Below are 57,221 nucleotides of genomic sequence, written 5' to 3'. Positions count from 1 at the left end.
CCGCCCAGAACGCGAAGCGCAACTTCACCGTCACGCCGAACGTTGACGCCAGCTCCGGCGCGGTCAACGCGTCGCCCACGGCTGTCGCTGCCTCTCTCGCCAAGCTGTACTCGTACTCGTCGGCCTACCGGCTGAGCGACGGACGTTACCTTCTGAGCTCCTTCGCGGCGGAAGACATGGCACCGTCCTGGTGGTCCAGCGTCATCTCGACGCTCAAGAACTCCTACGGCATCAATGTCGCCTTCGTGGCGGTGCTCCAGAACGCGAGCCAGCAGAACATGGCTGCCTTCGCACCGATCAGCTACGGCCTCAGCAACTGGGGCGCCCGCACCGCGGCCAGCATGAAGAACACCCCCAACCTCGCAGCCAGTGCTCACGCGCTCGGTGTGAAGTGGATGCAGCCGGTCGCCATGCAGGACTCGCGACCGAACGGTGGCAAGTACGCGGAGGCGAACAACACCGAGCTGCTCCGGGCGTCCTGGCAGAAGGCCATCGGCGACGGTGCGGATCTGGTGCAGATCGCGACCTGGAACGACTACAGCGAGAACACCGCCGTCGCTCCGTCCGCGAACCACGGCGTCACCTTCCTCGACGTCTCGGCGTACTACCTCGCGCAGTTCAAGACGGGGTCGGCACCGGCCATCCAGAAGGACTCGCTGTACGTGACGCACCGTGACCAGTTCACGACCTCGAAGCCGGCTATCGGCCGGATCGAGACGCCGAACCTGGACGGCACCGGCACTCCGCCTCGCGACACCGTGGAGGTGCTGACGATGCTCACCGCACCGGCCACCCTGACGGTGAAGGTCGGCGGCACCACCAAGACCGTGGATGTCCCCGCCGGCGTCACGTCGACCGTCGTCCCGCTCGCTGCGGGCACCGTGTCGGCGTCCGCCACCCGGGGCGGCCAGACGATCCTCTCGGGAACGTCGCCCTACACGGTGACGAACACTCCGCAGGTCAACGACTTCGAGTACTTCGGATTCGCGGTCGTAGCCAAGTAGTCACACCCAGCACCACCACCCGTCCCGCGCGGCGCAGGCGATCAGATGATCGAACCGATGCCGCGCGGGACGAGTGCGTCCGCCACCGTGTAGAGGGCCGGTCGCATCTGCTCCGCGGAGCGCCGGTAGGCGTCAGGGGCGAATCCCCAGGGGTCGGCGACGTCGTCACCGCTGCCGCCGGGGCCGACGGTCCCCCGCGCCGCGACGCACCGCTCGATGAGAGTCTTCAGCCGCGTCTTCGCCGACTGCTCCGCCCGGTGTCTGCCCGACGCCGTGGCGACGGGCAGCAGCCGGCTGAACTGCAGGAGGGTGAAGGTGCGCCCCAGGGCCCGCGGATCGAGCAGTACGACCTGCTTGCGATGTGCGCGTTCCGCAGTGAGCACGATGTCTGCGTCGGCGACCATGGCGGCCGTGAGCTGCCGCGTCGCGTAACCGTCGACATCCAGTCCGTCGGCCCTCAGCAGGGCCGCCATGTGCGGCGCGACACCCGAGTCGGGAACAGCGTGGGTGCCGGCTGACGCGACGACGATGTCATCGACGCCCGCCGCCGCGAGTGCCGCGGTCAGGGTGAACTGCATGTACGGCGAGCGGCAGATGTTCCCCGTGCAGACCACGAGGATGTTCGCCGGCTCAGAGCCGGGCGTCGGCATCGCTCCGCTCGCGGCTGTCCCGCTTGCGGCCCCGGTCCGTTGCCGTGGCCTTGACGTCGTCGGCTTCGGGCTCAGGAGCACTGGCGGCGTAGATCCGCTGGTACTTGGTCTCCGCTTCGGCGGAGGTCCGGTTGGCGATCACGCCGAGGAGGGGGACTCCGGCCGAATCGAGCATCTGCAGCGAGCGGCGGAACTCGCGCACCTGGACCTTGCCCGAGCCGGCGACCATGATCGCACCCTCGAAGTACCGGGCGATGATGGCCGCGTCGGTGACCGGGAGCAGCGGCGGGCAGTCGACGATGACAGTGTCGAACCGATTGCTGAGAACGACGAACAGCTCCTCGGCCGCGAGCGACCCGAGCATCTCGCTCGGGTTCGGCGGGAGCTGCCCGGACAGCATGACCTGCAGGCCGTCCGGTCCCCACGTCTGGAGCGCCTCATCCACGGTCGCGTCGCCGGCGAGCACGCTCGTCACTCCGACGCTGTCTTCGAGGTCGAGGTACGGGCCGAGCGACGGGCGTCTCAGGTCTGCTTCGACCAGGCAGACCGAGCTGCCGGACGCGGCGAGGACGGCGGCCAGGTTCGCCGCCACGATGCTCTTGCCCTCGCCCGGGATCGACGAGGTGATGACGAAGACCTTGCGGTCCTTGCCCGCCTGCAGGAAGCGCAGGTTCGTCCGGACCTGGCGGAACTCCTCGGCACGCTTGGAGTAGTTGGCGCCCTGGAGCAGGACGGGGCTGTCGGCGATCGTCTTGTCTTCGACGATCGATCCCAGGATGGTGACGTCGGCGATCTGACTGATCTGGTCGGAGCTGCGGATCTTCGCTCCGACGAGCTCGCGCACGACGATCCCGGCGACGGCGACGACGAGGCCCAGCAGTCCGCCGAGGATGATCGACACCAGGGCGTTGGGCGACGACTGCGCGCGGGGGACGTTGGCCTGCTGCACCGTTTCCAGCGTCACCGGCAGAGTGCCGTCGCTGCGGCGTGGTGTGAGGTTGGCGACGACGTTGCTCAGGCTCGCGCTCACGGCGTTCGCGATGGCGGCGGCGCGCGACGGCGACGTGTCGTCGACGGAGACGCTGATCAGCGACGTGTTGAGCGGAACCGACACGGAGATCTGCGACGTCAGCGCGCCCGGGGTGGTGCGCAGGCCGAGGGTCGAGATGACGGGGTCGAGGACCGAGTTGCGCGTCGCGATGAGCGCGAAGTTGCGGGCCTGCGCCTGTGAATAGCTGTTGCCCTGGGCGAGATCGGTCGTGCTGTCGCTGCCGAGCGCCGAGACCAGGATCTCTGACTCTGCCGTGTACTTCGGCGTCGCGAGCAGCGCGTACGCTGCCCCGCCGAGAAGTCCGACCTCGATGGCGGCCACGATGATCATCCAGCGTGTGAGAAGCAGCTTCGCGAAGCGTCGACCGTCCATCTAGTGCCCTTCTGAGAAGCGTCTCCGCATTATAGTGTGCGATTATTTGAGGATGCGCTCGCTCGCCCGCCTCTCCGTCGCCCGGATCCTGGGCCTCGTCGGCATCGGCTGCCTGACGGTGGCGACGATCGCGTTGTCCGCTTTCGCCGTCCAGTCCGCCCACAGCGCCCCGCGTGAGACGTCGAGCTGGCCGGTCCTGCAGGCGGTCAACAACCAGCCGGTGGCGGTCTTCCTCGGCGGCAGCGAGTCGGTGGCGACGCTCGGCCACGCATCCTGGCCGACCCTGGTCTCGCAGGCCAGAGGATGGCAGCAGGTCAACCTCTCGCACTCGGCGACCGGCTACACGGTCGCGGGCACGTGCGGCTCGCAACCCTGCCCCGACTTCCTCGAGTCCGTTCCACAGATCGTCGCCCTGAATCCGCAGATCGTCGTCGTCGCCGGCGGATGGGCGGAGACCGCTGACAAGACCGACGTCAGCGTCCAGGTCGCCCAGACGTTCCAGACCCTGCACCAGGGGCTGCCGCACGCGACCATCATCGCGGTCGGCCCCGCCTCGGCTGATGCCCAGCCCTCGGAGGAGCTCCAGAACACCGATGCGGCCGTGAAGACCGCCGCGACGTCGCTCGGGTTGACCTACGTCAGCCTGCTCGACCCCCCGACCCTCAACCAGAGCATGTTCACCGACGGCAAGCTGAGCGACTCCGGCCAGGCGGCCATCGCCGCCCGCATCGCCGCGGCCGTCAAGTGACGGCCGGGTTCCCCCTGCGCCGGGAGAACCGGCTGACGACCCACCACGACCACCACTCCGCGTCCACGAAGACTCTCGGCTTCGTCGTCCTCGCAGCGATCCTGGCCGGTGCGATCCCGGCCCTGCTGGCCGTCGATGTCCCGGATGTCGGTCGCAGCACCGGGTGGATGCTGACGATCGCCATTGCGGTCTGGTCCGGTATCCGGCTCTCCTACGCGATCGTCCGCGGCGACGCCCAGCTGTTCGATTTCTTCTTCTGGCTCTTCGCCTACATCTTCATGGGGCTCGCGCCGACCGTGCAGATGCGGAGCGGGCTGCTGTCGACGACCACCCCGGGGATGAATCCCGACCTCGACGTCCCGACGGCCACGATCGTCTGGGCCGGCCTGCTCAGTTATGAGTTCGGGCGGGTGCTCGCCGTCCTGCGTGAGCGCTCGCTCCGCATCCATCCCCACGCCGCGCCCACCGCGGAGCGCGCTGCGCGGCCGGTTACGGGCATCGACCGCAGCCGGACGCTGCTGCTCCTGGTGGTCGGCGTGCTGTTCGCCGCGTACTTCGTGCAGAAGATCGGCGTCAGCACGCTGCTGAGCAGCCGTGACACGGCGTTCGCCGCGCGGCAGGCGGCCTGGACAGATCCGGCCACGCGCTCGATCATGTACGCGCTGTCGATCTACCCCCTGCTCGTCGGGGTCGGTGCCATGGCGGTGCTGCGTCGCAGCACGACCCAGCACCGCCGCCTCTACCTCCTCATCATCTTCGCTGCGGCCGCGCTCCTGCTGATCGTCGTCAATCCGGTGAGCAGCGCCCGGTACAGCATGGGCACCGTGTGGTTCGCCCTCCTGGTCTACGCCGGGGCCATGCTCACCAAACGTCGGCGACGGATCACGATGGTCGGGGCGATCGCCGGGCTCATCTTCGTGTTCCCGCTCGCCGACGCGTTCCGGAGGACGACGGTCGACGTGACGTGGGACGGCTTCTTCGGCGAGTACAAGGGGAGTCCGGACTACGACGCGTTCTGGCAGATCGCGAACGCATACTCGTTCGTGCACGATGGGCTCGTCGTGCCCGGGCAGCAGGCACTGGGGATGCTGTTCTTCTGGGTGCCTCGCGCGATCTGGGCGAACAAGCCGATCGACACCGGCATCCTGCTGGCGAACTACCGCGGCTACCCCTTCACCAACCTCTCGGCCCCGCTGTGGGCGGAGAGCCTGGTGAATGGCGGAGTGATCGTGCTGCTGGCCGTCTTCGTCGTCGCCGGGTTCGCCCTCCGCCGCTTCGACACCCGGCTCATCCCCGCCTTCGCGGAGAACGGCCTCTGGGCGATCGTCGGCGCGATCTTCCCCGTCTACATGCTGATCCTGCTCCGTGGATCGCTCCTGCAGGCGTCGGGGACGGTCGCGATCGCGATCGCCTGCATCCTCTTCGTCGCCAAACGGAGCCGCGCGCCCGTCAGGGGGACGAAAGCGGATCGGCGTCTTGTGGCGCAGCTTCCGGCTGCCCGTCCACTGCTCGCCGATAGATCGCCTGAAGATCGTGCGCAATCGCCTGCATCGAGAACCGCTCCCGGGCGACCTCACGAGCTCGACGCCCCTGGTCGGCACGAAGCGCCGGATCCGCCAGAAGTCGTCTGATCGCCGCGGTGAGCGCTTCGATGGAGTCGTCGACGACGATGCCGCAGCCGGTCTCGGCGATGATCGGCGCGAGACCGCAGGTGTCCGTCACGACGACCGGGAGTCCGGCGGCCATCGCCTCCAGGACGCTCATCGGGTACGGTTCGTCGACCGCGGGCAGCACGTAGATCGCGGCGCGCGAGAGTCGCTCGCCGGTCCGGTCGGGGTCGAGAGCTCCCTCCCAGGCCACATCCGCGGCCGACTCCCGGATGCGACGTGAGACCTCTTCGGCGCGGCCTTCGTCGGGGCCGACGAGGCGGAAGGTCGCCTTCGGGAACTCGGCGCCCAGCGTGTCCGCCGCCGCCACGAACGTCTCCGGACGTTTGCGTGGCGCGAGGCGGGCGAGGTAGAGCACCTCGAGTCCCTGGGGCGGTGCGGCCTCGGCGGCCGACGGGACACCGTTTCGCAATTCGGACAGCGCGATCCCGTCGCCCGCCACGGCGCGCAGCCCCGCGCGCTCGACCGGGGTCAGGTACAGCACGGCGGCGGCATCGCGCAGTACGCGCCGGGTGGCGACGGCGTCGAGCGGCCGGGCGAGCGGGTTGCGGGAGGGATCGATCATGCCGTGCGTCTGGAGCACGTACGGGATCTTCGCCCGCCGGGCGGCCATTGCAGCGGGCACCGTCACGAGGTCGCGGGCGAGGTGCACGTGCACCACGTCCGCGGAGCGGGCGGCGCTGCGCACCCAGCGGCTCAGGCCGGGTGCGGCCAGGCCGGCGAATCCAACGCCGGGAAGCAGGGTGCGGGCCGGGACGAGATGGGCCGGGATGCCTTCCAGCGCTTTCGGCGCTTCCGGAAAGCCACGAAAACTCCCGGCGATGGTGACATCGTGGCCGAGTTCGGTCAGCGCCCGGGCCTGGTTGACGGCGACCCGGACCGGCCCGCCGTACTCTCCCGTCGGGCTGACCAGGGTGACGATCGAGAGGATGCGCACTCTCAGGCCTCGTCCATCGTCGTCGCAGCGCTGCGCGGGCGGCGGCCGTTGGCGGGCGCGCCGGCCGGTGCGGTCACGATGCCGTCATCGGGGACGTCGCTCACGACGAGGGCAGTGGCCCCCACCACAGCGTTGCGGCCGATGGTGCAACCGCGCAGCACGGTCGCGCGGGCGGCCACCCACGCGCCGTCGCGGACGACGATGGGTGCGTTGTCGAATTCGAAGGTCGGAGAGCGGCGGTCGTGACTGCCTGTGCACAGCAGCACGTCCTGAGAGATGCAGACGTCGTGCCCGAGGGTGACCGGCTCCAGGTTCAGGATCCACGCGCCTTCGCCGATCCAGCAGTCGTCGCCCACCGTGAGCTTCCACGGCCAGTGGATCTTCACCCCGTGCCGGATGAGAACGCCCGAGCCGATGGTGGCGCCGAACGAGCGGAGGATGGCGGTCCGCAGCGGCACCGGACACCACCAGCGGATGACGATCAGCCCGGATACGAGGAGCCACATCGCCTGGACCGCCGGGTTGCGACCTTTGTCGTATCCCGCTCCGGTGAAACCCGCGAGTCGGCGCGTCGGAAACTGAGACATTTTCTCAGTGTACGCAGACGTGGTTAGACTCCCACTCAACCCGGGAGGAAAACCGATGGCTCATCATGCTCAGGTGGCTGCAGCGGATGCTCGCGTGGCCTGGGTTTCGGGTGCGTACGGCTATAACGGCGATCTCATCTACTTCCGGGACATCTTCGCGGAGTTCGCGCGCCGGTTCCCGTCGGGCATCGTGCCCGTCGACCGCTCCTTCCCGGTGGGCCGCTACCCGGAACTCCCGCTCCGGCCGATCCTCGCGTTCATCCGCCTGAAGCGATCCCGGCGCCGGGTGGGTGATGTGGAGTACCTCGGCGTGTACCGGGTGCCGACTCTGGGCGCCATCGTCCGGTTGCTGCGGACCGGGGCGCACGCCCACATCCTGATCGAATTCAGCCCGACCTCGCTGGCCGGATTCGTCGCCGCGCGGATCGCCCGGCGACGGACGATCCTCCTGCTCGAGTCGGACCCCGCTTTCCGCGGGGCTCCCGGCGGCCGGCTCAGCCTCATGGTGAAACGCTTCGTAGCGCGCCGCGCCGACGCCATCGTGGTGAGCAACCGCTTGGGCGAGCGTTTTCTCCGGAAGACGCTGGGCGTGGAGCACGACCGCGTCGTGGTGGGGCCCTACCTCACGTCCGCCCCTGCGGCGCCGACCGGGGAGCCGGCTCCCACGCCGGGCCCGGCCCGCATCCTGTTCCTGAACTCGGTCACGAAGCGCAAGGGGATCGGGCTGCTCGTCGAGGCCCTCTCCGACCTGCCTGCGGAGCTCGCCGACGCCTGGACGCTCGACATCGTCGGGTCGGGCGATGAGCTGGAACCGCTGCGCGAACGGGTGAAGAGCCTCGGCCTGGACGCGCGGGTGCGATTCCACGGCCGGGTCGCCTACGCGGACACCGGCCGTTTCTACACCGACTCGGACCTCGTGGTCTGCCCGACCCTCGCGGACTACCGCTCTCTCAACGGGTTCGAGGCGGTCAACGCAGGGAAACCGGTCCTGATCTCCACCTACGACGGCGCACACGAGGAGATCGTCGCGGTCGCTCCCGCAGCCACGGTCATCGACCCGCGCGACCACGAGGCGTTGACGGCGGCACTCGCGGCTGCACTCGACCTCGCCGCGCTCGCGGTCGCTCAGCGTGCCGCCGCGCAGGTGCCGCCGGATTTCACGGTCGATCGCGTCGGTGAGAACCTCGCGCGGGCCGTGACGATCGCCCTCAGCCGTCGATGAAGCGGCTCTGGAGGCGCGTCGCCTCGATCGCGGGACGACCGCTCGTACTCTCGCAGGTCCTGACGAGCGCCTCCGGCGCGATCGCCACGATCTTCGCGGCCGCGTTCATGCACCCGGATGCGTTCACGCAGTTCGCCCTGCTGAACCTGGTAGCGATCACGCTGGTCGGGCTGGTGCGGTCCTTCCTGTTCCAGCCGGCGCTGATCCAGTTCCGTCACGACAAGGACGCGCACACCCGGTTCGCGCTGAGCGGCTCCGGTGCCGTCGTGTCCGGTGTCGTCCTCGGCGGGTCGGCCGTCGCTCTCGGGATCGACACGTGGTGGCTGGTGGCGCTGCTCATCCTCAGCGGCCTGTTCCCCATCCTGCAGGACTGGCTGCGCTACCGTGCCATGGCCGCCGACCGGAGGTGGGATGTCGCGCTCGCGGACGGGCTGCGCCTGCTCTTCGTTCTCGCCTCACCTGTCCTGCTGATCGCGACGCGGGACCCGGCGGTCTACCAGGCATATCTCGGTCTGTCGCTCGCCGTGCCCGTCCTCGTCATGCTGATCCGGTTGCCGAGGCCGGCGCGGTTCACGCCCCTCCGGGTGTACATCCGCCCCGCAGGCCTCCAGTTGGCGGACTTCGCCATCGGCCAGTTCAACTCCACCCTGCCGCTCCTCGTGCTGGGTGCTCTGGGGGCGTCGACTCTGATCGGCGGTGTCCGTTTCGCGCAGACGCTCCTCGGTCCGCTGAACCTGGTATTCGCGGCAAGCACCACGAACCTCATCGCGGACGGCGCCACGCGCGGCACCTACGCGAGCACCGAGGACCTGATCCGCAACGGGACGCGTCTGGCGCGGGTCATCGGGCTGGTCGCCGTGGTGGGCGTCGTCATCCTCACCGCCGCGGTCGCGCTCAGCGGGTTCCAGCTGCACGGCGTCGCCAACGACGAGCTGGTCACCGGCCTCGCCCTGGTCGGTGCCGCCACCCTGAGCTCCGGGTGGGCCGGCATCCACGCCATCGTCATGCGGCTGATGGGGTACCAGGCGGTCGTGACGGTCGGTCGCGCCGTCCTCGTCTTCGTCAGCCTCAGCGCCTTTACGATCGGCTACCTGCTGGGCGGCGTGGATGCGAGCCTCGCCGCGGGTTTCGTGGCGGCGGCGGTCGCTGCTCCGCTGGCCTTCATCGTCCCGGCGACGGTGCTGTACCGGCGCCATCGGAGGGGCGACCTCGTGGAGCTCGGGCCGCGGCGTGCGCAGGAAGTGCAGGAGGAGGTCGAGTTGTCCGAGGAGGACACCCCGGTCAGGGGTTTGCCGGACGACTCAGCTCCCGGAACCATTTGACGAGCAGCAGCAGCGCGATGATCACGTTCGCGGCGAACAGCAGCGTGTAGACGACGATGAAGAGCGGCGGCCAGACCCAGAGCACGAACGCGATCGCGAGGATGCCGTAGTCGGCCGGAAGCAGGGCGATCGCACGCAGCGTCGAGGGTGGCGCGGTCGAGGGTGACGCTGAAGGCGCCCCGGCCGCCCGCGACGCCCGCTTCAGGAGCTCGATCAGCAGCCCGCCGGCGAACGTGACGATCGCGACGACCTGGAAAGCCAGCGGGATCCACGCCCAGCCCGGACCCGCCAGCCCGTGGAGCAGTACGACCACCAGCACGGTGGCGTGCACGGCGACGATCTTGCCCGAGTCGACCACATGGTCGAGCCACTCGCCGGCCGGAGAGCTCGTGCGGGTGAGGCGGGCCACCTGGCCGTCGGCGGAGTCGAGGGCGAAGCCGAGCACGAGCAAGACCGCGGTGACGATTCCTGAGGCGATCCCGGGACCGAAGACGATGAGCACCGCCAGGCCGAGAGCGGTGACGAGTGCCGATACCGCGGTGACCTGGTTGGGCGTCATCCGGGCGCGATAGGCCGCCGCCGCCAGCAGCCGGCCGAGGGGACGGTTCACGAATCGGGAGTACAGCGAGACCCCGCGTTTGCTCTTCTGCGCGGTGCGCAGTTCGCCGACCGCCTGCCCGAACGTCATCATTTTTGTTCGCGTTCCTCGCTATTTCGGGCCGCGTGCCCCTATCGGGGGGTGCCATTCGCGGCGAAAAGATGAAAAAGTCTCATACAACCTAAAAGCTGAGGATTTCCCACAAATGTGAGAGTCCCCGGAACAGCAATTCCCGCGGTGGAACCCCCTTCCACCGCCGACCCGAGGGGACGCAGGGGCTATGCGCAAATCTATCGGCATCGCGGCAGCAGCCGCGATCACTCTAGGAATGGTGGTGGCCGCGCCCTTCGTGCAAGGGGCGGCCGCACTGTCGCCTGGAGTCTCATTCAGTGCCGTCGACCTACCGACGTGGCAGGTCAACAACGAGGTCTACGCCCTCGGTCAGTCGAACGGCAAAGTACTCGCAGGCGGTAACTTCACCCGGCTTTCCCCGCCCGCGGGGACGAGCGGAACGCCGCTCACCCTGACAGGGCTCGCCGTGCTCAACGCGGAGACCGGCGCGCCCGACAGCTGCCAGTTCCCGGTCACGTTGTCCGGAGGAACCCCGCAGATCCGGGCGATCACACCGTCCGCCGACGGCAACACGCTCTTCGTCGGCGGCAGCTTCTCCACCATCGGCGGCGTCAACGTCAACCGGCTCGCGCAGCTCGACCTCCGCACCTGCAAGGTCTCGACGTATCACGCGCTCGGTGGAGCGATCAACGGCGCGGTCTACGCGATCGCCGTGAGCCCGGCCACCAACACCCTGTACATCGGCGGCGCGATGACGGCGATCGGGTCCACCCCGCGCCAGCACTTCGCGGCCCTGAACGCGACGACCGGCGCGGTGCTGCCCTGGGTCGCGGACACCGACCTCACGGGACGCGCCATCACCGTCAACCCGGACGGCACGAAGGTCGCCATCGGCGGCGACTTCGACACCGTCAACGGCGCCGCCTCGCACTCCGTCGGAGTCGTGGACGGCTCGACGGGTGCGAACCTCGCCAACTACCCCGAGCCCTTCATCGCCCACACGTCCGTCACCAAGGCGCTGACGTCTGACGGGTCCGCCTTCTACGGTGGCAACGAGGGCACCGGCGGCGGCGTCTTCGACGGCGTCTTCTCCATCGACTGGAACACGCTGCAGCAGCGCTGGCGCGACACGTGCCTCGGAGCGACGCAGGCACTCCTGGTCTACAAGAGCACCCTCTACGAGGCGACGCACCACCACGACTGCAGCAGCATGAACGAGCAGCAGGACGGCACGCGGCACTACTTCAACGCCTCGTCGACCGACACCCCGACCCTCCTCGGCTGGGACCCGCGAGGCAACGACGGCATCAACGAGGGCATCGGCCCGCGCGCCAACGTCGTCGCTCGCGGCGCCACGAGCGGGAAGGACTTCCTCTGGTACGGCGGCGAGTTCACGCAGATGAACGGACACGCCCAGCAGGGCCTCGTCCGCTTCGGACCCGACGACACCTCGACGCCTCCGGTGCCGCAGGCCACGGCTCAGGCGCTGACCTCCAACGCCATCCAGGTCCGCATCAAGACCGTCGTCGACCCGGACGACAGCCTGATCACCTACAGCATCTACCGCAACGGTGCGAGCACTCCGGTGTGGAGCGGACAGGCCAGCTCCCTCTGGTGGACGCGTCCCCAGGTGACCTGGACGGACACGAACGTGACCGCCGGGACGACCTACAGCTATCGTGTGACGGCGAGCGACGGAACCAACACCAGCGCTCTGTCGACGGCGACCTCCGCTCGGGCGACCGCATCCGGTTCCGCCTACGCGGCTGCCGTGCTCGGTGACGGCCCGAACCTGTTCTGGCGGTACGACGAGACCTCCGGCACGTGGTTGCAGGACAAGTCCGGCAACACGACGGCGGGACTCAACGGCACCTACGAGAACGGCGCGATCGGCGGAGCCCCCGGAGCGATCCAGGGCGACCCGAGCACCGCGGCGAACTTCGACGGCGTCTCCCAGTACGCCTGGAGCGACGAGATGATCCAGGGCCCGAAGGTCTACAGCGTTGAGACGTGGTTCAAGACGACCACGACCCAGGGCGGCAAGATCGTCGGATTCGGCAACGGACGCCCGGCGACCAACAGTGGGAACCCGAGCCTGAGCGGCAGCTACGACCGTCAGATCTACATGACCAACGGCGGCAACCTGATCTTCGGTGCCTACAACGGCAGCACGGTGACGGTCCAGTCGAGCAAGGCCTACAACGACGGCCAGTGGCACCAGGCGGTCGGCACCCAGGGGCCGGGCGGAATGGCGTTCTACGTGGACGGTGTGAAGGTCGGGCAGAACTCCGTGCCGGGCAACCAGGATTACGTCGGTACCTGGCGCGTCGGCTACGACAACCTGAACGGCTGGCCGTCCCGTCCGAGCGCGAACTACTTCCAGGGCGCGATCGACGACACGGCTGTCTACCCGACGGTCCTCAGCCCCAACCAGGTGGTCAACCACTACTCGGCGGCCGGCTACACGGCCAACGTGACGCCGGCACCGGCCGACACGTACGGGGCGGCCGTCTACGGTGACGCACCGGACCTCTACTGGCGCCTCGCTGAGGCCTCCGGCAGCACCGCTGCGGACTCCTCGCTCTACGCCCAGCACCCCGGGACCTACGGAAGCGGCGTGCAGCTCGGGCAGCCGGGCGTGGTCTCGACGAACTCGGCCGTGACCCTCGACGGAACCCAGAACGGCGGCGTGGCCGAGGCCCAGCCGCAGGGGACCACCGGGAGCTTCTCCTCCGAACTGTGGTTCAAGACGAACACACAGCAGGGCGGAAAGCTCATCGGGTTCGAGGATGTGCCCACCGGCACCGGAAGCAACTACGACAAGCAGGTCTACATGACCAACAGCGGTCAGCTGCTCTTCGGAGTCTGGGCCGGGTACGTCGCATCCATCACCAGCCCCGCTTCCTACAACAACAATGTCTGGCACCACCTGGTCGCCACGCAGGGTTCGAGCGGGATGGCGCTGTACGTCGACGGAGCGCTCGTCGGAACCAACCCGGAGACCACGAACCAGTCCTTCACCGGCTACTGGCGACTGGGCGGCGGCAACATGGGCGGATGGCCGTCCCAGCCGTCGAGCAACTACTTCGCCGGCACGGTCGACGAGGCCGCGGTCTACGCCTCGGCACTCTCCGCCTCCCAGGTGAGCGCCCACTACGCTCTGGGAAGCTCCGACACCACGCCGCCGAGCACGCCGACCAATGTGGCGGCCACGCCGAACGGAGGCGCGCCCCAGGTCACCTGGACCGCGTCCACCGACAACGTGGCAGTCGCGAGCTACTCCGTCTACCGGGACACCAGCGCCGGGTTCACGCCCAGCGCGGCCAACCAGGTGGCGAGCGGCGTCACGACGACCAGCTTCACCGACGCCAACGGCCTGGTGGGCACGTACTACTACAAGGTGATCGCCGTGGACGGCGCAGGCAACGCCAGCGCACCGTCCGCCGCTGCATCCGTGACCATCGCGGACACGTCGGCACCGACGGCTCCCACCGGGGTCACGACCTCGCTCAACGGGCAGACCGCGAGCATCTCGTGGACGGCCTCGACCGACAACGTCGGGGTCACCGGCTACCAGCTGTACCGCGGTACCTCGTCCGGCTTCACTCCGGACGCGAGCAACCTGGTCGCTTCGCCGTCGGGCACGTCCACCACGGACACCGTCCCCGGCCTCGGCACCTACTACTACAAGGTGATCGCGGTGGACGCGGCCGGCAACGGCAGCGCCCCCTCGAGCCCGGCCTCCGTGACCGTCGGCGACACCACGCCGCCGACGGCCCCGACCGGCCTGACCGCCACAGTGAACGGTTCGACGGTCAACCTCAGCTGGACGGCATCCACCGACAACGTGGGTGTCACCGGATACACCATCTACCGGAGTACGACCTCGGGCTTCACTCCGAGCGCTGCGACGATGCTCGGCACCAGCACGAGCACCACGTTCGCGGACTCGGGCACGGCCAACGGCACGTACTACTACGTGGTCACGGCCACCGACGGCGCCGGCAACAACAGCGCGCCGTCGGCCCAGGCCACGGCAACGGTCACGGTGACCCCGGTCACGGTGACGACTCCGGTGATGGCCGCACAGGACGCCTTGGTTGCGGCGGCAGTGCCCACCACCAACTACGGGAGCTACAACCAGCTCTCCGCACGCGGTGGTACCGGCACCTCGCCTATCCAGTCGTTCTTGACCTTCGCACTGCCGACGGCCCCGGCCGGGTACGCCCTCACCGGGGCGACCCTCCAGGTCCGTACGTCGGGCGATCCCACGGCGGGCACCACCAACGCCGTCCTGTTCAACATCCTGAACGGCGCGTGGGACCAGAGCACGGTGACGTGGAACAACCGGCCGACGTCGTTCGGAGCAGCTCTCGGGACGCTGACGGGGGCGACGGCCACCAACACGACCTACTCCGCGGCCCTCAACGCCGGCCAGCTGTCGCCTCTCCTCGGCACGTCGACCTCGGTCGTCATGTCGATGGCGACCGCGGACACCGACAACATCCGGCTGTACTCCACGGACAACTCGGCGTCGCTTCGCCCGGTTCTCCAGCTCACCTTCACCAAGCAGTAGTTAAGATCAGAGGATGAACCCGAGGTGGGAGTCACCCCGATCGTCCTCCTCGAGATCGCTGAGCCGCCGAGACCTCCTGGTCTTCGGCGGCTCGGCGCTTCTCCTGGCGGGCTGTTCGACGGTGAGCACAGGCCCGGCGCGGCCGACGGCCGGCGCCACGTTCACCGCGACACCGTACGCCGGCACGCGGTACACGATCGAGAGCCTCGTCTCGACCACACCGTTCTTCATCGCCCACCGCGGCTCCGGTGACAACTGGCCGGAGCACACCATGCAGGCGTACTCCGAGGCGATCGGGATCGGCACGAAAGCGATCGAAGTGTCGGTCAACGCGACCAAGGACGGCGTCCTGGTGTGCCATCACGACACGGATATGGCGCGCACCAGCGGGGCCAACATCAAGATCGCGGAGGCCACCTGGGCGCAACTGAAGCAGCTCACGATCGACGCCGGCCGCTGGCTCGGGCCCGCGTCGCAGCCGCAGCCCATCCCGCTCGTGAAGGACGTCCTCGACGCGTACGCGGGTACGCACGTGATCTTCATCGAAGACAAGCAGGGGACCAACACCAAGGCCCTGCTCGACCTGATGGACAGCTACGCCGACTCCACCAAGCACTTCGTCTGGAAGCAGTGGGTCGGCGCCGGCCAGGTCAAGGCCGCCAGGGAGCGCGGCTACCGGACCTGGGGCTACTTCAGCCCCGAGCTGATCCCGCGCGCCGCAGAGCTGGCCCCCTCATTCGACTACCTCGGCGCGATGCACACGTTCACCGACGACGAGATCTCGGCCGTCGTCGCGGCCGGCAAGCCGGTCATCGTCTGGGAGGTCCACTACCGATCCGATGTCGACCGGTTCCGCGCCTTGGGCGTGGTCGGGATGATGGCATCCAACTACCCGTATGTGACGCGCTCGCTCAAGCCGGCGGCCACCGACGCCTTCGCGTCGGGACTGCGCGCCACGGGCGATCTGCCCTGGACGGTCGACGAGGGATGGCCGGCCCAGCCGGTCATCGACAAACGGAGCGCGTCGATCGCGCTCGCCGACTCGCGGTCGCAGAGCTATCTGATGGGTTCGATGGCCACGGCGCCGCGCACCGCCGCCTTCAGCACCCGGCTTCGCTGGCCGCGGGATATCGGCCCCGCCCAGTCGGGTGCGGGACTCGCCTTCGGGCTGTCCGACGACCACAGCTACCGCCTCGGGGTCGCGTCGGAGACGAGCGGATATCACGCGCTCCTCCACCCCGACGGCAAGCTCGAGCTCGTGAAGCGGCGCGCGGGGGAGGCTGACGGCGAGTCCCTGAACGCCGTCGCCACGACCCCGCCCACCGCCGGTGAATGGGTGACGATCACCGTGAAGGCCGACGCAGAGGGCCTGAGCGTCACCCGCTCCGGTCATGCCGGGTGGACGGTCACCTCGAAGGACACCGAATTCCGCGGAGGCTACTTCTGGCTCTGCAAGGGTGCGGGTGCGGGAACCGTCGAGTACGGCCGGGTGCGCGCCGCCTGAGCCGCGAGGGCCGCCCCGACGGCGGCGATGCCCGTCTGTGCGCTGAGCTCGCGATCCATGAAGGCACGGCCAGCCGCTCCCAGCCGCTGGGCCAGCGCAGGATCGGCTGCAAGGCGCTCCGCCGCATCCAGGAGGGCCGCGGGATCTTCGGCGTCGACGCGGAGGCCGGCACCGGTCGTTTCGATCTCCTCACCGGTGATGCTGGTGGCGTCCGTGGCGGCGATCACCGGCAGGCCGGTGCTGAAGTACGAGGTCAGCTTGCTGGGGACGGACATCTCCGTCAGCCCGGCGCGCTCATTCACAAGGAGGACGTCGGCGGCGGCCAGGGCCTGCTCGAATTCGCCGTTCGGGAGAGGAGCGAGGAACTCGAGGCGATCGTTCGCCCCCATCGCCTGCAAGCCGGCCCGCTGATTTCCGTCGCCCAGGAGCACGAAACGCACGCGGGAACCGCGGCCCTCGGCCAGCCGGGACGCCTCCACCACGGACTCGAGGGCCTGCTTGGCGCCCATGTTCCCTGCATGGAGAACGATGGTCTCGTCCGGCCGCCAGCCGAGACGCGCCCGGGTCTGCTCGCGCACGCCCGGGTCGACGGCTTCGACGTGCGTCCAGTTGCGGACCACGGTCACCCGGTCCGGGTCGACGCCGAGCTCAGCGACCACATAGCGCTTGAAGCGGTCGTGGATGACGATGACGCCGGACGCCGAGCGCAGCAGACGGCCCTCGATCGCTCGCGCGACGCGTCCGGCGAATCCGCCTCCCGTGCCGCTCTGTGCGACGCCCAGGCTGTAGATGTCCTGCACCCAGGCGACGGAGGGTGTGCGGCCGAGCCGGGCTCGCACGGAGGCGATGGCGGAGGAGAAGAGCGCCGGCGTGACGAGCACGACGACATCCGGCCGTCCCCAGCGGGCCGCTGCGGCCCTGAGCCCGAAGACCACCTCCATGACCGTCCTGTTCACCAGTGCGGGGCGCGCGGGAACGGGGTGACGTGTTCGGGTGACCCGGACACCGGCGATGCGCTCCCGACGGGTCAGGCCGGTGTAACCGGGGCTGATCCGCCACGCGGGGTAGTGCGGGTAGCCCACCACCGCGCGCACATCGTGACCGGCAGCGGCGAGGCCCTCCGCGGCTCCCGCGGTGTAGACGGCGATACCTGTCGTCTCGGGCGCATAGTTGAGCCCGATGAAGGTGACCTTCACGCCGCGTCCCTAGCGCCCCGGTACTCGTCCTGGTGCTCGAGGAACCAGCCGTAGGTGCGTCGCAGGCCTTCGTCGAGGGGGATGCTCGCCGACCACCCGAGCGACCGCAGGAGCGAGACGTCGAGCAGCTTGCGGGGCGTGCCATCGGGCTTGGAGGTGTCGAACCGGATCGCGCCGCGGAAGCCGGTCACGCGTGCCAGCGTTTCCGCCAGCTCGCGGATCGAGCAGTCGACCCCGGTCCCGACGTTGACATGCGAGAGCATGGGCGACGTGTGCGCCCGGTAGATCGACGCATCGAGTTCCATCAGGTGAACGCTCGCGGCCGCCATGTCGTCGACGTGGAGGAACTCGCGCTTCGGCGTTCCGGTGCCCCAGACCACCACCTCCTGAGCTCCGACACGGGCCGCTTCGTGGAAGCGGCGCATCAGACCCGGGATGACGTGGCTGCCGACCGGATCGAAATTGTCGCCCTCCCCGTACAGGTTGGTCGGCATCACGCTCCGGTAGTCCGTGCCGTACTGGCGGTTGTAGCTCTCGCACAGCTTGATTCCGGCGATCTTGGCGATGGCGTACGGCTCGTTCGTGGCCTCGAGGGTGCCTGTGAGGAGGGCGGACTCGGCCATCGGCTGCGCCGCGTCGCGCGGGTAGATGCAGGACGATCCGAGCAGCATGAGCTTCTCGATGCCGGCCCGGTAGGAGGCGTCCACGACGTTCGCCTGGATCATCAGGTTCTCGTGGATGAACTCCGCCGGCCGGGTGTTGTTCGCGACGATCCCGCCCACCTTCGCCGCGGCCAGGTACACCTCGTCGATCTTCAGCCGCTCGAAGAATCGGTTGACGGCGGCCGTGTCGGTGAGGTCGAGCTCGGAGCGGGTGGCGGTGACGATCCGGTCATAGCCCGCGGCCTTGAGGCGCCGGACGATGGCCGAACCGACCATGCCGCGGTGCCCCGCGACGAAGATGATGCGTCTGGTGTCGCGCATGGTCACTCCGCCGGAACGAGCACGGAGTAGCCATGGGAACGCAGCAGCGACGTCTGCCGGGCCGTCATGAGATCTTCCGCGACCATTTCGGCGCAGAGCTCCTCGATGCCGATCTCCGGCAGCCAGTCGAGGACCTGCTGCGCGTGGCTCGCGTCGCCGAGCAGGGTGTCCACCTCGGCAGGGCGGAAGTACCGGGGGTCGACGCGGGCGATCACATCGCCCGCCCGGACCGCCGGTGCCCGGTCCGTGTCCACGTCGATGACGCGGGCGATCTCGGAGAGGCCCTCGCCCTCGAAGGTGATGGTGAGGCCGGCTTCCCGGGCGGTCATGGCGATGAAGTCGCGGACCGAGTACTGCTTCCCGGTGGCGATGACGAAGTCGTTCGGCTGGTCCTGCTGGAGCATCAGCCACTGCGCCCGGACGTAGTCGCGGGCATGGCCCCAGTCGCGCATCGAGTTCAGGTTGCCGATGTAGAGGCAGGGCTCGATGCCGTGGGCGATGTTCGCGATCGCACGCGTGATCTTGCGGGTGACGAACGTCTCGCCGCGTCGCGGCGACTCGTGGTTGAACAGGATGCCGTTGCACGCGAACATCCCGTACGACTCGCGGTAGTTCACCGTGATCCAGTACGCGTAGAGCTTCGCGGCGGCGTAGGGCGACCGGGGGTAGAAGGGGGTCTGCTCACGCTGGGGGACCTCCTGCACCAGCCCGAACATCTCCGAGCTGGAGGCCTGGTAGAAGCGGACGGAGTCGGTCAGACCCAGAAGGCGGATGGACTCCAGCAGACGCAGCGGGCCGAGGGCGTCGACATCGGCCGTGTACTCGGGCTCCTCGAAGCTCACGGCCACATGGGACTGAGCGCCGAGGTTGTAGATCTCGTCCGGCTGCACATCGTGGACGATGCGGGTGAGGTTGGACGAATCGGTCAGGTCGCCATAGTGCAGGAAGAGGTTGGGCCGGTCTTCGTGCGGGTCCTGGTAGATGTGGTCGATCCTGCTGGTGTTGAAGGTCGACGAGCGGCGTTTGATGCCGTGGACCTCGTAGCCTTTCTCCAGCAGCAGTTCGGCGAGATACGAACCGTCCTGTCCGGTGATACCGGTGATCAGTGCCCGCTTCCTCATGCGAATCCCCTTCGTGTGAGCGTTAATGGGCACGCGCGCCGGGCGTTCCCGGCTGATGGGGGTTGACCCGGGAATGCCCGGCGCGGCGCGACCTGTTTCGGGTGATGGTCGGGTGTTGCTTCGGGTTACGGTCGACCGAAAGGTGAGACTTTATCAGCTGTCCGTAAAAGTGAGAATACATCGACTTGAGCATTCCCGGCCCCCCTTTTTCGGGGGGCGCCGGGACGAGCGTCGGTGGTCGCGCCTATGCTGGCGGCATGTGCGGCAGGTTCGCGATGGACGACAAGGTCAACGCTGAGATCACCGAGTTCGTGGAGCGAACGGGGCGACGACCCGACGAATGGCGCGCCGACTGGGAGGCCGACTTCAACATCGCCCCGACCGACGACATCCCCGTCCTGATCGACTCCGCGAAAACCCGCGAGCTGCGATTCGAGCGGGCGCACTGGTCGCTGGTGCCGTCCTGGTCCGAGACGTTGAAGCCCAAGTTCCCGACGTTCAACGCGCGGGCGGAGGAGATCGCGACCAAGTCCACCTGGCGGAAGCCCGTCCAGTCGCACCGCGCCATCGTCCTGGCGCGCGGCTACTACGAGTGGCAGGGGCCGAAGGGCAGCAAGACGCCGTACTTCATCCGCTACCCCGAGGGCCAGCTCATGGGCTTCGCGGGCCTCTACTCGTGGTGGCGCGACAAGAGCAAAGACGAGGACGACCCCGATCGCTGGGTGCTGACCGCGACCATCCTCACGTCAGACGCCGTGCAGACCCTGGCCGACATCCACGACCGGAACCCGGTCATCCTGCCGGAGGACATGTGGCAGCACTGGATCGATCCGTCGATCGTCGGCGACCAGGCACTGGTCGACGAGGCCGTGCGAGCCGGCGTCGCCGAGGCCGAGACGCTGCGATTCGAACAGGTGGCACCGTTCAAGACCAGCGACGACGGGCCGCAGCTCATCCAGCCGGTGGACGCGGCCTGACCGCAAGCGGGTCACCGAGTCAGCGGGTCAGCTCGATGATCACGCTGCGGTGTGTCGTGATGGTGCGGCCCCGCTCGTCGAAGCCCATGGCCTGCAGCTCCGGCAGACCGGAGATGTCCTGCACCCCGTCATCGAGGACCTCGATCACCCAGACGCGATCCACGCCCTCGAACCTCCCGCGTTCGGCCGCCTGGGTCACCGAATACGCGCGATCCCCCCACCAGTCGTTGCGGTAGTAGGGGGTGCGGAGCGTCACATCCCGCAGGCCCCGGAACCCCTGCGGGTAGGTGCGCATCGCCAGCCGCGGGCGTTGCGAGGGCTTGGCTGACTGATCGAACACGACGGCGTCGCCCGGGCCGGCGTTCGCCGCCATCGCGGCGCTCACCGCGGCCCAGTCGCTGTCGTTCTTCGCGTACGGCCCGCGCTGGAGCACGTAGACCGGCGCGCACAGCATGACGAAGACGACGGTTGCGATCGTTGTCGCGGTCACGGCGCTCCGTGCGTCGCGGCCCAGCGAGCGTCCCACGACGAGGATTCCCTCGGTGATCAGCAATGCGGCGGCCGGTGCCGCGAAGGTCGAATAGCGACCGGTGTACATCGGGTACGCGATGTTCACCAGAAGCATGAGCCCGGTCGGGAGAAACAGCCACGTCGCCGCGACGAGCCGGGTGGATGCGGGCCGCGGGCCGGGAGGGAGCGCCAGCGAGCCGCGCGACCGCCACGCCCGCCACGCTGGCCAGAGTGCCGCGGCGACGAGCCCCCACGCGGCGACGGCGACCCACGGCATCCCGAACCAGAGGAAGTAGTACCAGATCGACGGGTCATCGGGCGTTTCGCTCAGATACCTGATCTGGCCGCGTTCGGCGTAGGCGATGACGGCCAGGGGGAGCAGCGCCACCACGGTTCCTATGGCGCACAACGCCCACGCCCGCAGGGTCGGCCGGGACGCGCGGGTCGCCAGCAGCACGGCGCCGTGCGCCACCAGCAGCGTCACGAAATAAAGGAACAGGTACGACGCGACCGTCATCCCCACTCCGTAAGCGAGCCAGGCGAGCCGCCGTGCCGTCGGCGAGAGCCGTCTGCCGCCTCCCTCGATCAGCCAGAGCAGCAGCAGAGTGAGCCAAGCCGCGGCGGCGGCGGTGACCGCGTAGGAGCGCGCCTCTTCGCCGGCGTACGTCAGGCGGGGCAGCACGGTCGCCACGACCCCGGCGGTCACCGCGGAACGCACCCCGCCGCGACGTCCGGCGATCAGGGTGACCGCCGCGACGGCGGCGCCGACGGCCAGCGCGCTCGGCAGCCGTAGCGCGAACGGGCTCTCGCCCGCCAGGCGGATCCAGCCGTGCATGACGAGGTAGTACAGCCCGTGGACCGCGTCCACGTGTGTCAGCATCCCGAGCAGGCTGCCGAGCGGGCGCTTGGCGGAGAGCAGCGTCGCCGCCTCGTCGCCCCACAGCGAGGGGACCCAGCTCGCCGCCGCGCACAGCACCGTCGCGACGAGCCCGAAAGCGAGTGCGATCGCCCAGGGTCGCGCCGCGCGAAGCGGGTGACCCGCCCGGAGATCCGGTTCCGCGAGGACGGTCATATCCACAACTTCTAGGCGTCGGATGGGAACACCGTCCAGACAACCAGACAACGCTGGGCGACGCGTGGGCGAGTACTACGGAAACTCACAGCCGGACCCTGCGGACATCGGCTCATCCGGGAGCCCGTGCGGTCAGATCTCGCCTCGCCGTGCCCCCGCCCAGAGGTCGACGCCCGCCTCGACCGCATACTCGTCGATGGCGGCGAGCTCCTCCGCGCTGAACTCCAGATTGCCCAGCGCAGCGACGTTCTGCTCGAGCTGTTCCACACGACTTGCTCCGATGACGAGTGAGGTGACGCGCTCATCCCGCAGCGCCCACGCCAGTGCCATCTGGGCGAGGGACTGGCCCCGTGCCTCCGCGAGCTCGTTGAGTGCTCGCAGCCGGTCCACTGCCTCGTCGGTCAGCCAGTCGGCGTCGAACGAGTCGCCCGCGCGGGCGCGTGAGCCTTCCGGAATGCCGTCCAGGTACTTGTCCGTCAGCATGCCCTGCGCGAGGGCCGTGAAGCCGATCACCCCGACGCCGAGTTCTCCGGCGGTGTCGAGCAGGCCTTCGTTCTCGATCCAGCGGTTCAGCATCGAGTACGACGGCTGGTGGATGAGGAGCGGCGTACCGAGCTCACGCAGGATCTCGGCCGCGCGACGGGTCTCCTCCGGCCCGTAGGACGAGATGCCGACGTAAAGGGCCTTGCCCGAGCGGACCGCAGTGTCGAGCGCCTGCATCGTCTCTTCGAGCGGTGTGGAGGGGTCGGGCCGGTGCGAGTAGAAGATGTCGACGTAGTCGAGCCCGAGGCGGGCGAGCGACTGGTCCAGGCTGGCCAGCACGTACTTGCGGCTGCCACCGCCCTGCCCGTACGGGCCGGGCCACATGTCCCACCCGGCCTTGCTCGACACGATCATCTCGTCGCGGTACGGCCGGAGGTCCTCCTGCAGGATGCGCCCGAAGTTGACCTCGGCGGCACCGTACGGCGGCCCGTAGTTGTTGGCCAGGTCGAAGTGTGTGATGCCGAGGTCGAACGCACGGCGAACGATCGCGCGCTGCGTCTCGAACGGGCGGTCGTCGCCGAAGTTGTGCCACAGCCCGAGAGACAGTGCGGGCAGGTCGAGTCCGCTGCGGCCGGTGCGGCGGTACAGCATCTGGTCGTAACGGGAGGGATTCGCAACGTAAGCCATGACTCCAGATTCGTCCGTGTCGGGCGGGAAGTCCAACCGCATCGACGGAACTGTGGCGAGCGGCGCACATGAGAAAAGCGGCGGCGTGCTCGAGAGCACGCCGCCGCTTTCGCGTTGGGGGGGACGGGTCAGACGCGGCTGCCGCGTCGGCGGATGAATCCGACGATCAGGGTGATCACGAAGAACACCAAGCCGAGGATGGCCAGCCAGAGCAGTCCCTTGATGGCGAAGCCGAGAATGGCGAGAACCGCCCAGATCACGAGCAGGATGACGATGAGAGCAATCATGGTTCTATAAGACCGTGGTTCCGGATCGGGGTCAACGCCAGGCCGGGGCCCTTGCGTCGCCTGAACTTTTGCGCTATCGCACCGGCAGCTTGGTGTCGTCCTGGTGATACAGGAAGTCCTCCAGGGGGTACGGCTTGTGCTGGATGGCTGCGGCGATGGCGAGCTGGCCGATGACGGTCTCGACGACCGCCCGCTCGAACACGCCGAGCCCCGACGGGAGCTGCACGACCGTCAGGTTCGCACGCCCGGCTCCGGGCACGCTCCCCGGATCCGCCGAGGTGATGAGCACCACCGGCACACCCGCGTCGAGCACGGACGAGGGGATGCTCAGCTCGCGTCCGTCGCCGAAGACCACCAGCGCGTCGTCCGACGAGAGCACCTCCATCGGGCCGTGCAGGTACTGGAACGTCTCGAACGCGCTGCTCGGTGTGCGCAGCCCCTCGCGGACCATGAGTGACAGCTCCGCGGCCGCGGTCAGTGATCCGCCGCGCCCGACGACGTCGATCGTCGTGGCGCCGGCGAGTACGCGCCCGACGGTCTCGGCGACCTCGGCGTAGTCGCGCAGCGCCTCCGCGGCCCGCGACGGGATGCGCTCGGCCTCCGCCGAGGCGTCGAGCGCGCCCACCGCATCCAGAAGCAGTGCATAGGCGAGGATCGTCGCGGTGAACCCGCCGGTGTACACCGGGGAGTCCGGGAAGCCGCCCAGGCCGAGGACCGCATCCACCTCGTCCCTGATCGGCTGCTGCGGGAAGTTGCTGATGCCGACGCGCGTGCCGGCGGCGAGCGTCCGGGCGGCGGCGAGCGGTTCCGGGCTGCGCCCGGACTCTGACACGACGATGCTGTGATCTGCGCGCACCACCGACAGACCGTCGGCCACGTCGGAGGCGACGAACGACGCTGCCGGGCGACCGGCCGCCGCGAGCGCCGCGACGAGGGTGTGCGCCGAGTTGAGCGACGCTCCCATCGCGACGACCGCGACACTGTCCTCCGCTCCCCAGCGGGGGAGCGCCGCCGCGGCGAGGTCGCGCCGGACGGTCTCCAGTGCCAGGTCGAGGTTCTCCGGCTGTGCGCGCATGGCGTCGACGAAAGAGGCTGTGGGTTCCATGGTGTCCTTACGTGTTGGGTGGAAGGTTCGGGAGGCGGTCGGCCCGCCGGTCAGCCTTTGACGGCGCCGGCGGCCATGCCGCTGACGACGTAGCGCTGGAAGATCAACGCCACGACGATCGGTGGGATCGCCGCGAGGATGCCGCCGGCGGCCACCAGCCCGAAGTCCGTCGTGTACCGGCCGGCGAACTCGCTGATGGCGACGGGAAGGGTCTTCGCCGCGTTCGACGAGGTGAAGATGAGCGCGTACATGAACTCGTCCCAGGCGAGCAGGAACGCGAACATGATCGCCGCGAAGATGCCGGGGCGGGCGGCCGGGAGGACGACGCGGAACAGCGCGCCCAGCCGGGAGGCGCCGTCGATCCGCGCGGCCTCCTCCAGCTCCTCCGGAATCGTGAGGAAGTAGTTGCTCAGGATCCAGAGGACGAACGGGATGACCAGCGAGCAGTCGACGATGATCAGCCCGGTCACCGTGTCCAGCAGCCCCAGCGAGTTCAGGATCAGGTACAGCGGGATCAGCAGCGCGATCTGCGGCAGCATGTAGGTCGCCAGGAACAGGATGAGCACCGCCTGACGGAACCGGAACCGGAGCCGCGCGAAAGCGTACGCCCCGAGGATCCCGACGACCATCGACACCGCGACCGTTCCGACGGCGACGATGGTGGTGTTCGCCAGCGCCGCGCGGAAGGTCGCCCCCAGGCTGTCCGCGCCGCCGCGGAGGATCAGCTCGTAGCGGCTCCAGTCGAGCGTGTCCGGGATCCACTGCAGCGGCGTACTGATCAGGACGCGCTGCGGCGTCACGCTGGCGATCACCATCCACCCGAAGGGCAGCAGGATGATGACGGAGACCACCAGCGCCGCCAGGTGGAGGAGGATCGAGTTGCGGGTGGTGCGCTTCACAGCAGGCTCATCTCGGATCGGCGCAGCATGCGCAGGTAGATGAAGGTCAGCACGAGGATGACCAGCACGATGATGTACGACAGGGCGGCGCCGACGCCGAAGTTCTGGTCGGAGAAGGCGGTCGTGTAGGCGTAGTACGCCACCGTCTGCGTGCCGTTGACCGGCCCGCCACGCGTCATCGCGTAGACGATGTCGAACACCTTGAATGCCTCCACCGTGCGCAGCACCAGAACGATCGAGATCGACGGCACCAGCATCGGCAGCACGATGGAGCGGAAGATGCGGGGCCAGCCGGCGCGGTCCAGCTTCGCCGCCTCGTACAGCTCCTCCGGGATGGACGTGAGCCCGGCGAGCAGGAAGAAGGCGACCAGCGGGGTCGTCTTCCACACGTCCGCCAGGATCACCATGTTGAGTGCGAGCGTCGGGTCGCCGAGCCACGCCTGGTACTCGTGGATGATGCCGAGCTGCGTCAGCGCCGCGTTCAGCGAGCCGTACTGGGCGTTGAAGATGCCCTTCCACATCGCGGCGTTGACGATCGTGGGGATCGCCCACGGGATGATCACGATCGCCCGGAACAGCCAGCGCGCCCGCAACTTGGCGTTGAGCAGCCCGGCGACGATCAGTCCGCAGACCAGCTCCAGCGCCGTCGAGACGAGGGTGAAGTACAGCGTCCGCCCCATCGCCGCCCAGAATCCGGGGGAGGTGAGGGTGTGGATGTAGTTCTGCAGGCCGACGAACGGGGTGTCGGTCGCCAGAGCCGAGTTCACCTCGAAGAACGAGATGAGGAGGGTGCGGAGGATCGGGTAGACGATCACTCCGAACACCGCGATGGCGGCAGGAAGGAGCAGCCAGAAGGCGAGCCGTCCCTGGTTGTCGCGCTTGCGGCGGTTCCGGCGGCCACCCGCTACGGGTGCCCGCCGCTCCGTCTCGACTCCGGCGACCGACACGCCGCTCATCCGCGGTTCTCGTTGGCGGCCTTGACCGCGTCGTCGAGGGCTTGCTGCGGGGTCTTCTTGCCGAGGAGCGCGTTCTGGATCTCCACCTGGAGCGCCTGCGACACGGTGTTGTAGTTCGGCACCGGCGGACGCAGGATCATCGAGTCGTATGCCTTGCCCGCGGCCGCGAAGACCTCGGGGTTGGCCTTGGTGATCTCCGGCTTGGTGTAGCTGGCCTTCCAGTTCGTCATCGACGACTTGGTGTACTGGTCCTGGACCGCCTCGCTCGTGAGGTACTCGATCAGCTTCCACGCCGCGGCCTGGTTCTTCGACTTCGAGCCGATCGACAGCGCCATCGAGCCGTTCACACCGGGGTTGTCACCGCTCGGGCCCGCGGGCGGCGAGGTGACGGCGACCTCGCCGACGACCTTCGAGATCGACGGATCGTTCTGGTCGCGGAAGGTCGACTCCCAGTTGAGCTCCATCGCGGTCTTCCCGGCCGCCATCGACTTGTCGGTGTCGTCCTCGAGGAAGGTGGTCGACGCCGGGTCGGTGAGTCCGTCATCGATCGACTTCTTCATGAACTCGAGCGCCTGCACGCCCGCGCCCTTGTTGATGTCGAGCTTCCCGCTGTCGTCGGTGAACTGACCGCCGTAGGCGCCCAGCATCACCGCGTAGTCGCAGATCAGGGCCTCTGCCTGCGCCCAGCTCCACGCGAGCGGGTACTGGACGACACCCGCGTCCTTCAGCTTCTTCGCGACCGCTAGCACGCCGTCCCAGGTCTTCACGTCGTCGCCGGAGGCGCCGACCTTGGCGAGCATGTCCTTGTTGTAGAAGAACAGCTTCGTGGAGGGGCCCCACGGCACCCCGTAGTACTTGCCCTTGTATTCGGCGCTGGAGAGCGCGCCGCCGAGCATGTCCGACTTCCAGCTGGACGGGAACTGCTTCGTCACGTCCGTGATGATCCCCTTGGAGGCGAACTCGGCCGGCCAGATGACGTCCGACAGGACGACGTCGTAGGTGCCCGCCGGAGCCGAGGTGACGATCTTGTCGTGCAGCGCCTCGTAGGCGACGAAGGTCGGCTTGACGGTGATCTTCGGGTTCTTGGCCTCGAAGTCCTTGATCATCGTGTTGATGTCGGTCTCCGAGTAGCCCGCCTGCTTCATGAACAGGGCGTTGATCGTGCCCGTCCCGTCGCCCTGGCCGCCCGACGAGGTGCCCGCGCCGGTGACACTGCAGGCGCTGAGGGCGAGCGCCGCGGTGGCGGCGATCCCGATGCCCGCGAGAGCGCGGCGGCGCCCCCTGGATGTGATTCTCATGACTTCCTCCGTGTGTTCGATGGTGCGAAGGGGACGACAGTGGCCGCCTCCGTGAGCCGCCGGGCGAGCGCGAGAGCGCCGCGCACCGGGGCGACATCCAGCAGGTGGATGGAGTGGGTGAGTCCGCGGGCGCGCAGGCGCTCGCCGAGGGCGTCGAAGAGCCGGGGCTGGTGGCTGACCACCCCGCCGGCGCAGACGACGTCGGTGCCGATGGCGCCGCGCTCGTGCACCAGCTGCACGCTGCGGGCCAGCTCGTCCGCGGCCGCCTCGATGACGCGCGTCGCGCGGACGCTGCCGGCGTCGGCGGCGGCGAAGACGAGCGGGGCCGCGGCGCCCCAGGCGGTGACGCGCGGGTGCACGGTGAGCGCGTTCGAGAGGCCGACGATCTCGTCGACGCCGAAGTGGGCGTAGAGCGCGTCGGCGAGGGCGTCGCGCGGCTCGTCCTCGTCGACCGCGTCGAACAGGGTGCGGACGGCGTCGCGGACCAGGGCGGGGGCGCTTCCGGGGTCGTTCAGGATGTAGCCGTAGCCGCCGGCGCTGACCAGCGAGCCGTCGACGCGGCGGCCGACGACTTTGCTGCCGGTGCCGGCGATCACCGCGATCGCCTCATCGAAGCCTGCGGCGGGGCCGACCAGCTCGACGTCGTTCACCGCGAGGGCCGGTCCGTCGTGCAGCTCGGCGAGCGTCTCCGAGAAGGCGAGCGTCTGGGCTTCGCTGTCGAGACCGTGGGCGCCGACGACGAGGGGGGCGTTGTCCGCCCCGGGCACAGCATCCATCAGGGCGAGGAGGTTCCGGACGTTGTCCTCCGAGTGGAGGAGGCCGCCGTGCTGCCAGTCGGCGGTCTTGACCGACCGGTCGAGGAGCCCGGCGCCGGCGTCGTCCTCGACGCACACGTGCGTCTTGGTGCCGCCGATGTCGATTCCGACGATCACGTCTGCTCCTCTGCGTCGTTGAAGGGGCCTTCTTCTTTCCTATCGGAGTGAGAAGAAGTTGAGCACAAACCTATGGGTGCCCTCCGTCGATGTCAAGCGTTCCCTGGCTGCCCCATTCGTCACGAATGTCGCTTTTGGCGCCGCCTAAACGTCCATTCGTCACGAATGTGGCCTGGAGCGATTCGTCACGAATGTCCTGAATGGTGCCGTCATACCGCACATTCGGCACGAATCGCGATGGGGGAAGGGGCTGGGTCAGAAGGCGAGGTAGGCGAAGCCGTTGACCTCGGCCGCGGCGAGTTCGGCGGCGCCCAGGAGGACGGCATCCTCCCGGTGCGTGGCCGGCTCGATGCGGGGCACGCGAATGATGCGGCCGCGCAAGCGCTCCTGGATGCCCGGAATGACTGTGTCCGCACTGCCGACGAAGCTGCTGCCGACCACGACGAGCTCGGGGTCGAGGACGATGACCAGCGCCGCCACCGCGATGGCGACCATATCGAGGATCTCGTCCGCCAGCTCCTGCGCGTCCGAGTTGCCGTCGCGTGCCAGCTCGAACACGTCCTCGGCGGTAAGCGAGCCGGTCGACGGGATCGGGATGCCGCGCTCGCGCGCACGATCGGTCAGTGCGAGCGAGCCGATGCGGTCTTCGAGGTCGCCGCGTGCGTCGTAGGAGCGCTCGAGCGACGACCGCTCCATCAGCAGGTAGCCGATCTCGCCCGCCTCCGCGCGTGCGCCGCGATGCAGTTCGCCGTTGGCGACGATCCCGGCGCCCAGCCCGTTCTCGAGGAAGAGCGCAACCAGACTGGAGAGCCCGCGGCCGGCGCCCGCGTGCAGCTCCCCGTAGGCGAGGGCGTTGGCGTCGTTCTCGACGACGACCGGCAGCGGCGTCCGCTTGCGCAGCAGCGCGCCGAAGTGGACCCCGGTCCAGCCGAACTCCGGCATGGTGCCGACCACGCCGTCCGGCTGCTGCACGACTCCGGGAACGGCGACGCCGACCGCGAGGCAGGGGGTGCCCATCGAGTCGGCGGTGGCGATGAGGTCGTCGAAGAGGCGGAAGACCTTGTTCAGCTGTCGGTCCTGGTCGTGCGCGGTGTCATCCGTTCCCGGGACGTCGGGCTCGCGGCGCCCGAGAGCGACGGACCTGCGGAAGACGACCTTCCCGTCGAAGTCGACCAGGATGCCGGTGACCGTCTCGGCGCGCAATTGGATGGCGGCGACCAGGCGCGAACTGCCCGCATAGCGCAGCAGGACGGAGGGTCGGCCACCGGTGGACGGCTCCTGGCCGGCGGGCACGACGAGGCCGTCCTCGATGAGGGAGGCGGTGAGCCGGTTGATGGTGGCAGGGCTCAGCCCGGTCTTGGCGCCGAGCTGCTGCCGCGAGAGGGCACCCGATTCGCGGAGCGCCTCGATGATGGCCGTCTGGTTGACGCGCGCGAGGGTGCTCGTGGTCGCCGTCGCCCGCGTCCGTTTCGCCACCGGGGCCTCCTCATCCTGCCGCGGCCCGCACCGCCTCGGTGAACTTTACTATCGGACTGGATGGATGTGCGTGCGCCCGTGCCGTCGGGCTCAGCATAGCGACGGCGATTCCTGGTCGGCTCAGGTGGAGCCCGCACAGGGTACCCCGCTGTGGGGGCACTCGGAATGGGGCGAGCAGCCGCGGGATCGGGAGGCCTACCGTGGGCCGCATGTTCCGGTTCCCCCGTGCGACGAGCCGGCGGCGGCCCGACCCCGCCGCCGGCTCGATGCTGGCCGGCGCGATGGCGGGTGGTATCCGTGACATCTACGGGCACACCATCACCTACGTCGCGGCGGACCTGGACTACGTGGAGCGCCTCTTCGTCGACCTCGGTTCGGATGAGGGCTTCGTGGGTGACGAGTTCACGCTCCAGAGCCTCGGCTGCCTGATCGGAGAGATCCTGGTGCGGACGGACGGCGGCCACTGGAGTGTCGCCGCTCACTGGCGTGCGGCGCCCTCCGATGCGGGGCTCGAGGTGGTGCTGCCGAACGGCCGGGCGGTGAACCCGATCCGGGCGGCCTACGACCGCGCCGACAGGGGCGCGGACTCCTCCGTCATCCGCTTCCGCGAGGTTGCCCTCGCCTCCTGAGTCCGGATCCGTCGGGCGGCCTGTGCCGCGACGGGGTCTTGACGCGCCTCCACGTCGGGTCGTACCGTGTATTCAACCGAAACGTTGAATACGCGAATCGCAGTGGAGGAGTTCCTCATGACCCAGGTCATCGCAGATATTTCCGTCTCCCTCGACGGCTTTGTGGCCGGACCGAACGTCGCCCTGGACAACGGGATGGGCGACGGCGGAGACGCCCTGCACGCCTGGGCGTTCTCCGACGACCCCGACGAGCAGGGGCTGCTCGAGCAGGGCACGAACCGCTCCGGCGCCGTCATAATGGGTCGCCGCCTGTTCGACATCATCGACGGCCCGGACGGCTGGAGCGACGAGGTCGGCTATGGCGCCGCCGAAGTGGGCAGGCCACCGTTCATCGTCGTGACCAGTGCGGCGCCGACGTCGGTCCGGCTGTCCGAACTCGACTGGACCTTCGTCACGACCGGACTCGCGGACGCCATCCGTACCGCCCGCGAGCGGGCCGAGGCGGCCTCAGCGGCGAGCGGACGCGACCTCGATGTCGTCCTGATGGGCGGAGGGGCGGTGATCGGCTCCGCGGTTGCCGCGGGACTCGTCGACATCCTGACCCTGCACCTGGCGCCGGTGCTGCTCGGGTCGGGTACTCCGTTGTTCGTGGATGCGCCTCCGCGGACCCTGCGCCAGCGGTCGGCGGTGGTCACGCCCGCCGCCACGCACCTGACCTACGACGTGCTCTGAGCGCGCCGACCCTGACGCCGCGGCGTAACGAAGGAGAATCGGGCCAGGACCTCCTTCGATTGGTAGTCCTGCAGGAGATTCAAACGATGCGCGTTCGAAACTCCTGCAAGGGTCACGCGGGGAGGGCCAGCCCGGTGAGGTTGGCGAGCCGCTCGATCAGAGCTGCTTGGAACGCCGGGTCGACCGTTGCCGGGTGAGGCTTTCTGGTCTGCCGGTGGTGCCAGTACCCGCCGGTGACGGGCCGGATCTCAGACGCATCCGCCGTCGCCAGCCAGTCCTGGGTGCGGTGCCCCTCCTCGAGGTCGTCCGGGGCGCCGCGGCCGCCCATTCGCGTCGGCACCCAGCCGGGATCGACGGCGTGCGACAGGGTCGTCGTTCGGTCCGCCACAGCCATCGCGAGCGCTGTGACCAGCAGCTTGCTGGTCGAGTAGTCGCCCCGGCCGGCGAACGCACGCTCGAGGTCCGCGGAACCGGAGAGGTGCATCCCGCTGCTGAGCACGATCGAGCGCTGCGGCGCGGGCAGCGTCGCCATGAGGATGTACGGCGCGATCACGTTCACGGCGGTCACCGGCCCGTCGATCACTCCCGCGTTGTGGATGACCGCGTCGAAGCGGCCGAACTCGGCCGCGCGCCGGGCGACATCCCGCGTCTCCGCATCGTCGGAGAGGTCCCCGAACACGAGGGCGTGCATCCGATCGCGCACCGAGGCGTCGGTGATCCGGTCGGGCCGCCGTGCGTGCAGGACGACCTGGTGACCGGCGCGCGCGAGCGTCTCGGCCGTGGCGAGCCCCAGGCCCGTGGATGCGCCGGTCACCAGGATCATCATGCGTTCTCCGTCTCCAGCAGCACCTTGATGGCCCGGCGCTCGTCCATTGCTCGGTACCCCTCGGCCGCCCGGTCGAGCGGGAGGGTGAGGTCGAAGACCGCGCCGGCATCGATCTCATCATTCATGATCAGCTCGATCAGGTCAGGAAGGAAGCGGCGGACCGGTGCCGGTCCGCCGTGCAGGTGCACGCCCGAGAAGAACAGTTCGAGGCCGGGCAGTTCGACGTCGTGCGAGACGCCGACGTAACCGACGTGCCCGCCCGGGCGGGTGGAGCGGATCGCCTGCATCATCGATTCCTGGGTGCCGACCGCCTCGATCACCGAGTGCGCGCCGAGTCCACCGGTGAGCTCCTTGATCTTCGCGACCCCGTCAGCGCCGCGCTCCTCGACGATGTCGGTCGCTCCGAACCGGAGGGCGAGCGCCTGGCGGTCGGCGTGGCGACTCATCGCGATGATGCGGTCCGCGCCGAGCTGCTTCGCCGCGAGGACACCGAGCAGCCCGACCGCGCCGTCGCCGACGACGGCGACCGTCTTGCCCGGCCCGGCCTCGGCGGCCACCGCGGCGAACCATCCCGTGCCGAGCACGTCGGAGGCGGCGAGCAGCCCGCGGACCTGCTTCGGGGTCGGCGCGGTCGGCGTCGCGACGAGGGTGCCGTCGGCCAGAGGGACGCGCAGCAGCTCGGCCTGCGTGCCGAGAGCGCCCATGGGTACGGCGTGCACGCACCGCGACTGGTAGCCGGACTGGCAGATCTCGCAGGTGTTGTCGGACGCGAAGAACGACCCGACGACGAAGTCGCCGACCTTCACGTTCGTCACGTCGTCGCCGACCTGCTCGACGACGCCGACGTACTCGTGTCCCATCGGGGTGGGCTCGGTGACGGCGTCGGTTCCGCGGTACGGCCAGAGGTCCGAGCCGCAGATGCAGGCGGCCGAGACGCGGATGATCGCGTCGGTCGGCTCCTGGATGGCCGGGTCGTCGCGTTCTTCGACGCGGACGTCCCCGGGGGCGTACATGACTACTCCACGCATGTGGGTGTTCCTTCCGTTGAGGGGATGGTGGTGGGGCCGGCCGGAGCGTGCGCCCGGGCCGGACGTGCGAGGAAGACGAGGCCGGATGCGGCCGCCATGAGGATCGAGATCGTCGTGACGAGCCCGAGCGGCAGGATGCTGAGCGACCCCGCGATGCCGACCAGCGGAGCCGCGATGCCGCCGAAGGCGAATCGCGCCGCGCCCAGGAGAGAGGATGCGGTGCCCGCGATCTGCGGGTAATCGGCGAGGGCGAGTGTGGTCGAAGGAGGGCTGGTGATCGCGGTGCCCGCCGCCAGGAGGAACAAGGAGACGATCACCACGGCCAGCGGCACGTGCGTTAAGCCGGCGACCAGGAGCCCAGCGGCGCCCAGCCCGGCGGCCGCCAGACCCGTGACGAGCGTCCCCAGGACGCTCCACCGCTCGCTCGCGCGTCCGGCGAGGTAGCCGAACGCCATGAACCCGGCGGAGTTGAGCCCGAAGGCGAGGGCGTATCCCTGAGGCGACAGGCCGTAGATGCCCTGCAGCACATAGGTCGCGCCGCTGAGGTAGGCGAACAGCGCCGCGTAGACGAAGCCCTGCGCGACGACCGATCCGACGAAGCGACGGTCGGAGAACAACAGCCGCATGTCCCGGCCGATGACGGCGAAACCTGCCGCTGTCCGCGCTTCGCGGGCCAGCGTCTCCGGCAACCCGAATGCCACCCAGGCGAGGATGACGGCGCCGATCACGGACAGGACCAGGAACAGACCACGCCAATCCAGCACCGCCGTCAATGCGCCGCCGAGCAGTGGGCCGACGATCGCAGCGAACCCGCCGATCACGGTCAGTCGTCCGTAGAACCGGATCAGCCGTCCTCCCTCGTACACGTCCCGACCGGCGGCCTGCGCGATAACGATGCCCACGCCGCCGGCGATCCCCTGGACGAGACGGGCGGCGATCAGGACCTCGACGGTCGGGCTCGCGGCGCAGAGCGCAGAGACGATGACGTACGCCGTCACTCCGATCAGCACGGGCCCGCGCCGCCCGAACCGGTCGGAGAGCGGTCCGGCGATCAGCTGCCCGGCGGCGAGGCCGATCAGGCAGGCGGTGACCGTCAGCTGGGCCAGGGAGGTTGCCGCGCCCAGCTCGGCGGTCAGGGCCGGAAGCGCGGGAAGGTAGAGGTCCATGGAGATGGGTCCGAAGACCGTCAGCACCAGGAGGAGCGTCGCCAGCGCTCGGCCGGCGCGCACCCGGTGGACGGGGGCGAGGGTTTCTGTCACGAACACCAGCAAAGCCGGACCCCCGCGCACGAGGGAGTCCCTGACAAGAGGTGTACTGGCAGAGCATCCCTCACGGCCGCATCCGCCTCTACCCTCGACAGCATGGACAACCCCGGCGAAGTGCGTGAATTCCTGATGTCGCGTCGCGCGAGGCTCTCACCCGAGCAGGCCGGACTCCCGGCCGGCACGGGTCGCCGTGTCCCCGGGCTGCGCCGCTCCGAGGTGGCGATGCTCGCCGACGTGAGCGTCGAGTACTACGCGAAGCTGGAGCGCGGCGGGATCGCGGGAGTATCGGCCGCGGTTCTGGATGCCGTCTCCCGGGCGCTCCAGCTCGACGACACCGAGCGGGCCCACCTGTTCGATCTCGCCCGCGCCGCCGACGGCATCCCGGTGTCGGGTCGCCAGCGTCGGCGACCGGCCAAGAGCCCTGCAGCTCGGCCGAGCCTGCACTGGGCCCTGGAGGCGTTCACCGACGGCATTGCCGTCGTCCGCGACGCGAAGTCCGATGTGATCGCCTTCAACGCGCTCGGCCGGGCGTTCTATTCGCCCCTGATCGGCGACGGCGGACGAACCCCCAACTTCGCCCGCTTCCAGTTCCTCGACCCTGCGTCGCGCGACTTCTACCCGGACTGGGACCTGTTCGCCGACATGTGCGTCGCCGTCATGCGGGCGGAGGCGGGACGCGACCCGCACAACCGGGCCCTGCAAGATCTCGTCGGCGAACTCTCCACCCGAAGCGACACCTTCCGGCAGCTGTGGGGAGCCCACAACGTGCGTGCCCACGGCGCCGGCACCAAGCGGTTCCACCATCCACTGGTCGGCGACCTCACCCTCGCCTACGAGGAGTTCGCCATCACGGCGGAGCCCGGGCACGTCCTGCTCGTCTACACGGCCGAGCCCGGATCCCCGTCCGCCGAGCGACTTCGGCTCCTCGCTTCCTGGGCCACTGCAGGCCCCGCAGAAACGGCGGTCGTGCCGCACGGCTAGAGTCCCACAGGGCCCGATTGCGGCCAGGGTAGAACGGGCGGTCCCCGTAGTACGGGATACTAGCTGCCGGAGGGATTTTGCAGACGATCTATGAGGGCGCCCGAATCATCGGGCGCGAGAACATCCGCTTCGGCGATCCCGTGCTGATCGATGACTTCGTCCTCGTGGTCGCGCGCGAAACGATCACCCTCGGAAACTACGTGCACCTCGCCTGTTTCTCGTCGATCACCGGCGGCCAGGAGGTGACGCTCGGTGACTTCGTCGCCCTCTCGCAGGGAGCGCGCATCCTGACGGGCACCGACGATTTCACCGGATGGGGATTCGGCAACTCGACGCTCGACGAGGCCTACCGGAACACCACTCGGGCGCCCGTCTCCATCGGCCGGTTCTGCGTGATCGGCGCGAACGCCGTTGTGCTCCCCGGCGTGACCATCGGCGAAGGGGCCACCGTCGGCGCCAACACCGTCGTCACCCGCGATCTCGAACCGTGGGGCGTGTACCTCGGCAACCGCCGCCTCCGCCATCGCGATCGCGAGGGCGTGCTGGCGACCCACCGCTCCTTCATCGAGGCGAGCCGTTCGTGAGGGCTCCGCTGCCCTTCGAGCGGCCGGTGTACGTGAGCCGCCCTGCGCTCCCGCCGCTCACCGAGTACGTCCGTCGTCTGGAGTCCATCTGGGCGACGAACATCCTGACCAACATGGGCCCGATGCATGAGATGCTCGAGCTCGCCGTGGGGGAGCGGGTCGGCGCCGGCCGGGTCTCGCTCTGGAACAACGGGATGAGCGCGCTCCTGGCGGCGGTCAGCTCGCTGCAGCTCGAACGCCGCAAGGTCATCGTCACGCCGTTCACCTTCCCCGCGACGGTCCACGCCATCTCCCTGCTCGGCCTGGAGCCGGTCTTCGTCGACATCGACGACTCCCTGACCCTTGACCCGACGCTGATCGAGGATGCGCTCACGCCCGATGTCGGGGCGATCATGGGCACCCATGTCTACGGGCGCTTCTGCGACACCGAGGCGATCGACGAGATCGCCCAGCGCCACGACCTGCGCGTCATCTACGACGGCGCCCACATCTTCGGCCGCACGGCGCCCGTGGTGGATGCCGAGAGACACCGGCTGGGCGACATCACGATGCTCAGCTTCCACGCCACCAAGCTGTTCCACTCGGTCGAGGGCGGAGCGCTCATCACGACCGATCAGGACCTTGACCGCCGGCTCCGGCTGATCCGCAACTTCGGGATCGTCAACGAGCACGACGTCAAAGGCATCGGGCTGAACGGCAAGATGTCCGAAGTGCACGCCGCGATGGGCCTGTCCATGCTCGACATGATGGATGCGGAGATCGACCAGCGACAAAGCGTCGCGACGCGGTACCTCGAAGCGCTCGACGGCATCCCCGGGCTGCGCGTGGTGTCCGGCGGCGACGGCATCGTGCAGTACTTCGTCCTGCGCATCGACGCCGACGAGTTCGGGAGCAGCCGCGACGACCTGCACACCACGCTGCGCTCGCTGAACGTGATCAGCCGGAAGTACTTCTCGCCGCTGTGCAGCGATGTCGAGCCGTACGACACCCTGCCGAGCGCGCAGCACCTCCCGGTGGCCCGCACGGCGGCGAACGAGGTGATCGCGCTGCCGCTCTACGGCGGGCTGAGCCTGGAAGACGCAGATCGGATCGCGGACATCGTCCGCTGGCACCAGAAGGGAGGAGTGCTTTGACCGACACGGTCGCAACGGTGCTTCTCGTCACGCACAATCACCTCGACTTCATCGACAGGGCGATCGCCTCCATCGAGGCGCAAGTGAGCCCGCATCCCTTCGAGGTGATCGTCGCCGACGACTCCTCGACGGACGGCACGCGCGAGCGACTCCTGGCATGGTCGGAGAGCAGCGAGCTCGACATCACCGTGCTGGACGAGGCGCCGCGTCTGGGGATCACCCTCAACTACGCGCGCGGATTCTCCGCCGCCCGCGGCCAGTTCGTCGCTGTCCTCGAGGGCGACGACGAGTGGATCTCGGTCGACAAGCTCCGGCTGCAGGTCGACCACCTGCTCGCGCATCCCGAGCACTCGATGGTCGCCTCCCGCGTGCTGCTGCACGACGAGTCCACGGGCAGCGCCAGCATCGCGCCGGCGATCGGGTTCGCCCGGATGTCGACGTCGGTGAACGCGCGACGTCTGGCCGAGGTCAACTGGTTCGCGACCTTCAGCGCGTGCATGTACCGCACGGACGTCCTCGAGCGTCTCTCGCCCGAGGTCTTCGAGATCACGTCGTACGACTGGATGGTCAACCTGTCCGCGCTCGCGTTCGGCGACGCGGGGTTCATCCCGCAGGTGCTGACCCTCTACCGCCAGCACTCCGGCGGTGAGTGGTCGAAGACCTCCCGTCGCGAGCGTGACGAGCGCATCCGGAGCCTGCTGCCCCGCTACATCGAGCTGTCGACGCCCGAGGTCCAGGTCGAGCTGACCCGGCTGCTCCACGATCTCGAAGCGCGGGCGGTGCAGCTCGCGGACGTGCTGGACGGCCCGGCCAATCCGCTGCCGTCGCAGACCGCCCTCCCGATCCCGCGCGTCACTGGTCCTGCTCCGCGCGTCTCGGTCGTGATGACGTCGTACAACCACGAGCGCTGGATCGAAGAGGCGATCTCCAGCGTCCTCGACCAGACGATGACCGACCTCGAACTGATCATCGTGGACGACGCATCGAAGGACGGGTCGATGGAGGTCGTCGCGCGGTTCGCCGATCCCCGCGTGCGCGTCTACCGCTTCGACACGAACCAGGGCGCCGCCTCCGCACTCAACTTCGCCGTGCAGCAGGCTCGGGCCGAGTTCGTCGCCGTGATCAACTCCGACGACGCCTGGGAGCTGCATAAGCTTCAGCGCCAGCTCGACGAGTTCGCAGCGCACCCGGAGCTGGGGGCCGTCTTCACGAGCGCCCGCTTCGTCGGCGAGTCCGGCGAGCTCCTGGCTCCCGAGCGCATCCCGCACTGGCACAACATCTTCCGGCAACGCAACCGGTCGCAAGCGCAGTGGCTGCGGCACTTCTTCGAGAACGGCAACGCGCTCTGCCACCCCAGCGTGCTCATCCGGCGCGAGTTCTACACCGAGTACGGACTGTACGACAACCGGATGCGTCAGCTGCCCGACTTCGACCGCTGGATCGCGCTCGTCAAGCACTGGCCCATCCGTGTGCTGGGCGACGAGGACCTGGTCCGCTTCCGGCTGCTCGAAGCCGAACAGAACGCGAGCGCGAACAGTCGCGCGAACGTGATCCGGGGCTTCAACGAGCACATCGCCGTCGACGAGCGCTTCTTCGACGGATGCAGCGACGAGCTGCTGATCGAGGCTTTCGGCGACTCGATGGTCAACCCGCACGTCGCGTTCCCGGACGAGCGCGCGTGCGAGATCGCCCTGCTCTGGTGCAACCTCCCGTGCATCATGTCCGAGGCGAACCGGGTGCACGGGCTCCGGTCGCTGCGGATCCTCCTCGGAGACGAGAACACGTCTCTGCTGTTGCGCTCCCGTTACGGGTTCACCGAGCTCAGCCTCCATGCCCTCGCCGGCGACGAGACGCACGAGATGTCCGAGGTGACCCGCCAGTACCTGTCGCAGCTGGAGTACGGCGAGACCTGGCGCGGGGCCGTCATGACGACCCCGAGCGGAGAGCTCGCCCGACACGTCTGGGCCCGCATGCGGCAGGTTCCCGTGCGCAGCTGGCCCGGCCGCGCCGCACGTCAGCTGAAGCAGGTGGTGGGCCGATGACGTCGCGCGGGCGCGTCGTCATCCTCGACGACATCTTCCCGCGCCTGGCGACGGGCTTCCGCGTCGCCGAATTCAACTGGCTCATGAAGCGAAACGCCGTCGCCGAGGTGCTCACCACGCAGCCGCTGCTCGACGAACTGCCGCTCTACGTCGCCGAGTACCCGGAGTTCGCGGATCGGGTCAAGCCGTACTCGAGGGACGCGCTGGAGGGTGCGTCGCTCGCCTGGATGACCTTCCTCAACAACGCCGCCTACTTCCTCGACGATCTGCACGCCACGGGGACGCCGTTCGTTGTGACCCTGTACCCCGGCGGCGGGCTCAACCTCGGCGACGCGGAGGCGGATGCGAAGCTGGACGCTGTTCTCGCCTCGCCGTTGCTGCGCGGCGTCATCACCACCCAACCGCTGGTCACCGAGCGCGTGCGCGCGCTGGCCCCGGAGGTCGCGGTGCACGAGATCCTCGGGGTGGTCGTGAGCCCGCTGTACCTCGGGCCGGGCGCGGGATTCCGGACCGACTACTACCCGTCCGGGTCGCCGGTCCTGCGGCTCGCCTTCGCCGCCCACAAGTACACCGAACGCGGCGAGGACAAGGGCTACGACGTCTTCCTCGACGCGGTGCGCGGGCTCCGCGAGCGGGAGATCCCGGTCGAGGCCCATGTGATCGGAGGGTTCTCCGAGCGCGAGGTGGACATCTCAGGCCTGGAGGACGTCCTCACCTTCCATGGCGTCCTCACCACCAAGGAACTGCGGACGTTCTTCAGCGGCATCGATCTGGTCCTCTCCCCGAACCGGCCCGGCGTCCTGTCGACGAACGCGTTCGACGGTTTCCCGCTGGGCTCCGTGATCGAGGCGGCGCTCTGCGGCGCGGGGATCGTGGCGACGGATGCGCTCGATCAGAACCGGCTGTTCATGGACGGCCGCAACCTCCTGATCGTGCAGCCTGCGGCCGACGACATCGCGCACCGCATCGAGGAGCTGATCGACGCACCAGGCGGGATCGGCCGGCTGGCGCAGGCGGGCCTGGCAGTGGCCCGGCGGCATTACGGCGTCGACAGCCAGCTCTGGGCGCGCCTGGGCGTCATGGAGGCGGCCCTCGCTGGCGAGACCGGGGACGACGACGCCGGGGACGACGTCGCCGCGTAAGGCGCGCAGGCTCCCTTCCGGCGCTCCGGGCGGCGTTCGCGGACCACGCGCTGGGCGCCTTCATCGCTACGCACTGAGCGCTTGACGCCGCGGCGACAGCTTCGTAGAATCCTTTCTACAACGTTATAGTGCATCGTTGTAAATCCGATCCGATCGACGAAGCGGTCGGTCCCACGAGAGGCATTCAATGAAGAAACTGCTTGCGACGCTCGCCGTCGCGGTTGGCGCTTCCCTGGCGCTGGCCGGCTGCTCCAGCTCCCCGGGCTCCAGCGACTCCGGCCCGGTGACCCTCACCTTCTGGCACGGTTACACCGAGGCCGACGGGAAGGTGCTCGACTCGATCGTCGACGACTTCAACAAGTCCCAGGACAAGATCACCATCAAGACCACCACCAAGACGTGGGCGGTCATCGGCGACACCCTCCTCCCCGCCCTCTCGGCGAAGAAGGGTCCCGACATCGTGGCGATGCCGGCCGAGAACCTGCCGGTCTACGCCTCCAAGGGCGCCTTCGCGAAGCTCGACGACTTCTACGCGAGCGACGCGACCCAGAAGGCCTCGATCCGCCCCGCGGCGGTCGACATGGAGAAGATCGAGGGCTCGTACTACGGCGTCCCGACCGGATTCGTGCCGCTCTCCGTCATCTACAACAAGGCACTGTTCGACAAGGCCGGCATCAGCTCCTTCCCGAAGACGTGGGACGAGTGGGTCGCCGACGCGAAGAAGCTCACCGTCGACGAGAACGGCGACGGCACGCCTGAGCAGTATGGCCTCGCCCTGCCCGACCACGCCACCGTCGGCAACGGTGTCTGGGCCAGCCTCTTCTACGGCAACGGCGGGAAGATCATCGACGGCTCGAAGTCGGCGCTCGACTCCTCGGAGAACACCGAGACGCTCTCCTACTGGTCGAAGGCCGTCACCGCCGACAAGATCTCACCGACCGGGCTCGACGGTGTCGCCAGTGACAAGCTGTTCTCCTCCGGCAAGGCCGCGATGGAGATCGGCGGCCCGTGGATGGCGAGCGTCGCCACCGAGAACAAGATCGACTACGGAATCGCCGGCATCCCGGCCGGTCCGAAGGGATCGGCGGCGTCGGCCATCGGCATCTCCGCCGCGGTCACCGCCCAGGCGGACTCGACCAAGAAGGCGGCCGCGGAGAAGTTCTTCGACTACTTCTTCACGAAGGATGTCGCCACCAAGTGGTCCATCGGCTCCGGTTGGCCGCCCCTGCGCACCGACATCCCGTCGTCCGCCGTCGCCTCCAGCCCGATCGTGGCCTCGCTCACCGATCTCGTCGGAGACGCGCGCCCGCTGCTCCCGGGCGTCGCGAACAGCACGGATGTTCTGTCAGCGGTCGATGAGGCGACCCAGAAGGCCCTCGCCGGCGGCGACCCGGCGGCGCTGCTGAAGTCGGCCTCCTCGCAGGTGCAGCAGGCCCTCGGCAAGTGATCCCGGTGGACCGCCGCAGCCGCGGCGGTCCACTCGGCGGTCCACCACTTCCTCGAAAGCGATCATGACCACTCTCACTCGTTCCCGCACCGGCCGCCCGTACCGGCCACCGGCGCCGCTCGGAGGCAGGCGCGGATCCCGGCGCCGCCGCGGCCCGCTGGCGCTGCTCTTCATGCTCCCGGCCCTGATCGTCTTGATCGCCTTCGTCGGCTGGCCGATGCTGTCGGCCCTCCGGTTGTCGTTCACGAACGCCAGCGGATTCGGGCTGGAGGAGTGGGTCGGCTTCGACAACTACGTCCAGGTGTTCACCGACCCCCGTGTCCTCGCGACGCTGGGAAACACCGCGCTCTACACCGTCCTGTTCACGCCGACAGCGCTGATCGCGGCGCTCCTGCTTGCCCTCCTGCTCACCAACCGCCGGCTAATCGGGCGCGGCTTCTTCCGCACGGCGCTCTTCCTTCCGTTCATCGTGTCGCTCGCCGTTGCCGCGTTCGCCTGGACGTACCTCCTCGACCCGCAGGTCGGTCTCCTCAACTACTGGTTGCGGAGCGTCGGCGTGCAACTCGGCAACGTCCTGCAGGATCCGGCGCTCGCCATGCCGACCGTGGTGCTCGTCGCCATCTGGAAGAACTTCGGGTTCTACATGGTGATCTTCATCGCCGGCCTGCAGGAGATCCCGGAGTCGCTGTACGAAGCGGCGAAGATCGACGGAGCCGGCGCCTGGCGGCGGTTCGTGAGCATCACCCTCCCGCAGCTCAGCAACACGCTGGCATTCGTCGTCGTGTTCGCGATGATCGCCGCCCTGCAAGCGTTCGACCAGATCTACGTCATGACCGGCGGGGGGCCCTACCGCTCGACCCAGACCGTCGTGATGGAGATCTACCAGGAGGGCTTCAAGAAGCTCGACCTCGGCCTCGCGACAGCGCTCTCATACGTGCTGCTGGCCGCGACGCTCATCCTCAGCCTCATCCAGTTCCGCTTCTTCGGACGCCGTGAGAAGGACCTCGCATGACCGCCACCGTCGCCCGCACCGCACCGAGCCGGCCGACCGTCGCTCCGCGCCGCCGGCGGATCGGACGCTCCACCGAACGCTGGCTCCTCTTCGCCGCGGCCCTCGTGCTGACCCTCATTGTGCTGCTGCCGGTGATCGTCATCGTGCTCACCGCCTTCAAGCCCGCCTCGGAGATCAACGCCTACCCGCCGACACTGCTGCCCGGCACCTGGACGCTGGACAACTTCGCCAAGATCTTCAGCGATCTGCCGTTCGGCCGGCTGTTCGTCAACAGTCTCGTCTTCGCCGGTGGCGTCACGGTGTTCGCCCTGGTCTTCGACTCGCTCGCGGCGTACGCGCTCGCCCGCATCGACTTCCGTGGCAACCGGGTCATCCTCATCGTCATCGTCGCCAGCCTGATGATCCCGTTCCAGGCGACGCTCATCCCCGTCTACCAGCTGGTGGCGCAGCTCGGCTGGGTGAACACGTTCGCCGGGCTGATCATCCCGCGCGCGGCCGACGCCTTCGGCATCTTCTTCCTCCGGCAGTTCTTCATCGCCCTGCCGCGAGACCTCGACAACGCCGCCCGGATCGACGGGGCAGGAGAGTTCCGGATCTTCCGGAGCATCGTGCTCCCGAACGCGGTGCCCGCTCTGCTGACGCTGGCGATCTTCACGTTCGTGAACAACTGGAACGACCTGCTCTGGCCGCTCGTCTTCACGACCTCGCCGGAGATGGGCACCATCACCTCGGGTCTGACACTCCTCACCGGGCCCAGCGGCATCATCCCCTATGGCACGATGATGGCCGGGTCGCTGATCGCGGTCCTGCCGCTCGCCGTCATGTTCCTCATCATGCAGCGCCGCTTCATCGAGAGCGTCGCGACCACGGGGCTGAAGTGACGGCGCCGCGCTGGTTCGAGGACGGCCGCCTGCACCTCGGTCTCGGTATCGAGGACACGTTCGTCCCGCAGGAGCGGCCCGGCGAGCGTGCGATCGACGAGTACGCGCTGACGGAGCACTACGAGCGCTACCGTGACGACTTCGCCCTCGCCGCCGGCGTCGGTGCGGAGGTACTGCGCTGGGGCGTGCCCTGGTATCGGATCGCCCCGGAGCCCGGCCGGTGGGACTGGGACTGGACCGACCGGGCCGTGGATGCGCTGCTCGACGCGGGCCTGCGCCCGATCATCGACCTGCTCCACTACGGGACTCCGCTCTGGCTGGAGGGCCAGTTCGCGGCCGCGGACTATCCGCAGCACGTCGCGGAGTTCGCCGACCGATTCGGCGAACGCTACGGCGACCGGGTCGTCGACTACACCCCGGTCAACGAGCCGGTCATCCACGCTCTGTTCTCCGGCGAGTACGGCTACTGGCCGCCGTACCGGACCGGGGCGGCGGGCTTCGCCGCGATCGCCGCCAACCTGGCGCGCGGGTTCGTCCTGAGCCAGGAGGCCCTGGCCGCGCGGATCGGCGACCGCGCGACTTTCGTGCACGTGGATGCCGCCATGAGTTTCACTGGGGACGACACCGCACCGGAGCACCGGGACGAGGCGCAGCGGGTGCGCCATCAGGTGCACCTGGTGGAGGACCTCGTCACCGGCGGTGTGGACGCGTCGCACCCGCTGCGGCATCGGCTCGCCGGCGCGGTGAGCGATGACGAGTTCGACTGGTTCCGTTCGCACGCCGTGCGGCCGGATGTGATGGGCGTCAACTACTACCCGCGGCACTCGACGGAACTGTTCGAGCCCGGTGTCCACCACGGGGGCGGCTTCGCCGACCCACGACCGAGCATCGACCGCGGCACGGACGGGCTCCGTGAGGCGCTCGCCGCGTTCGCCGCACGGTACGACGCGCCGGTCATGGTCACCGAGACGTGCGTCACCGGGACGGTCGCCGAGCGCATCGGCTGGCTGGACGACTCCCTCTCCCTCGTCGAGCGGATGCGGGCCGAAGGAACTCCGGTGGTCGGTTACGTCTGGTGGCCGCTCTTCGACATGTACGAGTGGACCTGGCGGCACACCGACCGTCCGCGGGCCGACCACCTTCTCACCATGGGCTTGTACGACCTCGCCGAGTCGCCTGAGGGCCTGCTGCGGGTGCAGAACCCGGTCGCCGAACGTTACCGCCGGCATGCCCGCCGGCTGTCGTCCCTCCCCGACGTCGCCCTGCCCGACTCCGCCCAGCCCGACACCGCCCGCCCGACCACCCACTGACGGAAGATCCGATGCACGAAGCGCACCTCGCCCTCCATTCCTCTGCCACCATCGGCACGATCGATCCGCGCCTGTACGGCTCGTTCGTCGAGCACCTCGGCCGGGCCGTCTACGACGGCATCTACGAACCCGGCCACCCGGCCGCGGACTCCGACGGTTTCCGCACGGACGTGATCGACCTCGTGAAGGAACTGGGCGTCACCACCGTGCGGTACCCCGGCGGCAATTTCGTCTCCGGGTTCCGCTGGGAGGACTCGGTCGGTCCGCGCGATCAGCGGCCGGAGCGGCTGGACCTCGCCTGGCACTCCACCGAGACGAACGAGGTGGGCCTGCACGAGTTCCAGACCTGGCTCGACAAGGTGGGCAGTGACCTGATGCTCGCGGTCAACCTGGGCACCCGCGGGGTGTCGGAGGCGCTCGACCTGCTCGAGTACGCCAATCACCGCGGGGGATCGGCCCTGTCGAAGCAGCGCATCGCGAACGGGCGCACCGAGCCGTTCGACGTGCGGATGTGGTGCCTCGGCAACGAGATGGACGGCCCCTGGCAGCTCGGGCACAGCTCGGCGGAGGAGTACGGCCGGCTCGCCGCGAAGACGGCGCAGGCGATGAAGATGTACGACCCCGAGCTGCAGCTCGTGGTGTGCGGCTCCTCCAGCTCGTCGATGCCGACCTTCGGCGAGTGGGAGCGGGTCACCCTCAGCCACACCTACGACGACGTCGAGTTCATCTCGTGCCACGCGTACTACGAGAACACCGGCGACCTCGGCAGCTTCCTCGCCTCCGGCGTCGACATGGACTACTTCATCCGCAGCGTGGTGGCCACCGCCGACAGCGTCAAGGCGGTCCGGGGCAGCTCGAAGACCATCAACATCTCCTTCGACGAGTGGAACATCTGGTACAACACCCGCTTCGAGAACGTGGACCGCATCACCGGCACGGACAACTGGCCGGTCGCCCCGCGTCTGCTGGAGGACACGTACACGGTCTCCGACGCCGTCGTCTTCGGCAGCCTGCTGATCACGCTCCTGAAGCACGCCGACAGGGTCACAAGCGCCTCCCTCGCGCAACTCGTCAACGTGATCGCGCCGATCATGACGGAGCCGGGCGGACCGGCCTGGAAGCAGACCACCTTCTTCCCGTTCGCCGCCACCTCGGCCCACGGCCGCGGCGTCGCGCTGAGCCTCGACGTCACCGTCGGCAGCTACGACACCGAGCGCTTCGGAGCGGTCCCCCTGGTGGATGCGGTGGCCACGCACGACGAGGAAGCGGGCCACTACGCGATCTTCGCCGTCAACCGCGCCGTCGACCACCCGACCGAGCTGGTCATCGACCTGGCGACCCTGGGCGCCGATGCGGCCGCACTGACGGCCTCCGCCCGCACGCTGAGCGACCCCGATCTGGATGCGGCCAACACGCGCGAGGACCCGGAGCGTGTCGCCCTGCGCGACCTTCCCGTCCACCGCAACGGCTCGGAGCTGCGCATCCCGCTCCCCGCGGTCTCGTGGACCGAGATCCTGCTGAGCTGACATCGTGACGACGCGCCGGCCGTCGTGAGCGGGGGGCGACGGCGATCCGGCCGCCGTCGCCCCCTCCTCGCCCGTACGTTCTTCGCCGCGGTCAGGCGTCGGCGGCCACCGGGCTCACGGCGCCCACCGGAGCGGGAGTCGACTCGCGCGCGATGACCCGGAAGGGTACCGCGATCTCTTCCGGCTCGAACGGCTCCGAGTCGTTCTCGATGCGGCGGAGGAGGAGCTCGACAGCCCGGCGCGCGATGTCATCGCGCCCGGGGTCGATCGTGGAGAGCGTCGGCATCGAGTAATGGGTCTCGTCGATGTCGTCGAACCCGACCAGCGCGACATCCTCCGGCACGCGGAATCCGGCCTCCTGGAGCACGCGAAGCGCGCCGAGCGCGAGCGTGTCGTTGAAGGCGACGACGGCGTCGAACTCGTGCCCGGTCTCCAGGAACGTCCGCATGGCGCGGGCGCCGTCGGCGCGGTGCCAGGTGCCGGCAGGGACGACGAAGCGCTCGTCGTACTCGATCCCGGCCGCCTCCAGGGCCTCGCGGTAGCCCGCGAGCCGCAGACCGGCGGAGCCGATCGCTTCGCCCGGATGAGCCCCAACGGCGAGGATGCGCCGGCGGCCGCCCGCGAGCGCCAGTTCCGTGGCTGCCCGCGCGCCCTCGACGTTCTGCATGGTGACGTGGTCCTTGGGGCCGTTGAAGATGCGCTCCCCGAGCAGAACCATCGGAGTGCTCACCTCGGCGATGGTCTGTCGGTCGGACTCGTCGAGGGCCAGGACGCTGTACAGGATGCCGTCGACCATGCGGCCTCGCCGGTTGCGCAGCACGGTGAGCTCGCTCGCGCGGTCGTTGCCGAACTGCTCGATCAGCACTGACAGGCCGTGCTCGCTGGCGGCCCGCATCACGGAGTCGGCCAGCTCGGCGAAGTAGGCGTTCCGCAGCTCCGGGATGATCAGGCTGATCACGTTGGTGCGGCCCGATCGGAGACTCCGCGCCGACAGGTTCGGGGTGTAGTCGAGCTCCGCGATGGCGGCGAGGACGCGCTGTCGTGTCGTGTCGCGCACGTACGGGTAGTCGTTGATCACGTTCGAGACCGTCTTGATCGACACACCGGCCAGTCGGCTCACGTCGTGCAGCGTTGCCGCCATTCGTCCTCCCTGGGGAACTTTGCTCCACTCTACAACGTTGAACAAGGCCGTGAGCGGTGGCATCCACTAGTCACGTTCGCCGCTGCTGCGCAGACAATTAAGAGGTGACGATTCTCGGCGTCGACTTGTCCAGCAACAACGCTGTGTTCGACTTCGCTCTCGCTTACCAGCAGGGTGTCCGTGTCTGCTACGTGAAGCTCGGTGGGGACAACATTCCCCGGTACGTGTCCGGTTCGTACGCCGGCCGTGTCGATCTCGCGCGGGCTCACGGCATGATCACCGGCCACTACTGGGTGACCGGCGGGCACGATCCGGAAGTGGCGGCGCAGTTCTACGTTCGCAACCTCCGCAACCCGGAACCGGGGGACTTCTTCGTCCTCGACAACGAGGTGCTCGACGACGGCAACATGTACTCCGACGACGAGGCGGCCCGCTGGATCCGAACGGTACAAGCGCTCGTCGGCGGAGACCCGCGACGCGTGTTCATGTACGCTTCGGGTTCGCCGATGAAGGGCTCCTCCTGGGCGGCTGTCCGCGCCACAGGGGCACAGGCACTCGTCGCCTGGTACGACATCGATCAGTGGGGCTTCCCGCAACCGTTGGGGTCATGGGCGCCTGAGCAGATCGGTGGGCACCAGTTCACGTCAGGTGCGAATCTCGGCAACGGCGGACGTGTCGACGCGAACGTATTCAAGGAGCAGGCGCTCTCTTTCAACGCAGCACTCATAGGAGATGAAATCGACATGGCAACCATCGACGACCTGAAAGGCATCCAGGGCTCCTCGTTCCTCCCGCTCTGCATCCAGAACCGTGAGGCCGGCGCCGCTCCCGTCCCGGGTATTGCGATCTTCTCCAACGGGTTCGTGGAGGCGATCACCGCGCAGCAGTGGGATGCCTTCGGCCTGGCCGGCGGAAAGCTGTACCTGACCAGGAGCCCTGGTCACTTCGCGTTCTTCCTGGCGCAGGCCGCGCTTCTCCGCACGTCGTATGCGACCGCGCAGGACGTCGAGTTCTCCGACGCCGACCTGACGGCGCTCGCGGAGCAGATCGCGGCCGCGCGGCCGGAATTGAACCGCGACGAGGTCGCGGACGCTGTCGCCGGAGAGCTCGCCAGTCGTCGCTGACCCAGACGGCGCGAATCCAGCGAACGGTTCGCCGTGTAGCGTGTGCCCATGTTCTCTCAGACGCTGTCCTCCGGCGGTACTCTGCGGCCACTGGAGCCGTGGCGGGCGGAGGAGTTCGCGACGCACCTCGACCGCGCGCGGGAGCACATCCGCCCGTGGGTGGGGCCGTCGTTCGTCACCACCGACGTGGAGGGTGCGCGTGCCACCCTCGAGCGCTACGCCGACCGTGCCGCCCGGGACGGAGCAGGCATCTACGGCATCTGGACCGACGACGTCCTCGTCGGCGGCGTCATGTTCGTGGAGTTCTCGGCGGCAACGCGCGCGTTCGAGGTCGGATGCTGGCTCGAACCGGGGGCCGAAGGGAACGGTCACATCACGAGCGCCGTGCGAGAGCTGCTCGCCTACGCGTTCGACGTCCGAGGGATGCACCGGGCGGAGTGGCGGTGCCGCAGTGACAACGAGAGGAGTTCCGCGGTCGCCCGTCGTTTGGGGATGACCCTCGATGGCGTGCTCCGGGAGGCGTGGCCCGTCGGAGATGTCTTCCACGACAAGCAGGTGTGGTCTCTGCTCGCCACCGAGCGGCGGGGCTGAATCAGACAGTGTCGGCGACGACCGATCCGGTACTGCTCTTCCTCCACGGCCGCTACGGCGTTCGCGACGATCTGGCCTGGATAGCCGAGCGCGCGCCGTCGCCGTGGCGCACGGTGCTGCTGCAGGCGCCCCTGCCTCTCGGTGACCGGTTCGAGTGGTTCCGCGTGCGCGACGACGGTCGGCAGGGCGCGCTGTCCGAGGATGCTGCTCCCGCCGCTGACGGGCTGCTTGCCTGGATCGCAGAGAACCTCGGCGACGCCGTCGTCGGTGCGGTCGGCTGGTCGCAGGGTGGGGCGGTGGCACTCCAGGCGATGCGGCGGGCGCCTGACCGTCTCGCGTTCGTCGTCACCCTCGGCGGCTTCACGACCGACGACGGTGAAAGAGGAGACGCGACGCTCGGTCATCTGCGGCCGCCGGTGTTCTGGGGCCACGGAGCAAAGGACGACGTGATCACCGTGCACGACATCGAGCGAATGCGCGCATTCCTGCCCACGCATTCGACGGTGGTCGAGCGGATCTACCCCGACGCCGGGCACGACATCTCGCCCGGCATGGCGGAGGACGCATTGGATTTCATCGCGCAACTCACACCGAGCACAGGGAGCCGTTGAGCTACTAGCGCGCGCGCGCCCGCGGCCGGCGTTAGCCTGGAGAAACGGATCCGCGAGGGGGCACAGGCGATGGCGACGACAGCTGACGGCGAGGGACGGTTCTCGGCCGAGGAGCGCGCCGCAATGAAAACGCGGGCTGCAGAGCTGAAAGCGGATGCGCGCACGGCGAAGGCCGCAGACAAGGCTGCGGCCGATGCGACCGCGATGAGAGAGAAGATCGCCGCAATGCCCCAGCCGGACCGTGCGGTTGCCGAGCGCCTTCACGAGATCGTCACGGAAGCGGTGCCGGATCTTCAGCCGAAGCTCTACTACGGTCAGCCCGGTTGGTGGCGGGGAGGCAAGGTCGTCGTTTTCTATCGCAGCGGTTTGCAGGACAAGCTCCGCTACAGCACCCTCGGGTTCAGCCCTGACGCGGCTCTCGACGACGCCAGTGGGCTGTGGCCCACCGCGTACGCGGTCGACCATCTCGACGATCGCGGTGCGGCGACGATAGCGGCGCTCGTGAGGCGCGCCGCCGCCTAATACGGGGCCCCTCCTCGCCCCAGAACGGCGGGGCTCAGCCGGTCGAGTCGCCGTTGTACCGTTCCAAGAGGCGGGCGAACTGTCCGATTTCCTCTTCGCTCCAGTCGGCGAGCCGCTCGGTCATGTCTCGGTGCAGCAACTCGGCGGCCGAGGTCAGCACATGCTCGCCTTGCGGGGTGAGCTGCAGCGCAACACCGCGTCCGGGGGAGGATGCGGCAGTGCCCGCCGTCGCGACCAGCCCGTGGCCGAGCAGCGCGGCGAGCTGGCGGGAGACCGTCGAGCGGTTCAGCTGGAAGTGCGCCGCGATCTCCACCGCCCGGCAGCCTGGATGGCTACGGATGTAGGCGAGCAGCGATCGGTCGACCGTCGAGATCGCCTCATTCTCGCGGCGGATCCGGGCCGTGCCGCGTCGCCCGACGGTGGTCAGCTCCCGCTGTACCCGGTCGATGGATGCGTCGCGCCCGTCCCTGGTCATCCGCAGAAGTCTATCGCCCGCTGAGTTGCATAGCGCAACACTCTCCTCTATGTTGCATAAAGCAACTTCGAAGGGATCCCACCACCGCATGTCGACGCACCGCATCGCACCCGTACCGCCGAGCATCGCGCGCCCGCACTTCTGGCCCCCCGCGGCGTTCTGGAAGTCGCTGGGCTCCCACATCCTGATCCCGTTGTTCCTCGTCGGCGGGATGGCGCTGGCCTACCTGGGCGCATTCCACGCGCCACAGCCGCACGACATCCCCGTCGCCATCGTCGGAGAGGGACCTGCCGCGCAGGTGTTCGCGCAGACCCTCAACGACAAGGCCCCCGCCGAGCTCGATGTGACGACCGTGAAGACGGCCGCAGAGGCGAAGCAGCTGCTCACCGACCAGAAACTCGCCGCCGCGTACCAGGCGGACGCCACGCATGCCACGATCTACGTCTCCACCGCGGCCTCGGAGACGCAGTCGTCGGCGGCCGAGAAGCTCTTCCTGCCGATCGCGTACCAGCAGCACCTGCCCGTGACGATCGACGACGTGCACCCCGTCCCGGCCGACGACGGCACCGGTCAGGGACTGTTCTTCCTCATGGTCGCCCTCAGCGTCGGCGGCTACTCGAGCGCCATCGCGCTCGCCGCCGTGACGGCCAAGCTGGCGGTCGGGTGGCGTGTCGCCGTCTCCGCGGCCACCGCCCTCGTCGTCGCCGGCGTCGGCGCCGTCGTCGCCGGGCCCCTCTTCCACGTGCTCAACGGCAACGAGTGGAGCATCTGGCTGCTCGCCTCCCTCTACACGTTCGGCATCATCACCATCGGCGTCGGATTGCACCCGTTCCTCGGCCGCTGGACCACACCGGCCCTGACGCTGCTGTTCGTCATGCTCAACGTCACCAGCTGCGGCGGCATCTTCCCGCAGGACCTGCAACCGGCGTTCTTCGCCGGCCTCAACACCTTCTGGAACGGCGCCGCCTGGCTCGACGCCTCCCGAGCGCTCACGTATTTCCCCGGTCAAGCGTTCGGCTTCGATGGTCTGCGGCTGGCGCTCTGGGCGACCGCAGGTCTCGGCCTGATCGCCCTCGGACACCTGCTCACCGTCCGTCGCCGGCGCGCCGCAGACGACACCGTCGCCGCGACGGCGGACGAGGAGGCTGCGGTGGTCGCGGCCTGACGACCGCGCGCGTCAGTCCCGCGCGCAGCTTCGGTGCTCGACTGGTTCCGCTGGCCGACCCCGGTCAGGGCGACCGCAGGGTCTGCGACGGGTGTTCGCCGAACGCGGTGCGGTACATTGCGGCGAACCGCCCCAGGTGGAGGAAACCCCACCGTGTGGCGGCCTGGGTCACACTGTCCGTCCCGGGCTCGGCCTTCGTGAGGTCCTCCCGCACCTTCTCTAGCCGCACCATACGGAGGTAGGCCATGGGCGTGGTGTCCAGCGAGCGTCGGAAGCCCTGCTGCAGACTGCGTGCGCTCACCGACACCGCGGCAGCCAGCTCGACGACTGTCCAGGGGTGCCCGGGGTCGGCCCGCAACAAGTCGACGGCGCGCGAGACGGGGCGAGCGCCGGGCGCGGGTGCCGTGAGCTGGAGAGCGGCCGAGTGATTGTGCGGCTGGACGAACAACATCGACTGGATCAGCGTCTGCTCCAGCCGCAGTCGCGCGAGAGGATGTCCGAGCGGGCCGCCCTCGACGGCGGCGGCCTCGTCGATCATCCGCAGAGCCTGCATCAGCATCCGGCCGCCCGGCCCCGTCACGTCAAGCTCGCTCGAGTACTCGAGCGGGCGGATGCACTCCCTGCCGAGCAGGCGTTCGATCTCGAGTTGCAGCTCGGCGCGGGGGATCATCACGGACAGCTGCGAGAACCACGCGCTGCAGTCGAGCCGCACCGGCTTGCCGGGGGTGAAGACGCCGGCGGTACGCGGTGTCGCGTAGATCTTGGGGCCGGCCCCGGCCCTCATGACCGCGCGGCCGTTGACCGGGATGTCGAGATGATAGTTCTCGGCCTCCACAGTCTCGATGCTGACCTCATCGCGAAACTGCATGAAGCCGCAGGTGACCCGGCCGACATGGAGCGCGTTGAGCGTCATGTCGACAGTTCCCGCGCGGCCGGCTCCCGGGAACTCGACGGGGAGGAAGACCTCCGAGAGCGCGTGCCGGACCTCGTCGACACCCCGGCCCGCAGCCACGCGATGAGTCGCGAAGAGTTCGGCTGGATGCGGGAGCATGCCGCGATTGTAAGCACGCCGGATGGAGCCGCCGGACCAGCAGGAGGCCACCGGGCGCGGGTCGTTCGCAAACCGGACAGGGATGGTCGTTCCGCGGATAGCAGCCCTCCAGCCTTGTGCCTACCGTGATTACACGGTCGACGTGTCCGACCCTGACGTGGTGGCCCTCCCCTTCGGGTGGGGAAGGGCCACCGCGGTCCCCGCGACCTGCTCGCCCACCCGAAGCCGTTGGACCACGATGATCGAGCCGAATCAGGTGACGCGCCCGCGATGGTGCCCGCGCTGCCTCACCCGCATGCGCGTCAGCCGTAACCCGTACTACGGCGTCGGTCTTGCCGTCCACCAACACTTGTCCAGTTGCCCCCAGTGTGGATTCGTCGAATTCCTGCCGGGGGCCGCGCGCCGGACGGACGTCTCGGCGGCGCCGGCACCACCACGCCCGACAACGTTCGGTCACCGGCTGCTCGCCCTCGCCGCGCGACTGCTCAGCCCTGACCTCCGAGGCTCGTCACGAGGTTGATGGCAACCGCGATCAGCACCGTCCCGAAGAAGTAGGACAGGAGCGCGTGCATGAGGGCTTTTCGGCGCGTTCCGGTGGTGTTCGGTTCGACCTCGGAGACGCCATACGACATCCCGATGGTGAAGGCGAGGTAGGCGAAGTCGCTGTACGTGGGCGAGGAGTCCTGGTTGAAGTCGAAGCCGCTCCCGTGGTGGTCGACGAAGTACATGCGGGCATATTTGAAGGCGTACACCGTGTTCACGAGTGCCCAGGCCACCATCGTCCCGAGCACGCCGAGGATGACCAGGGCGATCGAGACCGGATCGCCGTGCCGGTTGCTCGACTGGATCACCGAAACGGCGACGGCGGCGATGCTGACGAGGCAGGCTGCGACGATCGCGTCATCCGTGCGCACGGCGAGCAGACAGGATGCGGTCGGACATGGGTGCTCCTGAGGCGGGCCGGTCGACCACGGCACCCGGGGCGTGCCGGGCGCCGTCGGCCGCCGTGCCGCTCTCAGGCGGAGGCCCCTGCCGGGTGGAGGATGACCTTCGTCCAGCCGTCGTCGCGGTTGTCGAAGTGCTCGTAGGCGTCGGGCGCCTCATCCAGTGACAGCTCGTGGCTGACGATCCAGGACGGGGTGGCCTTGCCGCCGGCGATGAGGTCGCGCAGCCGCCGGTTGTACTTCTTCACCGGTGCCTGCCCGCTGCCCATGGTCTGTCCGCGGAACCAGAATTGCCCGAAGTCGAACGCGACTTCGCCCTGCTTTGCGAGCTCGTCGGAGGCTCCCGGGTCCTCCGGGATGTAAACCCCGACCACACCGATGGTGCCAGTGAACCGGACGGACTGGACCAGCCTGTTGAGTGTCATGTTGGGGTGTTCGTGCCCCTCGACGTCGTGCGCCTGGTAGCCGACGCACTCGCAGCCGTTGTCCGCTCCGAGCCCCATGGTCATCTCGTTGACTGCTTCGACGGGGTCGACCTTGGAGTCATCGATCGGGATCGCACCGATCTCCTCTATCAGCTTCAGCCGGTCGGGGTGGCGGTCGACGACCATCACCTTGCTCGCACCTTTAAGGATGGCCGAATAGGCCGCCATGCAGCCGACGGGTCCAGCACCGTAGATGACGGTCTGGTCGCCGGGCAGTACATGAGCCATCTCGGTGGCGTGGTACCCCGTCGGGAAGATGTCGGCCAGCATCACGTAGTCCGACTGCTTCTCCTGCGCGTCCTCACCCAGCCGCAGGCAGTTGAAGTCGCCCCAGGGCACCCGCAACAGGTCGGCCTGACCGCCGGCCCACGGGCCCATATCGGCGAACCCGTACGCGGCTCCCGCCCACTCCTTCTCGGGCTGCGCGGTCAGACAATAATTCGTGAGTCCGCGCTCGCAGTTCTTGCAATGCCCGCACGCCACGTTGAACGGCACGACGACGTACTCGCCCACCTGCACCTTGTCGACGCCGTCACCGACCTCGACGACCCGACCCAGGTTCTCGTGGCCGAACCATCGGCCGGTCTCGAAGTCGGTCCGGCCCTCGTACATGTGCAGATCCGATCCGCAGATGTTGGTCGAGGTGATCTGCACCAGGACATCCGTCGGCCGCTCTATTCGGGCGTCCGGGACATCCTTGACGCTGACATCACGCGGACCGTCATACACCACTGCTTTCATGTTCTTCCTCCATCAATCGATGACGAAAGAGGCTGGCGCTCGCTCATCCCCATCCAGGCGTCGCCCCGCTACCGAACGAACCGTAGGCGGAATAGCCCCGATGGGAAGGGGGGACGGCCATGTTTCGCGGGTGGTCCTGTGGCCCAGCTCACGTGTCCTCCCGAACCGCCGCGAACGCGTCCCGGATCGCAGTGACGAGTTGCCGGACGGCCGGTGAGGGACGGCGCGAGGCGTCCTCCGCCGACGTCGCCACGAGGATCGAGCGGACGAACGAGGGGTCGTTGATCGGGCGCAGGACGATTCCGGGATGCGCGGCGCTGGTGGCGAGACTCGGGATGAGTCCGACGACCATGCGCGCGGCGGTCATCCCGAGCAGCACCTGGAATTCGTCGGTCCTGATCGCGACGTCGAGGTCGTGCCCCTCCGCCGCGAACGCGTCGACGACGATGCGGTCCATTGGGTCGTCCGCGGTCGTGGCGAAGACCCAGCGCTCGTCCCGCAGCGACAGCAGGGCCGGCAGGTCGACGGACGAGCGGGACGCGAGCGGATGCCCTACCGGCAGAGCGAGCATCAGCGGATCGCGGTGAACCTCCGTGGCGACCACGTTCGGACGGAACGGCAGGTCGTAACCCGGGACGGTGTAGACGAGTGCGGCGTCGAGCGCTCCGCGGTTGATTCCGTCGACGAGCTCTGGGACTTCCGCCAGAAGCGCGTCGATCTCTATGCCGAGGTCGCCGACGCGAGAGGCGACGAACGGCAGGATGCTCGCAGCTGCGGTCGCGAAGGTCCCGAAGCGGAGCCGCACGCGCCCCAGTTGACTGAACTCGCGCGCATCCCGGATCGCCCGCTCGCTCAGGGTCAGGATCTCCCGCGCCCGCTCCAGGAGGAGCACGCCGACGGGCGTCAGCTTGCTGCCCCGCGGGGAGCGCGCGAGAACGGGGGAGCCGACCAGTCGCTCCAGGTTCTTGAGGTGGTAGTCGACCGTCGGCTGACCCCATCCCAGTCGTCGGGCGGCGGCGGTCACGGAACCTTCCGCGTGGACGGCTCTGAGCGCCTCGAACTGCCGCAGATCGGCCATGGATGCCCCTGTCCTTATGTCGACGGCAGATGCGTCGAGCGCTGAGCCACATACAGTCTATGTGGGCAGGGCGAAGTTCTGGGTATTCCGGCTGGGGAGCCAGACCCGCACGATGGAGGGATGGTCCCCACAGGCTCCTCCGCGATCGACCGCTCGCGTCCGCTACCGCCCGCGGCCGACGTCGGACAGTGGGAGACGCCGTACGCCGACGCCCTGGAGCGTCACGCCGCCCGCGGGCCGCTCGCGCTGATGGTCCCGGGGCACGGAGGCGACGAGCTCGGTCTGAGCGCACGGCTGGCCGAATTCTTCGGCCCGCGCCCGTTGGCGCTCGACGTCCCGATGCTGATCGATGACATCGACCTCGGGGAGGATTCGCCGCTGAGCCGTTCCCTGCAACTCGCGGCCGAGGCGTGGGGTGCCCGGCGCACCTGGTTCCTCACCGGCGGTGCCTCCCAGGCCAACC

General features: G+C 68.8%; 51 protein-coding genes (2 of these 51 only partly in view). 25 read left to right on the top strand and 26 right to left on the bottom strand.

Features of this window, described 5'->3' with window-relative positions; all coding sequences use genetic code 11:
• Positions 1–1,004 carry the end of an endo-1,3-alpha-glucanase family glycosylhydrolase gene (locus tag AB4Y74_RS14225; RefSeq protein WP_441799710.1) on the top strand. The gene continues 1,114 nt to the left of window position 1, outside the view, so 1,004 of the gene's 2,118 nt are visible here — the last part of the coding sequence; the start codon falls outside the window, past its left edge; its stop codon occupies positions 1,002–1,004.
• Positions 1,005–1,045: 41 nt separating this feature from the next.
• Here AB4Y74_RS14225 and AB4Y74_RS14220 read toward each other — a convergent pair whose 3' ends face one another.
• Both AB4Y74_RS14220 and AB4Y74_RS14215 read right to left on the bottom strand, forming a co-directional pair.
• On the bottom strand, positions 1,046–1,654 hold the full coding sequence (locus AB4Y74_RS14220; RefSeq protein WP_441799709.1) for an arsenate reductase/protein-tyrosine-phosphatase family protein: 609 nt from the start codon (positions 1,652–1,654) through the stop codon (positions 1,046–1,048).
• Complete coding sequence (locus tag AB4Y74_RS14215) at positions 1,635–3,077, bottom strand: polysaccharide biosynthesis tyrosine autokinase (RefSeq protein WP_441799708.1); 1,443 nt, start codon at positions 3,075–3,077, stop codon at positions 1,635–1,637. The genes AB4Y74_RS14220 and AB4Y74_RS14215 overlap by 20 nt, the downstream gene beginning before the upstream one ends.
• A gap of 52 nt (positions 3,078–3,129) precedes the next feature.
• On the opposite strand from AB4Y74_RS14215, the gene AB4Y74_RS14210 reads away from it, so the two are divergent.
• Positions 3,130–3,825, top strand: coding sequence for an SGNH/GDSL hydrolase family protein (locus AB4Y74_RS14210; RefSeq protein ID WP_441799707.1), 696 nt, complete (start codon positions 3,130–3,132; stop codon positions 3,823–3,825).
• Between the two features lie 1,449 nt (positions 3,826–5,274).
• On the opposite strand, the gene AB4Y74_RS14205 is transcribed toward AB4Y74_RS14210, so the two are convergent.
• The gene (locus AB4Y74_RS14205; protein ID WP_441799706.1) at positions 5,275–6,429 is read right to left on the bottom strand and encodes a glycosyltransferase; all 1,155 of its coding nucleotides are present in this window, start codon (positions 6,427–6,429) and stop codon (positions 5,275–5,277) included.
• Positions 6,430–6,431: 2 nt separating this feature from the next.
• Complete coding sequence (locus AB4Y74_RS14200; RefSeq protein ID WP_441799705.1) at positions 6,432–7,016, bottom strand: putative colanic acid biosynthesis acetyltransferase; 585 nt, start codon at positions 7,014–7,016, stop codon at positions 6,432–6,434.
• A gap of 55 nt (positions 7,017–7,071) precedes the next feature.
• Here AB4Y74_RS14200 and AB4Y74_RS14195 point away from each other — a divergent pair, with 55 nt between their 5' ends.
• Both AB4Y74_RS14195 and AB4Y74_RS14190 read left to right on the top strand, forming a co-directional pair.
• Positions 7,072–8,238, top strand: coding sequence for a glycosyltransferase family 4 protein (locus AB4Y74_RS14195; protein ID WP_441799704.1), 1,167 nt, complete (start codon positions 7,072–7,074; stop codon positions 8,236–8,238).
• A complete protein-coding gene (locus AB4Y74_RS14190) occupies positions 8,235–9,560 on the top strand; it encodes a hypothetical protein (RefSeq protein WP_441799703.1) in 1,326 nt (441 codons plus the stop codon). Before AB4Y74_RS14195 ends, AB4Y74_RS14190 begins: the two co-directional genes overlap by 4 nt.
• Here the strand turns inward: AB4Y74_RS14190 and AB4Y74_RS14185 are convergent.
• On the bottom strand, positions 9,520–10,251 hold the full coding sequence (locus AB4Y74_RS14185; RefSeq protein ID WP_441799702.1) for a CDP-alcohol phosphatidyltransferase family protein: 732 nt from the start codon (positions 10,249–10,251) through the stop codon (positions 9,520–9,522). The two genes, AB4Y74_RS14190 and AB4Y74_RS14185, sit on opposite strands and share 41 nt — an antisense overlap.
• Before the next feature lie 187 nt (positions 10,252–10,438).
• On the opposite strand from AB4Y74_RS14185, the gene AB4Y74_RS14180 reads away from it, so the two are divergent.
• Together AB4Y74_RS14180 and AB4Y74_RS14175 are read left to right on the top strand one after the other, a co-directional pair.
• Positions 10,439–14,806, top strand: coding sequence for a LamG-like jellyroll fold domain-containing protein (locus tag AB4Y74_RS14180; protein WP_441799701.1), 4,368 nt, complete (start codon positions 10,439–10,441; stop codon positions 14,804–14,806).
• A gap of 13 nt (positions 14,807–14,819) precedes the next feature.
• Entirely contained in the window at positions 14,820–16,310 is a 1,491-nt protein-coding gene (locus AB4Y74_RS14175; RefSeq protein WP_441799700.1) for a glycerophosphodiester phosphodiesterase, read from the top strand.
• On the opposite strand, the gene AB4Y74_RS14170 is transcribed toward AB4Y74_RS14175, so the two are convergent.
• The 3 genes from AB4Y74_RS14170 to gmd are packed head-to-tail and all read right to left on the bottom strand — an operon-like array spanning position 16,244 to position 19,610.
• Positions 16,244–17,506, bottom strand: coding sequence for a glycosyltransferase family 4 protein (locus tag AB4Y74_RS14170; protein WP_441799699.1), 1,263 nt, complete (start codon positions 17,504–17,506; stop codon positions 16,244–16,246). The two genes, AB4Y74_RS14175 and AB4Y74_RS14170, sit on opposite strands and share 67 nt — an antisense overlap.
• Complete coding sequence (gene fcl, locus AB4Y74_RS14165) at positions 17,503–18,489, bottom strand: GDP-L-fucose synthase (protein WP_441799698.1); 987 nt, start codon at positions 18,487–18,489, stop codon at positions 17,503–17,505. Before fcl ends, AB4Y74_RS14170 begins: the two co-directional genes overlap by 4 nt.
• Before the next feature lie 2 nt (positions 18,490–18,491).
• A complete protein-coding gene (gmd, locus tag AB4Y74_RS14160; protein WP_441799697.1) occupies positions 18,492–19,610 on the bottom strand; it encodes a GDP-mannose 4,6-dehydratase in 1,119 nt (372 codons plus the stop codon).
• Between the two features lie 257 nt (positions 19,611–19,867).
• Here gmd and AB4Y74_RS14155 point away from each other — a divergent pair, with 257 nt between their 5' ends.
• The gene (locus AB4Y74_RS14155; protein WP_441799696.1) at positions 19,868–20,587 is read left to right on the top strand and encodes an SOS response-associated peptidase; all 720 of its coding nucleotides are present in this window, start codon (positions 19,868–19,870) and stop codon (positions 20,585–20,587) included.
• A 19-nt stretch (positions 20,588–20,606) separates the two neighbouring features.
• On the opposite strand, the gene AB4Y74_RS14150 is transcribed toward AB4Y74_RS14155, so the two are convergent.
• From AB4Y74_RS14150 to AB4Y74_RS14110, 9 genes are all read right to left on the bottom strand, one after another.
• Positions 20,607–22,169, bottom strand: coding sequence for a glycosyltransferase family 39 protein (locus AB4Y74_RS14150; RefSeq protein WP_441799695.1), 1,563 nt, complete (start codon positions 22,167–22,169; stop codon positions 20,607–20,609).
• A gap of 132 nt (positions 22,170–22,301) precedes the next feature.
• Positions 22,302–23,339: an L-glyceraldehyde 3-phosphate reductase gene (gene mgrA, locus AB4Y74_RS14145; RefSeq protein ID WP_441799694.1), complete on the bottom strand. Its 1,038-nt coding sequence runs from the start codon at positions 23,337–23,339 to the stop codon at positions 22,302–22,304.
• 128 nt (positions 23,340–23,467) lie between these two features.
• The gene (locus tag AB4Y74_RS14140; RefSeq protein WP_374009484.1) at positions 23,468–23,626 is read right to left on the bottom strand and encodes a hypothetical protein; all 159 of its coding nucleotides are present in this window, start codon (positions 23,624–23,626) and stop codon (positions 23,468–23,470) included.
• Between the two features lie 73 nt (positions 23,627–23,699).
• A complete protein-coding gene (locus tag AB4Y74_RS14135) occupies positions 23,700–24,731 on the bottom strand; it encodes an SIS domain-containing protein (protein WP_441799693.1) in 1,032 nt (343 codons plus the stop codon).
• Positions 24,732–24,781: 50 nt separating this feature from the next.
• Positions 24,782–25,630, bottom strand: a complete 849-nt coding sequence (locus AB4Y74_RS14130; protein ID WP_441799692.1) for a carbohydrate ABC transporter permease — start codon at positions 25,628–25,630, stop codon at positions 24,782–24,784.
• Complete coding sequence (locus tag AB4Y74_RS14125; protein WP_441799691.1) at positions 25,627–26,586, bottom strand: carbohydrate ABC transporter permease; 960 nt, start codon at positions 26,584–26,586, stop codon at positions 25,627–25,629. The genes AB4Y74_RS14130 and AB4Y74_RS14125 overlap by 4 nt, the downstream gene beginning before the upstream one ends.
• The gene (locus tag AB4Y74_RS14120) at positions 26,583–27,884 is read right to left on the bottom strand and encodes an extracellular solute-binding protein (protein WP_441799690.1); all 1,302 of its coding nucleotides are present in this window, start codon (positions 27,882–27,884) and stop codon (positions 26,583–26,585) included. The genes AB4Y74_RS14125 and AB4Y74_RS14120 overlap by 4 nt, the downstream gene beginning before the upstream one ends.
• Positions 27,881–28,816: an N-acetylglucosamine kinase gene (locus AB4Y74_RS14115; protein WP_441799689.1), complete on the bottom strand. Its 936-nt coding sequence runs from the start codon at positions 28,814–28,816 to the stop codon at positions 27,881–27,883. Before AB4Y74_RS14115 ends, AB4Y74_RS14120 begins: the two co-directional genes overlap by 4 nt.
• Positions 28,817–29,071: 255 nt before the next feature.
• Positions 29,072–30,292: an ROK family protein gene (locus AB4Y74_RS14110; RefSeq protein WP_441799688.1), complete on the bottom strand. Its 1,221-nt coding sequence runs from the start codon at positions 30,290–30,292 to the stop codon at positions 29,072–29,074.
• Positions 30,293–30,501: 209 nt separating this feature from the next.
• Between AB4Y74_RS14110 and AB4Y74_RS14105 the strand changes: the two genes are divergently transcribed.
• Positions 30,502–30,921, top strand: a complete 420-nt coding sequence (locus AB4Y74_RS14105) for a hypothetical protein (RefSeq protein WP_441799687.1) — start codon at positions 30,502–30,504, stop codon at positions 30,919–30,921.
• Between the two features lie 117 nt (positions 30,922–31,038).
• Positions 31,039–31,653 (top strand): dihydrofolate reductase family protein, encoded by a 615-nt coding sequence (locus tag AB4Y74_RS14100; RefSeq protein WP_441799686.1) that lies wholly within the window; start codon positions 31,039–31,041, stop codon positions 31,651–31,653.
• 112 nt (positions 31,654–31,765) lie between these two features.
• Here AB4Y74_RS14100 and AB4Y74_RS14095 read toward each other — a convergent pair whose 3' ends face one another.
• From AB4Y74_RS14095 to AB4Y74_RS14085, 3 genes are read right to left on the bottom strand one after another with little or no spacing between them, the layout of a single operon-like run.
• A complete protein-coding gene (locus AB4Y74_RS14095; protein WP_441799685.1) occupies positions 31,766–32,479 on the bottom strand; it encodes an SDR family NAD(P)-dependent oxidoreductase in 714 nt (237 codons plus the stop codon).
• Positions 32,476–33,507, bottom strand: a complete 1,032-nt coding sequence (locus AB4Y74_RS14090) for a zinc-dependent alcohol dehydrogenase family protein (RefSeq protein WP_441799684.1) — start codon at positions 33,505–33,507, stop codon at positions 32,476–32,478. Before AB4Y74_RS14090 ends, AB4Y74_RS14095 begins: the two co-directional genes overlap by 4 nt.
• On the bottom strand, positions 33,495–34,766 hold the full coding sequence (locus AB4Y74_RS14085; protein WP_441799683.1) for a multidrug effflux MFS transporter: 1,272 nt from the start codon (positions 34,764–34,766) through the stop codon (positions 33,495–33,497). The genes AB4Y74_RS14090 and AB4Y74_RS14085 overlap by 13 nt, the downstream gene beginning before the upstream one ends.
• Positions 34,767–34,868: 102 nt before the next feature.
• On the opposite strand from AB4Y74_RS14085, the gene AB4Y74_RS14080 reads away from it, so the two are divergent.
• From AB4Y74_RS14080 to arfA, 10 genes are all read left to right on the top strand, one after another.
• The gene (locus AB4Y74_RS14080; protein ID WP_441799682.1) at positions 34,869–35,753 is read left to right on the top strand and encodes a helix-turn-helix domain-containing protein; all 885 of its coding nucleotides are present in this window, start codon (positions 34,869–34,871) and stop codon (positions 35,751–35,753) included.
• Positions 35,754–35,830: 77 nt separating this feature from the next.
• On the top strand, positions 35,831–36,337 hold the full coding sequence (locus AB4Y74_RS14075; RefSeq protein ID WP_441799681.1) for an acyltransferase: 507 nt from the start codon (positions 35,831–35,833) through the stop codon (positions 36,335–36,337).
• Positions 36,334–37,470, top strand: coding sequence for a DegT/DnrJ/EryC1/StrS family aminotransferase (locus tag AB4Y74_RS14070; RefSeq protein WP_441799680.1), 1,137 nt, complete (start codon positions 36,334–36,336; stop codon positions 37,468–37,470). Before AB4Y74_RS14075 ends, AB4Y74_RS14070 begins: the two co-directional genes overlap by 4 nt.
• Positions 37,467–39,512 carry a glycosyltransferase family 2 protein gene (locus tag AB4Y74_RS14065; protein WP_441799679.1) on the top strand — a complete coding sequence of 682 codons (2,046 nt, stop codon included), beginning with the start codon at positions 37,467–37,469 and terminating at the stop codon, positions 39,510–39,512. The genes AB4Y74_RS14070 and AB4Y74_RS14065 overlap by 4 nt, the downstream gene beginning before the upstream one ends.
• Entirely contained in the window at positions 39,509–40,654 is a 1,146-nt protein-coding gene (locus tag AB4Y74_RS14060) for a glycosyltransferase family 4 protein (RefSeq protein WP_441799678.1), read from the top strand. The genes AB4Y74_RS14065 and AB4Y74_RS14060 overlap by 4 nt, the downstream gene beginning before the upstream one ends.
• 187 nt (positions 40,655–40,841) lie before the next feature.
• Positions 40,842–42,101, top strand: coding sequence for an ABC transporter substrate-binding protein (locus AB4Y74_RS14055; protein WP_441799677.1), 1,260 nt, complete (start codon positions 40,842–40,844; stop codon positions 42,099–42,101).
• Positions 42,102–42,165: 64 nt separating this feature from the next.
• Positions 42,166–43,113 carry a carbohydrate ABC transporter permease gene (locus AB4Y74_RS14050; protein WP_441799676.1) on the top strand — a complete coding sequence of 316 codons (948 nt, stop codon included), beginning with the start codon at positions 42,166–42,168 and terminating at the stop codon, positions 43,111–43,113.
• Positions 43,110–43,994: a carbohydrate ABC transporter permease gene (locus tag AB4Y74_RS14045; RefSeq protein ID WP_441799675.1), complete on the top strand. Its 885-nt coding sequence runs from the start codon at positions 43,110–43,112 to the stop codon at positions 43,992–43,994. The genes AB4Y74_RS14050 and AB4Y74_RS14045 overlap by 4 nt, the downstream gene beginning before the upstream one ends.
• Positions 43,991–45,304 (top strand): family 1 glycosylhydrolase, encoded by a 1,314-nt coding sequence (locus AB4Y74_RS14040; RefSeq protein WP_441799674.1) that lies wholly within the window; start codon positions 43,991–43,993, stop codon positions 45,302–45,304. Before AB4Y74_RS14045 ends, AB4Y74_RS14040 begins: the two co-directional genes overlap by 4 nt.
• Positions 45,305–45,315: 11 nt before the next feature.
• Positions 45,316–46,830, top strand: a complete 1,515-nt coding sequence (gene arfA, locus AB4Y74_RS14035) for an arabinosylfuranosidase ArfA (RefSeq protein ID WP_441799673.1) — start codon at positions 45,316–45,318, stop codon at positions 46,828–46,830.
• A gap of 91 nt (positions 46,831–46,921) precedes the next feature.
• On the opposite strand, the gene AB4Y74_RS14030 is transcribed toward arfA, so the two are convergent.
• Positions 46,922–47,971 carry a LacI family DNA-binding transcriptional regulator gene (locus AB4Y74_RS14030; protein ID WP_441799672.1) on the bottom strand — a complete coding sequence of 350 codons (1,050 nt, stop codon included), beginning with the start codon at positions 47,969–47,971 and terminating at the stop codon, positions 46,922–46,924.
• Positions 47,972–48,075: 104 nt separating this feature from the next.
• On the opposite strand from AB4Y74_RS14030, the gene AB4Y74_RS14025 reads away from it, so the two are divergent.
• The 4 genes from AB4Y74_RS14025 (at position 48,076) to AB4Y74_RS14010 (ending at position 50,819) form a co-directional block, all read left to right on the top strand.
• Positions 48,076–49,095 (top strand): GH25 family lysozyme, encoded by a 1,020-nt coding sequence (locus AB4Y74_RS14025; RefSeq protein ID WP_441799671.1) that lies wholly within the window; start codon positions 48,076–48,078, stop codon positions 49,093–49,095.
• 48 nt (positions 49,096–49,143) lie between these two features.
• Positions 49,144–49,686: a GNAT family N-acetyltransferase gene (locus tag AB4Y74_RS14020; protein ID WP_441799670.1), complete on the top strand. Its 543-nt coding sequence runs from the start codon at positions 49,144–49,146 to the stop codon at positions 49,684–49,686.
• An 8-nt stretch (positions 49,687–49,694) separates the two neighbouring features.
• Complete coding sequence (locus tag AB4Y74_RS14015) at positions 49,695–50,297, top strand: alpha/beta hydrolase (protein ID WP_441799669.1); 603 nt, start codon at positions 49,695–49,697, stop codon at positions 50,295–50,297.
• 69 nt (positions 50,298–50,366) lie between these two features.
• Positions 50,367–50,819, top strand: coding sequence for a DUF1801 domain-containing protein (locus AB4Y74_RS14010; RefSeq protein ID WP_441799668.1), 453 nt, complete (start codon positions 50,367–50,369; stop codon positions 50,817–50,819).
• 34 nt (positions 50,820–50,853) lie between these two features.
• Here the strand turns inward: AB4Y74_RS14010 and AB4Y74_RS14005 are convergent, their stop codons facing one another.
• Complete coding sequence (locus AB4Y74_RS14005) at positions 50,854–51,294, bottom strand: MarR family winged helix-turn-helix transcriptional regulator (protein ID WP_441799667.1); 441 nt, start codon at positions 51,292–51,294, stop codon at positions 50,854–50,856.
• Positions 51,295–51,382: 88 nt separating this feature from the next.
• Between AB4Y74_RS14005 and AB4Y74_RS14000 the strand changes: the two genes are divergently transcribed.
• Positions 51,383–52,459, top strand: a complete 1,077-nt coding sequence (locus AB4Y74_RS14000; protein WP_441799666.1) for a hypothetical protein — start codon at positions 51,383–51,385, stop codon at positions 52,457–52,459.
• A gap of 64 nt (positions 52,460–52,523) precedes the next feature.
• On the opposite strand, the gene AB4Y74_RS13995 is transcribed toward AB4Y74_RS14000, so the two are convergent.
• The 4 genes from AB4Y74_RS13995 to AB4Y74_RS13980 all read right to left on the bottom strand — a co-directional run bounded on the left by AB4Y74_RS13995 (position 52,524) and on the right by AB4Y74_RS13980 (position 56,758).
• Positions 52,524–53,510, bottom strand: coding sequence for an AraC family transcriptional regulator (locus AB4Y74_RS13995; RefSeq protein WP_441799665.1), 987 nt, complete (start codon positions 53,508–53,510; stop codon positions 52,524–52,526).
• A 485-nt stretch (positions 53,511–53,995) separates the two neighbouring features.
• Positions 53,996–54,424 carry a DUF1345 domain-containing protein gene (locus AB4Y74_RS13990; protein WP_441799664.1) on the bottom strand — a complete coding sequence of 143 codons (429 nt, stop codon included), beginning with the start codon at positions 54,422–54,424 and terminating at the stop codon, positions 53,996–53,998.
• Positions 54,425–54,525: 101 nt separating this feature from the next.
• Positions 54,526–55,680 carry a glutathione-independent formaldehyde dehydrogenase gene (locus AB4Y74_RS13985; RefSeq protein WP_441799663.1) on the bottom strand — a complete coding sequence of 385 codons (1,155 nt, stop codon included), beginning with the start codon at positions 55,678–55,680 and terminating at the stop codon, positions 54,526–54,528.
• A 148-nt stretch (positions 55,681–55,828) separates the two neighbouring features.
• Positions 55,829–56,758, bottom strand: a complete 930-nt coding sequence (locus tag AB4Y74_RS13980; protein WP_441799662.1) for a LysR family transcriptional regulator — start codon at positions 56,756–56,758, stop codon at positions 55,829–55,831.
• 120 nt (positions 56,759–56,878) lie between these two features.
• Here AB4Y74_RS13980 and AB4Y74_RS13975 point away from each other — a divergent pair, with 120 nt between their 5' ends.
• Positions 56,879–57,221, top strand: partial view of an aminotransferase class I/II-fold pyridoxal phosphate-dependent enzyme gene (locus AB4Y74_RS13975; protein ID WP_441799661.1) — the 5' end (the start) only. 1,205 nt of this gene lie beyond the right edge of the window; only the first 343 of its 1,548 coding nucleotides appear in the window; it begins with the start codon at positions 56,879–56,881; its stop codon lies beyond the right edge, outside the window.

The organism is Leifsonia sp. RAF41 (genome assembly GCF_052114085.1).
Lineage (GTDB): Bacteria > Actinomycetota > Actinomycetes > Actinomycetales > Microbacteriaceae > Leifsonia.
Note: the sequence above shows the minus strand (reverse complement) of the source record. Positions and strands in the feature narration are given on the sequence as shown.

Coding starts and splice junctions, on each gene's coding strand:
- AB4Y74_RS14220 (WP_441799709.1), bottom strand. CDS start 1,654: ATGCCGACGCCCGGCTCTGAGCCGGCGAACATCCTCGTGGTCTGCACG.
- AB4Y74_RS14215 (WP_441799708.1), bottom strand. CDS start 3,077: ATGGACGGTCGACGCTTCGCGAAGCTGCTTCTCACACGCTGGATGATC.
- AB4Y74_RS14210 (WP_441799707.1), top strand. CDS start 3,130: ATGCGCTCGCTCGCCCGCCTCTCCGTCGCCCGGATCCTGGGCCTCGTC.
- AB4Y74_RS14200 (WP_441799705.1), bottom strand. CDS start 7,016: ATGTCTCAGTTTCCGACGCGCCGACTCGCGGGTTTCACCGGAGCGGGA.
- AB4Y74_RS14195 (WP_441799704.1), top strand. CDS start 7,072: ATGGCTCATCATGCTCAGGTGGCTGCAGCGGATGCTCGCGTGGCCTGG.
- AB4Y74_RS14190 (WP_441799703.1), top strand. CDS start 8,235: ATGAAGCGGCTCTGGAGGCGCGTCGCCTCGATCGCGGGACGACCGCTC.
- AB4Y74_RS14185 (WP_441799702.1), bottom strand. CDS start 10,251: ATGATGACGTTCGGGCAGGCGGTCGGCGAACTGCGCACCGCGCAGAAG.
- AB4Y74_RS14180 (WP_441799701.1), top strand. CDS start 10,439: ATGCGCAAATCTATCGGCATCGCGGCAGCAGCCGCGATCACTCTAGGA.
- AB4Y74_RS14175 (WP_441799700.1), top strand. CDS start 14,820: ATGAACCCGAGGTGGGAGTCACCCCGATCGTCCTCCTCGAGATCGCTG.
- fcl (WP_441799698.1), bottom strand. CDS start 18,489: ATGCGCGACACCAGACGCATCATCTTCGTCGCGGGGCACCGCGGCATG.
- gmd (WP_441799697.1), bottom strand. CDS start 19,610: ATGAGGAAGCGGGCACTGATCACCGGTATCACCGGACAGGACGGTTCG.
- AB4Y74_RS14155 (WP_441799696.1), top strand. CDS start 19,868: ATGTGCGGCAGGTTCGCGATGGACGACAAGGTCAACGCTGAGATCACC.
- AB4Y74_RS14150 (WP_441799695.1), bottom strand. CDS start 22,169: ATGACCGTCCTCGCGGAACCGGATCTCCGGGCGGGTCACCCGCTTCGC.
- mgrA (WP_441799694.1), bottom strand. CDS start 23,339: ATGGCTTACGTTGCGAATCCCTCCCGTTACGACCAGATGCTGTACCGC.
- AB4Y74_RS14140 (WP_374009484.1), bottom strand. CDS start 23,626: ATGATTGCTCTCATCGTCATCCTGCTCGTGATCTGGGCGGTTCTCGCC.
- AB4Y74_RS14135 (WP_441799693.1), bottom strand. CDS start 24,731: ATGGAACCCACAGCCTCTTTCGTCGACGCCATGCGCGCACAGCCGGAG.
- AB4Y74_RS14125 (WP_441799691.1), bottom strand. CDS start 26,586: ATGAGCGGCGTGTCGGTCGCCGGAGTCGAGACGGAGCGGCGGGCACCC.
- AB4Y74_RS14120 (WP_441799690.1), bottom strand. CDS start 27,884: ATGAGAATCACATCCAGGGGGCGCCGCCGCGCTCTCGCGGGCATCGGG.
- AB4Y74_RS14105 (WP_441799687.1), top strand. CDS start 30,502: ATGTTCCGGTTCCCCCGTGCGACGAGCCGGCGGCGGCCCGACCCCGCC.
- AB4Y74_RS14100 (WP_441799686.1), top strand. CDS start 31,039: ATGACCCAGGTCATCGCAGATATTTCCGTCTCCCTCGACGGCTTTGTG.
- AB4Y74_RS14095 (WP_441799685.1), bottom strand. CDS start 32,479: ATGATGATCCTGGTGACCGGCGCATCCACGGGCCTGGGGCTCGCCACG.
- AB4Y74_RS14090 (WP_441799684.1), bottom strand. CDS start 33,507: ATGCGTGGAGTAGTCATGTACGCCCCCGGGGACGTCCGCGTCGAAGAA.
- AB4Y74_RS14080 (WP_441799682.1), top strand. CDS start 34,869: ATGGACAACCCCGGCGAAGTGCGTGAATTCCTGATGTCGCGTCGCGCG.
- AB4Y74_RS14060 (WP_441799678.1), top strand. CDS start 39,509: ATGACGTCGCGCGGGCGCGTCGTCATCCTCGACGACATCTTCCCGCGC.
- AB4Y74_RS14055 (WP_441799677.1), top strand. CDS start 40,842: ATGAAGAAACTGCTTGCGACGCTCGCCGTCGCGGTTGGCGCTTCCCTG.
- AB4Y74_RS14050 (WP_441799676.1), top strand. CDS start 42,166: ATGACCACTCTCACTCGTTCCCGCACCGGCCGCCCGTACCGGCCACCG.
- AB4Y74_RS14045 (WP_441799675.1), top strand. CDS start 43,110: ATGACCGCCACCGTCGCCCGCACCGCACCGAGCCGGCCGACCGTCGCT.
- arfA (WP_441799673.1), top strand. CDS start 45,316: ATGCACGAAGCGCACCTCGCCCTCCATTCCTCTGCCACCATCGGCACG.
- AB4Y74_RS14030 (WP_441799672.1), bottom strand. CDS start 47,971: ATGGCGGCAACGCTGCACGACGTGAGCCGACTGGCCGGTGTGTCGATC.
- AB4Y74_RS14020 (WP_441799670.1), top strand. CDS start 49,144: ATGTTCTCTCAGACGCTGTCCTCCGGCGGTACTCTGCGGCCACTGGAG.
- AB4Y74_RS14010 (WP_441799668.1), top strand. CDS start 50,367: ATGGCGACGACAGCTGACGGCGAGGGACGGTTCTCGGCCGAGGAGCGC.
- AB4Y74_RS14005 (WP_441799667.1), bottom strand. CDS start 51,294: ATGACCAGGGACGGGCGCGACGCATCCATCGACCGGGTACAGCGGGAG.
- AB4Y74_RS14000 (WP_441799666.1), top strand. CDS start 51,383: ATGTCGACGCACCGCATCGCACCCGTACCGCCGAGCATCGCGCGCCCG.
- AB4Y74_RS13995 (WP_441799665.1), bottom strand. CDS start 53,510: ATGCTCCCGCATCCAGCCGAACTCTTCGCGACTCATCGCGTGGCTGCG.
- AB4Y74_RS13985 (WP_441799663.1), bottom strand. CDS start 55,680: ATGAAAGCAGTGGTGTATGACGGTCCGCGTGATGTCAGCGTCAAGGAT.
- AB4Y74_RS13980 (WP_441799662.1), bottom strand. CDS start 56,758: ATGGCCGATCTGCGGCAGTTCGAGGCGCTCAGAGCCGTCCACGCGGAA.